Source organism: Hydrogenophaga luteola, from assembly GCF_042648585.1.
GTDB classification, from domain to species: domain Bacteria; phylum Pseudomonadota; class Gammaproteobacteria; order Burkholderiales; family Burkholderiaceae_C; genus Hydrogenophaga; species Hydrogenophaga luteola.
Map to the genome: position 1 here is coordinate 54,562 of NZ_JBHRXX010000004.1, position 55,954 is coordinate 110,515.

Below are 55,954 nucleotides of genomic sequence, written 5' to 3' on the forward strand. Positions count from 1 at the left end.
CTCAAGTGGGAACGCCACACCGAGTTCACCCGCTATTCGCTGGTGCAGCCGCTGCCCGAAGGCGCACAGCTGGGTGCCCGCGACCCCGAGCTGCTCTCGCACATCGTGCTGCCGGCCGACTGGCTGGCCGGCATCCCCGGGCGCACGATCGCCGCCATCAAGCTGGTGATGCTGCACGGCGAACTGGCGGACCCGCACGAGGCCCTGGCGCAAGGTCGCACCTGGCTGGGCGAACACACCGTGGTCGCCTCGCTCATGGGCAACCAGTCCCACTCCATGGTGATCACCGACCTGATGCTGCGGGAGTCCGGCTACGAACGCATCCTGGTGGTGGCGCCGCCCGACACCACCGAAACCCGGGCCGGCCGCATCTCGCAGCGCCTGCTGGAGATCGAGACCTACCGCCTGCTGGCGCTGCGCGGCCTGCCGGTGGCCAAGCAGCTCGGCCCGTTCCTCTCGCGCTGCGAGGCGCAGCTGGCCGACATCACCGCCCACCTGGAGAGCAAGACCGCCACCGACCAGAGTCTGCTCGACACCCTGGTGTCGCTGGCCGCTGGGGTGGAGCGCGCCATCGCCGAGCACGCCTACCGCTTCTCGGCCACGCGGGCCTACGACGGCCTGGTGGCGCAGCGCATCGCCGAGCTGCGCGAGCAGCCGGTGCCGGGCACCCAGACGATTGGCGAGTTCATGCAGCGCCGGCTGTCACCGGCCATGGCCACGGTGGAGTCCACCGGCCAGCGCCTGGCCTCGCTGTCCGAGCGCATCACCCGCACCAGCGCCCTGCTGCGCACACGGGTGGACATCGCCACCGAAGTGCAGAACCAGCAGTTGCTGGCCAAGCTCACCCGGGGCCAGGAACTGCAGCTGCGCCTGCAGAGCACGGTGGAAGGCCTGTCGATCGCGGCCATCTCGTACTACGTGATCAGCCTGATCCTCTACCTGGGCAAGGCGGGCAAGGAGATGGGCCTGCCCATCAAGCCGGAGCTGCTGGCCGGTGCGGCGATTCCTATCGTGTTGTGGTCGGTCTGGTGGACGACGAAGAAGATCCACGAGAAGTTGCACGAGGAGCATTGAGCCCCCACGCTCCGCCGCTGCGCGGGTCGCTGCCCCCCGAGGGGGCTGATTCGCCTTGGGGCGGCCCGGCGGCGAATCGTTCTCTCTCCGTCAACTTTTCACCTTGTTGGGCGCTCCGCTCCTGGTCTTCACGCCCGCCCCACGCACCTCGATGCGCACGCGGTCCAGCACCTCGCCGCGGGCGTTGACCAGCTCGATCTGGTGCCGGCCCGGCCAGGGCATCCATTGCAGCTCCTGGCCTCGGCCCAGCGGCCTGCCGTCCAGGCGCCAGCGCACGTTGCCGGCCTCGGCCCTGAGCGTCAGACGCTGGTGGGCGGGCGGGATGTCGGGGTCGAGGGCGAGGATGGTGCCGGTGGTGGGGCTGAGGATGCGCGGGCGCTGTTCCGGCGCGCCACTGTCGCCGTCCGTGCCCAAAGTGAACAGTGGCTGCTCGGTGCCGGCGATGAACCACTCGCGGCGCGCCGGTTCGAGCTGCTGGCCGAAACGCACGGCCTGCGCCACCACGCCGTCCGGGGCGGACGGCGCGCGGCTGGGCTGGCGTTCGTGCAGCCAGCGCATCAGGCCGGCCCAGACCGGCGCCGCGCCGGTGGTGCCGCTGACCTCGCCCATGGGCGCGCCGCTGGCGTTGCCGACCCACACGCCCACCGTGTAGCGCTGCGACCAGCCCACGGCCCAGTTGTCGCGCATGTCCTTGCTGGTGCCGGTCTTCACCGCGGTCCAGACGCGCGTGGCCAGCAGGCTGTCGGTGCCGAAGGTGGCGGCGCGGGCGTTGGCGTCCGACAGGATGTCGCCCACGATGAAGGCAGCGCCAGGGTTGAGCACTGGCTCGCCGCGCACCGCCCGGCGCGGGCCGGCCAGCAGCGGTGCGACCGGCGCGTGGCGACCCTGGTTGGCCAGCGTGCGGTAGGCGTTGACCAGCGAGAGCAGGCTGACCTCGGGGCTGCCCAGCGCGAGGCCGAGGCCATAGTAGTCGCCGCCCTCGCGCAGCGGCAGGCCCAGGCGCAGCAGCTGCGCCGCGAAGTCGTCGGGCGAGACCATGGCCAGCGTGCGCACGGCCGGGATGTTGAGCGACGAGGCCAGGGCGGTGCGCACCGAGACCCAGCCGCGGAAGTGCCGGTCGTAGTTCTGCGGGATGTAGAGGCCGGCCGCGGTCGGGATGTGGGTCGGCGCGTCCTCGATCAGAGAAGCCGCGCTCAGGCGTCTTTCCGCGAGGGCCTGTGCATAGAGGAAGGGCTTGAGTGTGGAGCCCGGCTGGCGCAGCGCGGTCACGCCGTCGACCTCGGCGGCCTGGCTCAGCAGACCCGATGAGCCGACCCAGGCCAGCACCTCGCCGCTGGCGTTGTCGAGTACGACCACCGCGCCGTCTTCCACGCGCCGGCCCAGCAGCGCGCGCAGCTGGCGCTGCAGCAGGTTCTGCGCCTCGCGCTGCAGCGGGGCCCAGAGTGTGGTGCGGACCTGCGCCGGCGCGGCGCGCGTGCCGGCCTGCTGGCGCCACTCGGCCCAGGCGCGCCGTGCCGCGTGCGGTGCATCGCCTTCGCTGGCAGACCAGCGCCGGTCGCGCAGCGCGCCGCCGGCCAGCAGCCGCACCGACAGGCAGTCGGCCTTCGCACCCTGGGCGCGCGCCATCGCCTGCTGCACCTCGCAGGCGCGGGCGGCCACGCGCTCGGGCGCGGCGTTGGGCGCGCGCACCAGGGCAGCGGTGATCGCGGCCTCGTCGGCGTTGAGACCGTGCGGCGCTTTGGCGAACAGGCTGCGCGCGAGCGCGTCGATGCCGACGAGCTCGCCGCGGAAGGGTACGCGGTTGAGGTAGGCCTCCAGGATCTGGTCCTTGCGCCAGCGCGTTTCCAGCCACTGCGCCCACACCGCCTGGCCGGCCTTCTGCGTCCAGCTCCGCCCCCGGGCGCCGGCCTTGAGGTCGCTGTCCAGCAGGCCGGCCAGCTGCATGGTGAGGGTGGAGGCGCCGCGCGTGCGCGTGTTCCAGAGGTTGCCCCAGGCGGCGGCCGCGACGGCCTGCCAGTCCACCCCGCTGTGTTCGTAGAAGCGCCGGTCCTCGCTGTAGACCAGGGCGCTGCGCAGCGCGGGCGAGACCTCGGGCAGCGCGACCCAGGCGCCCTGGCGCACCGTCGGGTCGGTGCGCAGGCGCTGCAGCACCTCGCCGTGGCGGTCGAGGAACAGGGTCTCGGATGTGGGGTGCGCGGCCTTCACTTCGGCGAAGCTGGGCAGGGCCGCCGCTGGCAGCGCGAAGCCCCCGGCCAGAACGCCCACCAGCAACGCCCTTCGCTTCACTTCGCCTCCACCTTCACCGGCGCGTTGGGCAGCTCGCCGAAGACCTCGGGCGCGTACATCGCCTCGATGCGCGTTGGCGGCAGCGCGAACTGGCCCACGTTGTTGAGCCTCACCGTGTACTCGGTCTTGAAGTTGCCGGCCGGCAGGTGGTCGTAGTAGCTGCGGAAGGCTTCGAAGCTGCGTTCCTCGAACACCGGCCAGCCGCTGCCCGAGCGCTTCTCGCCCGCGGTGGCGATGGCCGAGTCGCGGCCCAGGCCGCTGCCCAGCAGGGTCGCGCCGCCCGGGATCGGGTCGCTGAGCACCACCCAGGTCATGTCGGTGCTGGCGTTGACTTCGATGGTGACGCGCAGCACGTCGCCCCGGCTGTAGCGCCCGGCCACGGCCTGCTCGATCGGGGTGATGGTCTTTTTCACCGTGTAGCCGGCCGAGACCGGCGCCTTCAGCGGCGTGGCCGCCAGCGCCTGCAGCGTGACCCAGGGCTTGCCGCTGCCCTGGTGCGTCACCGCGAGCGACGAGGCACCGTCTTTCGGCCAGGCCAGGGTGGCGGTGTTGTGGCGCCACGGGCCGGTGGGCGCATTGGGGTCGGCCTTGGTGGGGCCGACGGTGGCGAAGCCCGCGGCCACGGGGGCCTTGGGATCGGCGCGGGCGACCTTGCTCCAGTCGACCGCGGCGCTTGCGGCGCCCAGCGTGGCGCGCGTGCTGCCGGTCACGGGCACGGCCTCGAAGCGGGCCGAGAACTTCTGCAGCGCCAGGCCGCCCCAGAGGTTGGCGGTGGTGGTCTGCCAGGCGCCGCGCTGCTGGCGGCCGATGAAGCCGCTGGCGATGCGGCCCATGTCGTCCTTCCAGGCAGGGTCGTCCATCACGGCCAGCAGCAGGCGCGCGGTGTTGACGTCACCGTTTTGCATCAGCCACCACCAGTGGTCATCGGCCTCGCTGCTGAAGACCAGCTTGCTGCCCTGGTACGACAGCCGCGTGCGCAGGATCTGGTTCGCTTCGGCCAGCTTCTCGTCGCGCTTGTGGATGTCGCTGACGCGGCGCAGCACGTTGAGCCAGTCGATCACCGCGTGGGTGGGCCACTGGTTGGGCGTGATCTCGATGCTCTGCAGCAGGCGCGCGTTCGCCCGGCCGTGGCGCGAGAGCGCTTCCACCGCGGCGAGCTTGCGCAGGTTCAGGTCCTGGCGCGGGCTCCAGAAGCCGCGTTCGATCTTGCCGGTGACGAAGTTCTCCAGCCCGCGCAGCATGGCGGCGCGCGCCGTGTCGGGCAGGGTCCAGGCCGGGTCGAGCGACGATGCCTCGTGCGTGGCCGACAGCAGGTAGGCGGTCAGGGTGTCGCTGCCCGAGGGGCGGTCGCCGTCGCGCGGCGGAAAGTAGTTCGCCAGGCCGTCGCTGTCGAGGTAGGTCGGCAACTGCGCCAGCACGGTCTGCCAGAGCTTGGCGTCGCGCAGGCCGATGGCCTTGGAGGTCTTCTGCTCCAGGCAGGCGAAGGGGTAGTTCGCGAACCACTCGCGCACCGCGGGCAGGCCCTCGGCCAGCGTGGGTTGCAGGCTCATGCGGATGCCGCCGCGCAGCGCTCCCTGGGCGTCGGTCAGGGCGTCGGCCGGGGTCGCGACAGGCGCCGTCAGTGGGCCGTCGAGCTGGGCCAGCGTCGCCTGCCGCACCGTCAGCGGCACGGCGGGCAGCACGCGCTGGCTGAACTTGGCGGCGTCGCGCGCCTGGCCGTTCTGGTCCTGCGCCGTGACCTCCCACAGCAGCGCCTCGGAGCGGCCCAGACCCAGCGGCACCGGGGCCGTCACGTCCCAGGCCACCTCGCGGGTTTCGCCGGCCGGTATCTCGACCGTCTGCGCGGGCGTCTCGACCAGCGTGGCGCGCGCACTGACGTTGACCTTCATCGGCTGCGCCGTGGTGTTGCGCAGGCTGAACTGCGCCATGAAACGGTCGCCCTCGCGCACCAGCGGCGGCAGGCCGCTGATGATCTGCAGGTCCTGTGTGGCGCGGAACTTGGCCTGGCCGGTGCCGAACAGGCCCGGGCCCGAATCGGCGATGGCCACCACCTGGAAGCTGCTGATCGCGTCGTTCAGCGGCACCTTCACCGTGGCGCGGCCCTGGGCATCGAGCACCACCGAGGGCTGCCACAGCAGCAGGGTGTCGAACAGCTCGCGCGTCGGGCTGTGGCCGCCGCCGCCGCCGGCCGAGATCGCCTTGCGGCCGTAGTGGCGCCGGCCGATGATTTCCATCTGCGCGGTCGCGGTCTCGACGCTCCAGTTCCGCCGCTGCCACAGGCCGGCCAGCAGGTCCCAGCTGTCGTTCGGTCCCAGCTCCAGCAGGGCCTGGTCGACCACCGCCAGCGCCACCTCGGCATTCGCTGCGGGCTGGCCGTTGGGCAGCCTGGCCTGGATGCTGACCTGGGCGGTGCCGCGCACCGGGTAGGCCTCGCGGTCGGTGGCGACGCTGACTTTGATCTCATGCGCCGCCGTGCCGACCTTGAGCTCGGCCACGCCCAGGCGGTAGGCCGGCTTGCTCAGGTCGACCAGCGCGGTCGGCGCCACGTATTCCTTGCCCTCGTACCAGAAGGCGGTCCACCACTCGCGCGGCGCCTGGTAGCCCCAGGTGAAGAAGCTGTACCACGGCACCTCGCGCAGCCGGCCGCGCAGCGCCATCACGCTCACGTAGACGTTCGGTCCCCAGCCGGGCTCGACCTTCAGGTCGATGGTCGGGTCTTCGCCGTTGAGCTGCACCACCTTCGTGTCGATGATGCCTTCGCGCTCGATGCTGACCAGGGCGGTCGCGAAGCGGAACGGCATGCGCACCTGCAGGCGCGCGGTCTCGCCGGGCTCGTAGCGCTTCTTCTCGGGCACCACGTCCATGCGGTCGTGGTCCTCGCCGCCGAACCAGAGCTCACCCTGGCGCGTGACGTAGACCGAGGCGGCGCTCTGGTGCGTGTGGCCTTCGCTGTCCTTGGCGACCACGGTCAGCTCGACCTCGCCGGCGTCGTCGAGTTCGGCCTCGCACAGCAGCAGTCCGCGCGCGTCGCTCTGGCCCGAGCAGATGCGGCCCAGGTCTTTGGAGGTGGTCTTGTTGTCGTAGGTGTAGAAGCCACCGACCATGCGCTTGCGCGTGGTGGTCGTGGTCTTGACCGAGGCGCGCACCTCCAGCGGCACCTTGGCCGCGGGCTTGCCGTCCAGCGTGAGTGCCAGCGCCTGGAAGCGCGCCTGCTGCCGGGTCGAGACCCAGCCTTCGGTCCTGATGCCCGCGACCACCGCGGCGGGCCACAGCGTGGTGACGTGGCGCAGGGTCTGGGTCTCGCCGTTGGGGTCGGCGTAGCTGGCCTCGATCAGCAACTGCTGCGGCGATGTGACCGCCGGCAGGTCCTTGATGTCGGTGCGGCCGCGACCGTTCTTGTCCAGCGTCAGCGGCAGCTTGTCGGCCACCAGCTTCTGCGCCGTGTCGGCGCCGTCCTCGCCTTCGTCCGGACCGCCTTCCGCGCGGTTGGCCGCGCGCGGCGGCTCGAAGCTGAAGCCCTCGTAACCCGGGAACGACAGAGATTTGCGGCGCATCAGCGCCGACACCTGGGTCGCGAGGTTGCCCGCGCCGCCGCCCGAGAGGTAGCTCACCTGCAGGTCGACCGGCGTGCTGGTGGCCGCCACCAGCGGCTTCTTGTCGTTGGCGCTGAGCTGGCCCTGCAGCACCGGCAGCCGGAACTCCTCGACGCGGAACTGTGCGCTGTCGAGGATTTCGGTGCCTTGGCGGCCCAGCGACTGCGAGAGCTGCACCGTGTAGACACCCAGCCGGGCCGAGGGCGGGATCGCGAACTCGCTGGTGGCGCTCAGGCCGCCGGTGGCGGTCTTGCGCCAGGCCACGGGCTGGCGGAACTCCTGGCCGCTGCCCTGGTGGGTGATGATGAGCTCGCCGCTTTTCAGATCGGGGACATGGAAGCCCTTCATGTCTTCCGTGCGCAGGAAGTGCTTCATCGACAGCGTTTCGCCCGCCCGCAGCAGGGCACGGTCGAGCACGGTGTGGGCGCGCTGCGTGGCGCTGGCGAGGTCGCCGGTCGGCAGGTCGAAGCGCCAGGCCTCGATGCCGCGGTTCCAGTCGCTCCAGGTGAAGGCCAGGTCGTCGACGCCGTCGGCCGACTTCGCGCGCGCGCTGACGAACCAGGCGCCGCCGTAGTCGCCGTCTTCCGCCTCACCGTTCTGGCACACGGGCGCCCGGCCGGGGAGGCCGTCGAGCTTCACCACGCCCTGCGCATCGGTCTGCCCCTTGGCGACCGGCTTGCCGCGACAGTCCGAGACCTGCACCGCCGCGCCCGCGACCGGCTTGCCCTTGTCCAGCGTGGTCACCCAGGCCAGGGCGTTCTCGCGCCCGAGCTTGAAGTGCACGCCCAGGTTGGTCACCAGCGCCGAGCTGCGCACGTACATCGTGCGGCCCTCGCCGTGGCGCTCGTCCAGCAGCGAACGGCCCAGACGTGGCGAGGCGATCTCGACCACGTGAAAGCCCGGTTGCAGCGGAATGCCCACCACCTCCATGGGGCGCGGTTCGCCCGCCGCCGCCTGGGGCAGGTCCAGCGGCTTCACGTTCGGCAGGCCCTGCAACAGGCCGAGCATGCGCGACTCGACCCAGTCCCCGTTGTCCTTGTCGATCACCTTGGGCAGCGGCGTCTTCGCCCATTGGGCCGCCAGCTGGCGTTCGACCGTGCCTTCGTGGAAGGTGGCCACGCGCTGGTACCAGGCAATGATCTCGGCGTCGCTGGAGAGCCTGAGGTCGCTGACCTTGCTGCCGCTGAGCGCGAGGCCCAGGGCCTTGAGCTCGGGCTCGACGTTGCGCACCGTGATCGGCAGCAGGGCGGCACCACCGGGTTCGGCCAGCCGCTCGACCACGCCGAAGGGCGCGGCCGCGAACTTCACCAGCGGCGGCATCAGGCCGGTCGCGACCTTCAGCGGGAACTGGCCGGCGTTGGCGGGTGCGCGGCCCGAAGCGTCGACCAGGCCCTGGGGCAGCTCGACCGTGTAGCTGGCCTTCTCGGTCAGCGTGGGGGCGAAGTCCACGCCATCGACCGCGTCGTCGCCGTGTGCGCCGTCTTCGAGTTTGGGTGTCAGCGCCTCGCCGCCGGCGGCGGGCCTAAGCCGGATCTCCTGCGCCTGCTTCGCGGTGACCGGGGCGTTGAAGCGCAGCGACATGCCGCGCAGGGGCAGGCAGGGCGACTGCGCGTTCTCGCGCTCGCAGCTGAACGTGACCTTGAAGGGCTCGCGCACGGTGAAGTTCAGGCGCTGGTCCTGGCGCGTGGCGACGCCGTTCGGTGTCGCCACGCCCTTGCCCAGCACCAGCCGCACCTTGGCCGCGGGCGTGAGCTGGCGCTGGCAGGCCAGGGCGACGACCTGTTCGGGCGGAACATCCCGGCGGTTCCAGCCGCGCACCTGGACCAGCTGCTCGCGCTCGGCGCCGGTGATCAGCTTCACCGCGATGCGCTCGCCCAGCCCGTCCATGCCACACCAGGCGTGGGCCTGCACACTCTCGGGCGACACCGCGCCGTTGAAGCGCAGCAGGAAGTACTGGCCTTCTTCGATGGTCTGGCCGTCGGACGGGACGCTCTGTCGCACCACGGGGCCACCGGTCTCGAAGGCAAAACGCTGCGGGCCGGCCAGCGGCTTTCCGTCCAGCGCCACGAAGCCTGGCGCCACCTGCAGCGTGCACTTCACGCCCGGCGGCAGCATCTGCTGGAAGTCGTACACCCAGCGGCGGTCATTGAGCCAGCGGCCAGTGCCGGCCGAGGCCTGGGGTTCGTTGCAGCTCAGCTGCAGCGGCGCGGCCGCGTTCGGGCTGCCGAAGGCCACCGCGGGGGCGTCGAAATTCGCCACCACCTGCCGCACCCGTGCCACCTCGCCCTGCGGGCTCAGGCCGGTGATCTGCACCGCCATCGCACCGCCGGCCGCCGCCAGACCCAGTCCCACCAACGCATTGCGCACCCGGAACACCATGCCACCACCCCGACCCTTGTTTGGATGGGGTGGAGCCTAACGCAGATGCCCCGGCCCGGCGGTGCTCATTCGAGGGACTTGAGCTTGCGGTAGAGCGAGCGTTCGCTGATGCCCAGCTTGGCCGCCAGAGCGGCGCGGTTGCCCCGGTGCTCGGCGACGATGGCGCGCAGCGTCTCACGGCCGGCGGCCCGCACCGTGTCGCCGGCCGTGGCCGGTGCCGATGGCCCGGTCGTGGCACGGCCCGGCCGCCGGCCGGTCGCGATGGCCTCCTCGACATGGGCCGCCTCGATCAGCTCGCCGTCGCACAGCAGGGCGGTGCGCTCCAGCAGGTTGCGCAGCTCGCGCACGTTGCCGGGGAAGGGTTGGGCCTCCAGCAGGTGCATGGCGGCGGGCGTGAGGCGCAGGCGGCGCGGGGCCGCCACCCGCTCCAGCAGCGCCTCGGCCAGCAGGGCCAGGTCGCCCGCGCGCTCGCGCAGCGGCGGCAGAGGAATCGGGAAGGTCGAGAGCCGGTAGTACAGGTCTTCGCGGAAGCGCCCCTCGGCCATCATTCGGTCGAGGTCGCGGTGGGTGGCCGAGATCACACGGATGTCGGCGTGCCGTGGCTCGGTGCTGCCCACGCGCCGGTACATGCCGGTCTCCAGCAGGCGCAGCAGCTTGACCTGCATCGCCAGCGGGATGTCGCCCACCTCGTCGAGGAACAGCGTGCCGCCGCTGGCCGCCTCGACCAGGCCGCCCTTGGCGGTGGCCGCGCCGGTGAATGCGCCGCGCTCGTGACCGAACAGCTCGGACTCGAACAGCGTCTCGGGCAGGCTGGAGCAGTCCACCGGCACCAGCGGCTTGCTGGCGCGCGGGCTGGCCTCGTGGATGGCGCGCGCCACCAGTTCCTTGCCGGTGCCCGACTCGCCCAGCAGCAGCACGGTGGCCGGTGCCGGCGCCACCCGCGCCACCAGGCCGAGCATGCGCTGAAAGGCGGGCGAGCGGCCGATCAGGCCCTGCGCCGTCGGCTGGCCCTGGGCCACCCGCAGCGGCTCCATCTTCTCCACGTAGAAGGCCGGCTGCCCGTCCGCGCCCGGCAGGGGCGAGAGTTCGATGTTCACGTACTCCTCGCCGCGGCGCGTGTGGTGCAGGTGCAGCACGCGCTCGCGCTGGCCCGACAGCTTCGACTGCGCCAGCGGGCAGGATTCGCCGGCCTGGTCGCAGGGCACGGCGAAATGGTGCGAGACCTCGTAGCAGTGCCGGCCGACCACGCTGCGCTCGGGGCTGAATTGGCGCCGGTAGGCGGCGTTGGCCGCCAGGATGCGGTACTGCGCGTCGAACAGGATGTGCGGCTCGGGCAGGCCTTCGAGGAAGGCGGTGAGTTCGGGCAGGGGTTTCATGGGGGTACCCGCTGGGGGCGGTCGTGTCCGACATTGTCTGCCAGATCTGGCAGTCAAGGCGGTGCCGGCGGCCCTCGCGGTGTCGTGCAAGTGCTTGTGGCCACAGGTTTTTGCCGGCCGGGCCAGGCTGGCATGGAATTTGGAAAGGTCCGTGCTCCGGACGACCCGACCCCCGATGACCTTGCGCATCCTCTACGACGAACACAGCGGCGCGCTGAGCTACCTGCTGGCCGACGAAGCGGCGCACGAAGCCGCCCTGGTCGACCCGCGCAGCGGCGACTGGCCGGTGCTGATGGCCCTGCTGGACGAGGCCGGCCTGCGCCTGCGCTGGGTGTTGCGCACCCACGAGCACGATGGCCACGACGACCAGCCGCCCGGCGAATTCGGGCGCCTGCTGCGCCTGGGGGCGCCGGTGGTGCAGGGTGCCCGGCGCGAGGGCGTGCGCAGCGTGGCCGACGGCGGGCGGCTGCCGTTGGGCGCGGGTTTCGTGCAAGTGATGCACACGCCGGGCCACACCGCCCATTGCCAGAGCTACCTGTGGCGGGACCGCGTGTTCTGCGGCGACCTGCTGACCGTCGACGCCTGTCCGAGGCAACCTGGGCCGGCCCAGCCGGCGGCGCTGTGGGACAGCGTGCAGCAGCGCATCTTCACCCTGCCCGACGAAACCCTGCTGTTCGCCGGGCACGGGCGGCACGCCCGCGCTGTGAGCACGGTGCTCGAGCAGCGGCGCTGGAGCCCCCATTTCGCCGGCCTCACCCGCGATGGGTTTTTCGCCCGCATGGGCTCCATGGCCGCCCAGAGATGACACAGGCCTCTTCCCGAATCTCCGCGCAGCAGGACATGACCACCGCCGCCCCGAACCCCGACCACTTCCCGCAGCTCGACAACGAGCTGGACCTGCTGGCCGACCTCGTGCCCCTGTCGGGGCAACGCATCATCGAACTGGGCTGCGGCAACGCGCGGCTGGCGCGTGAGGTGCTGGAGCGCCATGCGGACAGCGAGGTGGTGGGCCTGGAGGTCGATGCCGTGCAGCACGCGAAGAACCTGTCGCGGCCCCAGGAGCGGCTGAAGTTCCTGTCCGCCAGCGCCGAGGTCGTGCCGTTTGCGCGCCAGAGCTTCGACGGCGCCCTCATGCTCAAGTCGCTGCACCACGTGCCCATTCCCGCCATGCACCGCGCGCTGGCCGAGGTGGCGCGGGTGCTGCGGCCGGGCGGCTGGTTCTATGTGAGCGAGCCGGTCTACGGTGGAGCCTTCAACCAGATCGTGCGCGTCTACAACGACGAGGGTGTGGTGCGGGCCGCCGCCCAGTCCGCGCTGGACCGCGCGCTGGCCAGCGGCGACCAGTGGGAGGCGGCCGCCGAGCGCCGCTTCGCCCAGCCGGTGCACTACCCCGACTGGCCCGCCTTCGCCCAGCGCATGCTCTACCCGAGCTTTGCCGACCACCAGATCACGCCGGAGATCGAAGCCCGCGTGCGGCGCGCCTTTGAGCCGCACCTGGGCGCGGACGGCGCCCGCTTCGTGCGCCCCATGCTCGTGCGCCTGCTGCGCCGCAGGGGCTGAGACGGGCGGCTCAGATCTGGGCCGCGGGGTCTGGCGCCGGCTCGTCCAGTGCGCTGATGGCCTGGTGGTGCGTGAGGAACACCTGCCCCGAGAGCCGCTCCAGGAAGTCGCTGCGGTGCAGGCGGTCCATCACCGGCCCCTTCACCTCGCTCAGGTGCAGCTGGATGCCGGCTTCCTGCAGGGTCCGGTGGATGCTGCGCAGGCTCTCCAGCGCGCTGGCGTCGATGTCGTTCACCGCGGTGCACTGCAGCACCACGTGGCGCACGCCGGGGTGGGCGGCCAGCTCGGCGGTGATGCGGTCCTCCAGGTGGCGAGCATTGGCAAAGAACAGGCTCTCGTCCACCCGCAGGCCCAGGATGTGCGGGCGCGTCACCACCTGGTGCCGCAGCACGTTGCGGTAGTGCTCGGTGCCGGGCACGTTGCCCACCACGGCGATGTGCGGGCGGCTGCTGCGCCAGATGTGCAGCGCCAGCGAGGCGATCACGCCGACGGTCAGCCCGGTGACCAGGTCGACCAGCAGCGTGACGGAGAAGGTCAGGGCCTGGGCCGCGAAGTCGGCGCGCGCGTAGCGCCAGTTCAGCGGGAAGCTGCGGAAGTCGATCAGCGAGCCCAGCGAGATAAGGATGGTCGCGGCCAGCACGGCCATGGGCAGGTCGTGCAGCCAGGGCGTGAGGAACAGAGCCGTGAAGGCCAGCAGCGCCGCGGTGATGATGCCGGCCGCGGGCGTGCGGCCACCGCTCTCGGCCACCACCGAAGTGCGCGAGAAGCTCGCGCCGACGGCGAAGGCGCCGGTCAGTCCGGCCGCCAGGTTGGCACCGCCCATGGCCCGCATCTCGGCGTTCACGTCGATGCGCTCGCGCCGCTTGGCGGCCATGCCCTGGGCGATGGAGATCTGCTCGATGAAGGTCATCACTGCGATCAGCAGCGCCGGCACCATGAGCGCCCGCACGGTGGCGCTCGGCAGTTCCAGCAGCGGCGCCAGCACCAGGCTGGGCAGGCCCTGCGGAATGTCGCCCACCACCGCCAGCCCCTGCTGCGGCCAGCCCAGGGCCGTGGTCAGCGCGATGGACAGCAGGATCACCAGCAGCGGCGAGGCCTTGCCGGCCAGGTCCGCCGCCACCGCCGGCACGCCCAGGCGGCACAGCAGGGGCTTGAGCCAGCGCCGGGCCGCCCACAGCGCCGCCAGCGCGCCCAGGCCCACGGCCAGGGTGAGGCCATGGACCTCGCCGAAATGGGCGGCCAGGCTGCGGGCGAAGCTGGGCACGTCGTCGCCGCTCAGGGGCATGCCCAGCACATGCTTGAGCTGGCTCATGCCGATCAGCAGGCCCGAGGCGGTGATGAAGCCCGAGAGCACCGGCTGGCTCAGGAAGCTGGCCATGAAGCCCATGCGCAGCGCGCCCATGACCAGCAGGGCCAGGCCCACCATCACCGCCAGCACCGCACTCGCGGCGATGAAGTCGGCGCTGCCAGCGCCCACCACGGTGCCCACCGTGGCCAGCGACATGATCGAACGCAGCGCCGAAGGCCCCGGGCCGAGCACCGTGCTGCTGCCCATCAGCGCATAGACCACCATGGGCAGGATGCTGGCGTACAGCCCGGTGACCGGCGGCATGCCGGCCAGCATGGCGTAGGCCAGGCTCTGCGGGATCAGCAGCAGCGTGACCACGGCCGAGGCCGTCAGGTCGGCGGCGAGCAGCGGGCGGTTGTAGGTCCGGCCCCAGCGGAGGATGGGGAACCAGTCGGTCAGGGGCAGGTGCATGCGGGCGGGCGGGGCGGGTGGTGGTGGCGGTATTCTCCACCCCGGACCCGCCGCCCCGGCGGGCGAACCACCACCACAGGCCACCCCATGGAACTGCGTCAGCTGCGGTACTTCGTGCGCATCGTCGAGCTGGGCTCGATGAGCCGCGCCGCGATCGAGCTGGACGTGGTGCAGTCGGCCCTGAGCCAGCAGATCACACGACTGGAAAGCGAACTCTCCACCCGACTGCTCAACCGCACGCCGCGCGGCGTGGCGCCCACCGAAGCGGGCGTGGCCTTTTTCCGCGAGGCGCAGCTGACCCTGCGCCACGCGGAGCAGGCTGCGCGGGCCGCGCAGCAGGCGCGCCTGTCGGGCTCGGTCTCGGTCGGGCTGGCCCCTACCACCTCGGCGGTGCTGGGCCTGCCGCTGATGCAGGCCATGCGCGAGCGCTACCCCGACGTGCGCCTGCACATGGTCGAAAGCATGTCGGGCCACCTCACGGCCATGCTGAATGCGCGCCAGCTCGACCTCGCGGTGCTGTTCGACACCCGCCTGCACCAGACCCGGCAGGACGGTGGCGGACGCGGCTGGAGTGTGCAGCCGCTGCTGGAGGAAGACCTGTTCCTGGTGCAGCGCGCGGGCGCTCCGTGCCTGCCCGCCGAGATCGCCATCGCCGGGCTGGCCGAGGTGCCCCTGATCCTGCCCACCGGGCCGCACGGCCTGCGCAGCACGCTGGACACGGCCTTCGCGGGCGCGGGCATTTCGCCGCGCGTGGTGCTGGAGGTGGATTCGCTGGCCATGGTGATGGCCGCGGTGGACGCCGGCCTGGGCGCCACGCTGCAGCCCTGGGCGGCCCTGGGGCGCTACCCGGACGCGGCGCAGCGCTTCCAGTGCGCGCGCATCACCGACGCACCGGCGCGCCGCGTGAACCTGCTGTGCAGCCTGTCGGACGACGAGCTCTCGCCGGCCGCGCTGGCCGCGCGCGTGGTGCTCAAGGACTGCGTGCGCACGCTGCTGGGCGAGGGCCGGTGGTCCGGCGCCACCGCCCTGGCGGCACTGCCCGACACCCATCACAACCCGTGATACCCCCATGACGTGGGCCCGCTGCACAGCGGGCGACGGTCTTCCTACAGTTCCTCATGCGCCGGATCGGCTCCGGCGTTCCCCGAGAGAACACGAAGGAGACCCATGTCAACGGACCCCGATGTCCTGGTGATCGGCGGCGGCAACGCCGCCCTGTGCGCCGCCCTGATGGCGCGCGAAGCCGGTGCCAGCGTGCTGCTGCTCGAAGCCGCGCCGCGCGAATGGCGCGGCGGCAATTCCGCCCACACCCGCAACCTGCGCTGCATGCACGACGCGCCGCAGGACGTGCTGGTCGACGCCTACCCCGAAGAAGAGTTCTGGCAGGACCTGCTCAAGGTCACCGGCGGCAAGACCAGCGAGGCCCTGGCCCGGCTGGTGATCCGCGCCTCGGCCACCTGCCGGCCCTGGATGGTGCGCCACGGCGTGCGCTTCCAGCCCTCGCTCTCGGGCGCGCTGCACACGGCGCGCACCAACGCCTTCTTCATGGGCGGCGGCAAGGCCCTGGTCAACGCCTACTTCCGCAGCGCCGAACGCCTGGGCGTGCAGGTGCGCTACGAGTCGCCGGTGGACCGCATCGAGATGGACGGCGACCGTTTCGTGGCGGCGTGGGTGAAGGGCGAGCGCATCACCGCGCGCAGCTGCGTGCTGGCGGCCGGTGGCTTTGAATCGAACCGTGACTGGCTGCGCGAGGCCTGGGGCCAGAACGCCCGCGGCGAATGGCCCTCGGACAACTTCCTGATCCGCGGCACGCGCTTCAACCAGGGCGTGCTGCTCAAGCAACTGCTCGACCTGGGCGCCGACCCCATCGGCGACCCGACGCAGGCGCACATGGTGGCCATCGACGCGCGCGCGCCGCTGTACGACGGCGGCATCTGCACCCGCATCGACTGCGTGTCCCTGGGCGTGGTGGTCAACCGCGAGGCGCGCCGCTTCTACGACGAGGGCGAGGACTTCTGGCCCAAGCGCTACGCCATCTGGGGCCGCCTGGTGGCGCAGCAACCCGGCCAGGTGGGCTTTTCCATCATCGACGCCAAGGCCATCGGCCGCTTCATGCCGCCGGTGTTCGACGGCGTCAAGGCCGACACCCTGCCCGAGCTGGCACACAAGCTCGGCCTCGATCCAGCCACCTTCATGCAGACCCTGAATCACTACAACGCCGCCTGCCGCGTCGGCCGCTTCGACCACACCGCGCTGGACGACTGCCACACCGAGGGCGTGGCCCCCGCCAAGACCCACTGGGCACGGCCCATCGACACCGCACCGTTCTACGGCTACATGCTCAAGCCCGGCGTCACCTTCACCTACCTCGGGCTCAAGACGGACGAGACCGCGGCGGTGCACTTCGGTAGCCGCCCGAGCGACAACCTCTTCGTGGCCGGCGAAATGATGGCCGGCAACGTGCTCGGTCAGGGCTACACGGCGGGCGTCGGCATGAGCATCGGCACCGCCTTCGGCCGCATCGCGGGCACCCAGGCCGCGCAGGCCGTGCTGAAAGGAGCGCGCCATGCACACGCTTGAAGCCCTGGCCCGCGACGCCCGCGCCCTGGCCCACGGCGAGGTCGTGCTGTCCGCGCCCGAAACCGAGGTCGCGCGCCAGATGCAGATCTGCAACGCCTGCCGCTACTGCGAAGGCTTCTGCGCCGTGTTCCCGGCCATGACGCGCCGGCTCGCATTCGGCCAGGCCGACATCCACTTCCTGGCCAACCTCTGCCACAACTGCGGCGCCTGCCTGCACGCCTGCCAGTACGCGCCACCCCACGAGTTCGCGGTCAATGTGCCGCAGGCCATGGCACAGGTGCGCGGCCAGACCTATGTGGACTACGCATGGCCGCCGACCCTGGGCCGGCTGTACCAGCGCCAGGGCCTGACGCTGTCGGTGGCATTGGCTGTCGGCCTCGCGCTGTTCCTGGTGCTGGCCGTGGTGCTGCAGGGGCAGGGCCTGGGCGCGCTGTGGACCGCGCCGGGCAGCGACTTCTATGGGATCTTCCCGCACAACCTGCTGGTGGGCCTGTTCGCGCCGGTGTTCGGGTTCGCCACGCTGGCGCTGGCGCTGGGCGTGCGCCGCTTCTGGCGCGAGATCACGCCCGCCACCAGCGGCGCGCCGCTGTCGACCCCCGCCACCACCGAGGCCACGGGTGCCGTGCTGCGCCTGAAATACCTGGACGGCGGCCACGGCGACGGCTGCCACAACGAGGACGACGCCCACACGCTCTCGCGCCGGCGTTACCACCACCTCACGTTCTACGGCTTCCTGCTGTGCTTCGCCGCCACCAGCGTGGCCACGCTCTACCACTACCTGCTGGCCCTGCCCGCGCCCTACGACCTGCCCAGCCTGCCCAAGCTGCTGGGTGCGGTGGGCGGCGTGAGCCTGGCCATCGGCACCGCCGGCCTGTGGCGGCTGAACCTGCGGCGCCATCCGCAACACGGCGACGCCGCGCAGAAGCCCATGGACCGCGGCTTCATCGCCCTGCTGTTCCTCACCGCCACCAGCGGCCTGGCCCTGTGGGCCGCGCGCGGTACGCCGGCCCTGGCACTGACGCTGTGCCTGCACCTGGGCGCGGTGATGGCGCTGTTCGCCACCATGCCCTACGGCAAGTTCGGCCACGGCATCTTCCGCACCGCCGCGCTGCTGCGCCACGCGGTGGAGAAGCGCCAGCCCAACCCGGTCGGCCTCGGCGCCGACTGAGCGGGCACTGCCCGCATCCGATCACCCTTCCCCCACGAACCTCACCGAGGAGACCTTGCCATGCAAAAAAGAGCCTTCCTGCGCGCCACCGCGCTCGCCCTGTCCTGCCTCTCGCTGGGGGGCCTTGTCCTCACGCCTGCACACGCCCAGGATTTCCCGCCGAAGAAACCGGTCACCCTGGTGGTGGGTTTTGCGGCCGGCGGTGCGGCCGACTCGGCCGCGCGTCTGATCGCGAAGAAGCTGGGTGAGAACATCGGCCAGTCGGTGATCGTGGAGAACAAGGGCGGCGCGGGCGGCAACATCGCGCACCAGTCCGTGGCCAAGTCGGCGCCCGATGGTTCGGTGCTGCTCTTCGGTTCGGTTGGACCGCTCACCATCGCGCCGCACCTGATGAAGCTGGCCTACGACCCCTTCACCGACCTGGCCCCCATCTCGGGCGGTGTCAACTTCCCCAACGTGCTGGTCGTGCACAAGGGCGTGGGCGTGAAGACGCTGGCCGAATTCGTGCATTTGGAAAAGAAGAAGCCCGGCAGTCTCGACTTCGCCTCCACCGGCCCCGGCTCGGCCTCGCACCTGGCGGGTGAGCTGTTCAACCAGCGGGCCGGCATCGACATGGTGCATGTGCCCTACAAGGGCGGCGCGCCCGCGCTGCAGGACCTGCTGGGCGAGCGCATCGCGGCCTACTTCTCCGCGCCGCCCACGGCCATGCCGCACATCGAGAGCGGCAAGCTGGTGCCCCTGGCCACCACCGGTCTCACGCGCCCGGCCTACCTGCCCAACATTCCCACCGTGGCCGAAGCCGGCTACCCGGGCTTCGAGGCGCTCAACTGGTACGCCTTCGTGGCGCCCGGCAAGACGCCGGTGCCGCTGCTCGACCGCTGGAACCAGGAGATCGTGAAGGTGCTCAACGACCCGGGCCTGAAAGAGGCCCTGATGCACCACGGGCTGACCCCCCAGCCCACCACGCGGGCCGATTTCGCGGCCTTCATGAAGAAGGAATCCGCCCAGTGGGCCGCCACCATCCAGGCCCGCAAGATCACCGCGGACTGACGCCGCAGACCAAGCCCCTCAGGGGGCGTTCGCGGCCTCGGTGTGGATCACGCCCCCGCCCAGACAGACCTCGCCGTCGTACAGCACGGCGCTCTGGCCGGGCGTCACGGCCCACTGCGGCTCGGCAAAGCGCAGCGTGAAGCCGGTGTCGTCCACTGCCAGCGTGCAGGCCGCGTCGCTCTGGCGATAGCGCGTCTTGGCCGCGATCTGCGTCGCCGTCGGGGCCTCGCCCGCCACCCAGCTCAGGTCCTCGGCGCGCAGGCTGGGCGCCAGCAGCCAGGGGTGGTCGTGGCCCTGCACCACCCAGAGGATGTTCTTCTCGACGTCCTTGCGCGCGACGAACCAGGGCTCGTGCTCGTTGCCGCCTTTCTGCGCACCCTTGGCTTTCACGCCGCCGATGCCCAGGCCCTGGCGCTGGCCCAGCGTGTAGAAGGAGAGGCCCACGTGCTGGCCAATCGTGCGGCCCGTCGGGTCCTTGATGGGGCCTGGTTCCTTGGCGATGTAGCGGTTGAGGAAGTCGCGGAACGGCCGCTCACCGATGAAGCAGATGCCGGTGCTGTCCTTCTTCTTCGCGTTGGGCAGGCCGATCTCGGCGGCAATGCGGCGCACCTCGGTCTTGGGCAGCTCGCCGACCGGGAACAGGGTCTTCGAGAGCTGCGCCTGGTTGAGCCGGTGCAGGAAGTAGCTCTGGTCCTTCAACGGGTCCAGGCCCTTGAGCAGCTCGTGCTTGCCGGCGGCCTCGTTGAAGCGCACGCGGGCGTAGTGGCCGGTGGCGATCTTCTCGGCGCCCAGGCGCATGGCGTGGTCCAGGAAAGCCTTGAACTTGATCTCGGCGTTGCAGAGGATGTCGGGGTTGGGCGTGCGGCCGGCCGAGTACTCGCGCAGGAACTCGGCGAACACGCGGTCCTTGTATTCGGCGGCGAAGTTGACGTGTTCGATCTCGATGCCCAGCACGTCGGCCACCGAGGCGGCGTCCACGAAGTCGATGTTGGACGAACAGTATTCGCTGTTGTCGTCGTCCTCCCAGTTCTTCATGAAGATGCCGATGACCTCGTAGCCCTGCTCCTTGAGCAGGTGCGCGCTCACCGCGGAGTCCACGCCCCCGCTCAATCCGACCACCACACGTTGCTTGTTTGCCATGGGGTGGATTATCCCAGCCGGTGTTCCCGCCGACCCCGGCTTCAAAAAATTGGAACGTGACCGGCGAGGGCTTCGAACGATGGCGCGCGGCGGCGCACCTACAGTGATTCCCATGCCGGTACAGCCGGCGCCACCCACCAGGAATCCGCATGTCCCGCCTGCCCACGCTCTTCATCTCCCACGGTTCGCCCACCTTCGCCATCGAACCCGGCCAGGCCGGCCCGGCGCTGACCGCGCTGGGCCAGACCCTGCCGCGTCCCAAGGCCATCCTCGTCGTCTCGCCGCACTGGACCACGCGAGAGCCGCGCGTGGCCACCACGCCGCGCCCGCAGACCATTCACGACTTCGGCGGTTTCCCGCCCGCGCTCTACCAGCTGCAGTACCCCGCGGCCGGCGCGCCCGACGTGGCGCAGCGCGCCATCGAACTGCTGCGCGCCGCGGGCTACGCGGCCGAGGCCGACACGCAATGGGGCCTGGACCACGGCGCCTGGGTGCCTTTGATGCACCTGCTGCCCCAGGCCGACGTGCCGGTGTTCCAGGTCTCGCTGCCCGCGCGGCTGGACGGCGCCGCTGCCTACGCCTACGGCCAGGCGCTGGCGCCGCTGGCCGAGGAAGGTGTGCTGGTGATCGGCTCCGGCAGCCTGACGCACAACCTCTACGAGGTGCGCTTTGACGCGCCCGATGCCAACGCAGAAACCTACGCAGTCGAGTTCGCGCACTGGATCAACGGTGTCGTGACCGGCCGCGACCACGCGCGCCTGCAGCAGACCATGGCGATTGCGCCGCACGCCCAGCGCGCCCACCCCACGGCCGAACACCTGTGGCCGCTGATGGTGGCCGCTGGTGCGGCGGGCGCCGAGGTGCCGGCCACGCGCATCGAAGGGGGGATCACTCATGGCGTGCTGTCGATGGACGCCTTCCAGTTCGGTGAGCTTCCCGACGCGGTGGCGGCGTGAACAGGGCGGCCCACATGGACACCCGCACCGAAGCGCCCGCGGGCGACCTCGTCCTTCACCGCCCCACAGCCCCCGCGCGCCAGCTGGTGCTGCTGTTCCATGGCGTGGGCGCGAGCCCCGAGGGCTTTGAGCCGCTGGGCCCCGCGCTGGCGCGCGAGGATCGCTGGGTGGTGGCGGTGCGCTCACCCTTCGCGTCCGATTTCGGCACCGGCTGGCAGTGGTTCCCGGTGCAGGGCGTGACCGAGGCCAACCGCGCCGAACGCATCGCGGCGGTGATGCCGCGCTTTGCCGAGACCGTGCTGCGCTGGCAGGCCCACACAGGGCTGGGCGCTTCGCAGACGGTGCTCGCGGGCTTCTCGCAGGGCGCGATCATGTCGCTCGAATCGACGCAGGCCGGCGAGCCTCTGGCTGCGCGGGTGGTGGCGATGTCCGGGCGCTTTGCCGTGCCGCCGCAGACCGCGCCGGCGGGCGTGGCCTTCCGTTTCATCCACGGCACGCAGGACCCGGTGATCCCGGCGGCGTTCAGCGCGCAGGGCGCACAGCAGCTGCAGGCCCTGGGCGCCGATGCCCGGGCCGACCTGCTGCCCGGGCTCGCGCACGGCATCGACCAGCGCGCCCTGGCGCTACTGGCCCTCGCGCTGGACGAGGGTGCGCCATGAACGAAGCCGACACCGGCCCGCGGCTGGCGCTGGACATCGGGGCGCACCAGACCGTGATCACCGCACCCGACGGCTTTGCCTGGACCTTGCCGGTCGGCATGGCTTCGCTGTGGGCGCCGTCGGCGTCGGGCCCGTCGGCGCTGGCGGTGGAGAACGGCATCCAGACCGTGGAGGACGCGATCGAGCGCATTGCGGCCCAGGTGCCGCGCGGCGCGCGCATGGTGTTGAGCGCTGGAAGTCTGGCGCCGTTGCAACGCGGCAGTGCCATTGCCGTGATGGCGCAAGGGTCCACTGGACTGGACGGCATCGAGCGCGAGTACCAGCTGCTGGCGGCCCGGGCGGTGGGTGCGCCCTCGGCGCGCGGCACCGGTTTTGACGATGCGGCAGGAGACGCGGTGCTGCTGATCCTGCGCGAGCTGATGCACCACCTGGGGCTGCGATCGCTGCACGGGCCGGACTGAACCTGGGCACACCGTGGCGCGCTGTCACGGGACTTTCACGTGCTTGACATACGCTGGGCTTTGCCGGATTCTGCGTTGCGCTGTTTCCGCCACGTCCGCCGCAATCCCGCGGCGGCGGTCCCTGTTTTCGTCACACCCTCTGAAAGCACACCCATGAAGAGCAAGATCTCCCGCGTGGCCCTGGCCGCGCTGCTGCTGACCGTTGGCGCCGCCCACGCCCAGGACAAGACCCTCCGCCTGATCACCTGGGCCGACTACGTGCCCAAGGACGTGATGGAGCAGTTCACCAAGGAGACCGGCATCAAGGTCGAGGTGACGCTCTCGAACAACGAGGAAATGATTTCCAAGCTGCGCGCCACCGCCGGCGCCGGCTTCGACCTGGCCCAGCCCAGCCAGGACCGCATCGCCGGTCCGCAGGCCGAATTCGGCATCTACAAGCCGATGGACCTCTCCAAGATCAAGTCCGAGCAGTTCATTCCCTCGATGCTCGAAGCCACCCGCCTGAACACCACCGTGGGCGGCAAGGTCTACGCCGTGCCGCACATCTGGGGCACCGACGGTCTGGTGGTCAACACCAAGACCTCCAAGGCGGCCGACTACACCGACCTGTGCGCGGCCGAGAACGCCGGCAAGGTCAGCATGCGCCTGAAGCGCCCGACCCTGATCGCCTTCGCCTTCTCCATGGGCAAGAACCCGTTCGCGCTGTACAGCGACGCCAAGGCCTATGGCGCGCTGATGGACGAGGTGGGCAAGACGCTGACCGAGTGCAAGAAGAACGTGAAGTTCTACTGGGATGGCAAGGACCAGCTGCTGGCCGGCATGCGCTCGGGCGAGCTGACCACCGCCATGATGTGGGACACCGGCGGCTGGGGCCTGAACAAGACCAACCCCGACATCAAGTACGTGGCGCCCAAGTCCGGCGCGCTGGGCTGGGTCGACACCTTTGCCCTGCCGGCCAAGGGCAAGAACGACGAGGCCGCCTACGCCTGGATCAACTTCAACATGCGCCCCGAGATCGCCGCCAAGGTCGCCACCTCGGCCGGCAACTTCACCGCCGCCAAGGGCGGTGACGCCGGCATGGACCCGGTGCTCAAGAAGCAGTTCGCCGACAGCTTCCCCGAGGCCGCGCTGAAGAACATCAAGTGGTACCCGGCTGTGCCCGCCGGCATCGAGGACATCGAAGGCCGCGTGCTCGACCGCATCAAGGCCGCCAAGTAAGCCGATGCCCGCCGCCTCCGCCGTAACCGCTGCCGCCGCAGCGGACCGCGCTGGCGCCTACGACCTCCAGATCCAGACCGTCCGCAAGCGCTATGGCGCGTTTGCGGCGGTCGACGACCTGAGCTTCGGCGTCCGTTCCGGTTCCTTCTTCTCCATCCTCGGGCCTTCGGGCTGCGGCAAGACCACGCTGCTGCGCATGATCGCGGGCTTCATCGCCCCCGACGCGGGCGACATCGTGATCAAGGGCCAGTCCATGAACGGCGTGCCGCCCAACCGGCGGCCGGTGAACATGGTGTTCCAGCACTTGGCGCTGTTCCCGATGATGACGGTGAGCGAGAACATCGCCTACGGGCTGGAACGGCGAGGTGTGAAGGGTTCGACGGCCAAGGCCAGGGTCACCGACATGCTGCGGCGCGTCGGGTTGCCGGGCAGCGAGGGCAAGCGCATCGACCAGCTCTCGGGCGGGCAGAAGCAGCGCGTGGCGATCGCGCGCTCGCTCGTGCTCGAACCCGCGCTGCTGCTGCTGGACGAGCCCCTGGGCGCGCTGGACCTCAAGCTGCGTGAGCACATGAAGGTCGAGCTCAAGCAGTTGCAGGCCGAGGTCGGCACCACTTTCGTCTACATCACGCACGACCAGTCGGAAGCGCTGGTCATGTCCGACCAGGTCGCGGTGATGAACCACGGGCGCTTCGAGCAGCTCGGTTCGCCGCAGGACCTTTATTACCAGCCGCAGACCGCGTTCGTCGCCGGTTTTGTCGGCCACAACAACCGCATCGAAGGCCAGATCGAAACCCGCAACGGCGAGCAGGTGCTGCTGCGCACCGGCGGAGGCCTGGGCCTGTGGGCGCAGCGCGTCGGCGCGGTGGACCAGGGGCAGACTGCCAGCCTGTTCATTCGCCCCGAAGCCATCGAGATCGGGCGCAGCCCGCGCGAGCTGCCCGCGGGTGAGCCGGCCTGGAGCGCGACCGTGCAGGCCGTGCTGTTCGACGGCGGCAACTCCACGGTGCAGGTGCAGGAAGCACGCACCGGCACGCCGCTGCAGATCGCGCTGCCGCTGACCGGCCGCCTGGCCGACCTGCGTGCGGGCGAAACCGTCCACTTTTCGTACCAGCCTTCACAGGCCTGGTGCTTTGCGGCCTGAGCACGATGGACGTCGCAACCCACCGCCGCTGGATGTTGCTCTTCCTGCTCGCGCCGGCCCTGCTGTGGCTGGGTGGACTGGTGGTGCTGCCGCACGTCGAGCTGGCCCTGCTGTCGCTGCAGGCGCGCGTGGGGCCGGGCCAGTACGCGGCCAGCCTGGACCAGTACCGCACCTTCGTCGACGAGCCGCTGTACTGGAACACCTTCGTGCGCACGGCGGTCATGTCGGTGCTGGCGACGCTGTTCACGCTGCTGCTGGCCTTTCCCGCCGCCTGGTACATCGCCAAGGTCGCCCAGGGGCGGCTGAAGATGGTGATGCTGGTGCTGTGCCTGCTGCCGTTCTGGGTCAGCGAGATGGTGCGCACCCTGGGCTGGCTGATCCTGCTGCGCGAGACCGGCGTGATCTCGCGGCTGTTGCAAGCCACCGGCCTCGCGAACCAGCCGGTCGAGCTGCTGTACCACGACGCGACCATCCTCGTGGGCCTGGTCTATGCCTCGCTGCTGTTCATGGTGATCCCGCTGGTCAACAGCCTGGAGAGCCTGGACGACAGCCTGATCGAAGCAGCCTACGACCTGGGCGGCAGCACGGCCAACATCGTGCGCCGCATCGTCATCCCGCACGCCGCGCCCGGTATCGCGGCCGGCTCCATCGTGGTTTTCATGCTCTGCCTGGGTAACTACCTCACGCCCACGCTGCTGGGCGGCAAGGACTCGCTCTGGTTCACAGAGCAGATCTACACCCAGTTCATTACCCGCTTCAACTGGAACCAGGGCGCGGCCTTTGGTTTCCTGCTGCTGTTCCTCTCCAGCCTGCTGGTGTGGGCGGGGCTCAAGCTCACCGGGCAACGGTTTGGCGCGGTCATGAAGGCGAGCTGACGCGATGATTCCGAGCCTTCCCAGACCCGCCTCGCAACGCTACGGCCTGGCTGCCTTCGTCGGCGCGTTCTTCGTCTTTCTGTTCGTCCCGCTGGTGGTGGTGGCGGTGTTCGCGTTCAACAACGCCGACTACCCGACCCCGCCCTGGATGGGCTTCACCTTCGACTGGTTCACCGCGGACACCGACGCGCGCACCGGCCTGCTGCACGACGCCGAACTGCTCAAGGCCATCGGCGTGAGCGCCTGGGTGGCGCTATGGGTGACGGTGCTGTCGGTGGTGGTGGGCACCTGCAACGCCTTCCTGCTGGAGCGCTTCGAGTTCCCGGGCAAGAGCGCGGTGGCGCTGCTGTCCATGGTGCCGCTGGTGATTCCGGGTGTGATCCTGGGCATCTCCATCCTCGCCTTTGCCAGCCGCATCGCCAACTTCGCCGACGCGACCTGGGGGCTCGAACTGGAGTTCCTGCGGCCCGGTCTGCCGCTGGTGATCCTCGGCCAGTTCAGCTACATCGTGACCATTGCCACGCTCACCATTTCGGCCAGCCTGCGCCGCTTCGACCGCACGCTCGAAGAAGCGGCGCTGAACCTCGGCGCCAGCCGCGCCGCGGTGCTGTGGACCATCACGCTGCCCTACCTGCGGCCGAGCATGATCGGCGCGGCGGCCATGGCCTTCCTGATGTCGTTCGAGAACTTCAACACCACGCTGATGCTGGTGGGCTCGGACGCGCCGCTGACTGTGCTGATGTACGGCCGCATGCGCGAGGGCGCGACACCGGTGCTCAACGCCGTCAGCCTGTTCCTGATGGTGGCCTCGGCCCTGCTGGCGGTGCTGCTGATGTGGCGCAGCGGACGCGAGCAGCGCCCCGAATCCGCCTGAGACGGGGCGGTGACCGCACTCAAAAGCGGTTGTACAGACGGTCACACAAACACACAGCTCATTTAAGGTCGGGCTAATCCGGCATCGCTTCAATACCCATACCAGCACGTGCTGGGGTGCTATTGAAAAGGATGTTCCCGATGAAATCGATTGCTGTCGCTGCCCTCATGGTCGCCGTCTCCGGTGTCGCTCTGGCCGGTCCCAAGTGCGAGCAGCCCAAGGAAAAGTGGATGCCCGAAGCCCAGTTCAAGAAGGGCCTCGAAGACAAGGGCTACCAGATCAAGACCTTCAAGGTCTCCAGCGGCCAGTGCTACGAGATCTATGGCTTCGACAAGGCCGGCAAGAAGGTCGAGATCTATTTCGACCCCGTGACCGCCGCGGTGCTCGAAACCAAGTGATGCTGTGACGCGATGAAGACCCCTGCGCTCTCCGAGGCCAGCCGCCCGGTCTGGGACCTGTTTGTCCGTGTCTTTCACTGGACCCTGGTCGGAACGGTGCTGCTGAATTACTTCGTGCTCGAAGAGGGCGAAACGCTTCACGAGTGGGCCGGCTACCTGGCCGCCGCACTCGTGACCGCGCGGATCGTCTGGGGCTTCATCGGTTCGCGCCATGCGCGCTTTTCGGATTTTTTCCCGACGCCTGCGCGCCTGCTGCGGCATGTCCGCGCCATGCGTTCGGGACACATTGAACACCACTGGGGCCACAACCCGCTGGGCGCCCTGATGATGTTCCTGCTCATGGGCCTCGTGCTGGCCCTGGGCGTCACCGGCTGGATGCAGGGACTGGACGCCTTCTGGGGCGAGGAGTGGCTGCAGGAGCTGCACGAGCTGCTGGCCCATGCGCTGCTGCTGTCGGCCGGCGTGCACGCCGCCTCGGCCATCGTGATGGGGCGCATCGAGCGCACGCGCCTGGTCAAGGCCATGGTCACGGGTGTGAAAGAACGTTATTGAAGGCCCCGCGTGGCACACTGCCACGCACCATGCTGCGCATCGATCCTTCCGAAGTGGAGTTCACCGCCATCCGCGCGCAAGGCGCGGGCGGACAGAACGTCAACAAGGTCTCCAACGCCGTGCACCTGCGCTTCGACGTGGCCGCGTCCTCGCTGCCCGAGGCGGTGAAGGCGCGCCTGCTCGCGCACGGCGACCAGCGCATCACCGAGCAGGGCGTGATCGTCATCAAGGCCCAGACCAGCCGCAGCCTGGAGCAGAACAAGGCCGACGCGCTGGCGCGGCTGCAGGCGCTGGTGAACGCCGCCGCCCATGTGCCCAAGGCGCGTAAGCCGACGCGGCCCACGCTGGCGTCCAAGCAGCGGCGACTGGCCGGCAAGGCCAGCCGTGCGCAGATCAAGCAGGGGCGCGGCCGGGTGAGCGGTTCTGAGTGAATCGGCGCGCTTAAGGTGTTTTTAGGATGTTCTTAAGCGCTATTTAGCAGCGCGTCCGGACACGGATTTCTAGACTTTCTTCCATGGCAGACAACGCATGGGGCGCTGTCGCCAGGCAGCAAAAGCGGACCCGGTCCGCACAAGGAAGTCATCATGAAATTCACCCAACAGGAAATGAAACAGCTGGCCGAAGCCAGCCAGGCCGCCGGTCGTGAGGATCTGTACGCCGGCATCCACAAGGCGCTGCGCGCCGTCATGACCGAGTGCCTGCTGGCGGTCGGCCGTGCCGACCCGACGGACCCACAGGACGTGACCGATGCCGGGGCCCGCGTCTGCGCGCTGATGGACCTGTGCGTGTCCCACGTGCACCACGAGAACAACTTCGTGCACCCCGCCATCGAGGCGCACACACCGGGCCTGAGCGCCGACGTGGCGCACGAGCACCTGGGCCACCTCGAGCAGATCGCCCGCCTGCGGGCGGCGGCGCGGCAGCTGGACACGCTGGACGGCGCAGCGCTGGCGGGTGCCCTGCACAAGCTGTACCTGGATCTGTCGCTCTTCTTGGCCGAGAACCTGCGCCACATGCACGTGGAGGAAACGGAACACAACGCAGCCCTGTGGTGCGCCTACACCGACGACGAGCTGCGCGCGATCCACGGTGCGCTGGTGGCGACCATCCCGCCGGGCGAGATGATGCAGGTGATGCGCTGGATGCTGCCGCAGATGAACGCGCCCGAGCGGCTGGCGGTGCTGGGCGGCATGCGCCAGGAGGCGCCGGAGCCGGTGTTCCGCGCGGTGCTCGACGTCGTGCAGCCGCACCTGTCTCAGCGCGACTGGGCCAAGCTGAGCGGTGGGCTGGGCCTGCCCGCCGTGCCCGGGCTGGTGGATGCGGTGTGAGCCGCCGGTCGACTCTCAGGCCTGCACGGTCTGGAGGTGGACCGCGGCGCCCACCTGCAGGCGGAAGCGCCCGCGGCCGGTCTTCTCGATGCGCAGCGCCGGGCACTGCTCCTGCAAGCGGCGCGAGAGCAGCAGCAGCCGCGCCTCCAGGTTGTCCACCACATCGGGCAGACCCAGCCCGGGGTCGAGCCGAAGTTCGCGGTTGCAGAACTCCTGGCGGCCCTCGCTGCGGTGGACCTGCAAAAGCTTCCAGAGGATGGCGCCGGCCACGCCTTTGATGAGGTAGGCGTTGTTGATGAAGACACTGTGGTTGGCCGGGTAGTAGCGCACTTGCAGGGCCGGTCCCGGGGGCGGCCTGACCACCGGCACAGGCGTGTCGTCGGCGTGGGCGTGGGCGTCGGCCGCTTCCGGCGTCTCCTGCATCAGGTCGATGGCCGCGGCCAGCTGCCCCGCCAGCGTGACCAGCAGATCCTCGTCCTCGAAGCTGAAGCGCAGGTCCTGCGGGCTCTCGACGAACAGCACGCCCAGCACCCGGTCGCCCGAACGCAGCGGCACCGCCAGCTGGCTGTGGGGTTCGGGCAGTCCGGGGTAGGGGATCTCGGTCATGTCGGCCGGCGCCAGGCCCCGGTCTTCGAGACCGATGCGCACCGCCTGGCTGTAGAGGTAGGCACTGGTCATGTGCATGATGCGCACCGGCGTGCCCTCGCGGGCGGCCACGCCGATCACGCCGTCGCCCAGCGCAATCTCCGAGCCCACACCGGAGGTCGCATATCCCCGGCTGGCCACGGTGTAGAGGCGCTGCGTGGCCGGGTCGAGGATCAGGACCATCGAATGGGCAATGTCCATGTCGTGTTCCAGCGTCTGCAGCGTGGCCTCCAGCGCCTCGTCCAGCGTGGTGGCGCGGGCCAGCCGCTCGCTGCCGCGGCGCAGTGCGCCCAGCAGGCTGCAGCGCGGCGCGCCGCCGGGCAGCGGTTCACCGGCCACCCGCTCGATGTCCAGCACCTCGTAGATGTCGGAGCCGCGCAGCACGAAGACGCTGGCCATGCCGCTGTGCGAGGCGATGCCCGCCAGCTGGGCCTTCATGCTCTCGAACACCGGGCCACCGGTTTCGGTGCGCAGGTAGCGCAGGTGCAGCCGGTAGAACTGCGCCGTCACCGGGTGCAGCACCAGCACCGTGGCGCGCGGGTGCTCCAGGATGTTGCGGCGCGTCTTGTTGAAGAACTGGAACGACAGCGCCACGTGCCGCTCGTCCACATGGAACACCTGCGAGATGTAGGCGACGTTGGGCGTGCCGTCGGCCGCGGTGGTGGCCATGATGGCCGGGATGACCCCTTCCAGGCAGGGCCGCACCTCGCCCAGGCCGATCTTGTTCACCGGACCTCCCGCAGCGGCTGCCCTGCCTGGGGGCCGGGGGTCTGGTCGAAGGCCTGTTCCGGCGCGAAGGTGATGGCGCTCAGGTCGTCCAGCCGGTGGGCCAGCATGGCGGCGGCGAAGTCCGGGGCGAAGCCGATGAGTCCCAGCTCGCCCTGCATGGCCTGCAGGTAGCGCTGCAGGGCGGGCGCGTCGTCGGGCGTGACCTCGCGCAGGCGCGCACCGTTCGATTTCAGCTGCACCGTGCGGTGGCTGTGGGGCTCGCTGAACACCACCGCGACCCGACCGGTGCGGGCCACGTCGCGCAGCAGTTGCGCCGACTGCGCGCGGTTGAGGAACACCGTGATCTGGTCACCCTGCGGGGTCACCTGGCTGCCCACCGCGCGCATGAGGCTGGGGGTCAGGTCGGGTCCGCAGGAACTCACGATGACCGACACCCCGCGCGCCATCATGGCCAGCAGTTCCTGGGGCAACAGCGGGGGAGTGCCTGGTGTTTCCAAGTGGGGCAGCGCCTGGGTCGGGAAAACCGTGGGTAGGAGCCGCCGATGATAGTGAGCCGCCTGTGCGCGGCCAAGTCCGGGCCGTGTTCAGCGCGCCTTGAACACCGACAGGTCGGTGTGCACCGTCTCCAGTGCGAAGCGCTGGCCCGCCAGGTGGTCCTCGATGCAGCGCAGCACCAGCGGGCTGCGATGGCGGTCGGCGCTGGCGCGCACCTCATCGGGCGTCATCCACAGGGTGCGCACGATGCCGGCGTCGAGCCGACGGGCGGCATCGAAGTCGCCCAGCTCGCCGCAGTAGGCGAAGCGCAGGTAGGTGATGTCTTCGCCGGTGCGTTCGCGCTGGAAGCGCGAGAGGTAGATGCCCACCAGCGCGGTCGGCCGGAAGGCGAAGGCCGTCTCCTCCAGCGCCTCGCGCGCCACGCCCTGTTCGGGGCTTTCGCCCGGGTCCAGGTGGCCGGCCGGGTTGTTCAGGCGAAGGCCTTCGGGCGTCTCTTCCTCCACCAGCAGGTAGCGGCCCTCGCGCTCGATGATCGCGGCCACGGTGACACTGGGTTTCCATCGGGTGTTCATGGCGCCATTATCCCGACCGACCGTTCGGGTGTTCCTTTGAACGGGACCTTCTGCCGCATCATGAAATTCCGCCGGAATGCGATGGGCCTCGGCGCACCCGGTGCTTGGTACAAACCCTTGTGCGACAAGGGCTTGCAGGTGGTGAAGGCCCGAAGGGCGTCGGTTAAGCTGGCGCGCTGCCAGGAGTGCCCGTGGACGGGTGCTGGCGCCGACCAGGGACGGCGCCCGGCTGGCGACACGAACAACACCGGGCGGAGGGCCCGGCACACACGATGGGAACCAACAAGATGTCCAGAGGAATGTGGAAGGCTACGGTCTGCGGGTGGATGCTGTGGGGGGCGGTGGCCGGCCACGCGGCCGAGTTCTCGGTCGGGCGGGTGGACATCCGGTTCGCCGACGAGGGCTGGAAGGAGGTGCCCCTGCCGGATGCGGCGCAGGCCTACGGCGGAGACCGATCGGGCGCGCTGGCGGTCCGCGAGAAGCTGTTTGTCCGCGATGGGGGCGCCAGTGAAACGCCTGTGCTGGTTCTGGTGAGCGCCAATTCGGACGGCCTGGGCGGCGGCCGGGGCGGATACATGACGTACTCGGTGGAATGCAAGTCCGATGAACACAACTACCGCGAAGGCAACGAGGGCTTCCGGGCCAGCTTTGCACAGTGCCTGACCGTGACGCCCTTGTACGACGGCCCCAGCGTGATCAAGGCCCTGGCGCCGCAATTGGAGACTGCTCTCAAGTTCGAAGGCGGCGAGACGCCTCCGTTCTACACCGTGTGGAGTCGGCACGCGATCTCCACGGGCTCGTTCGTGGACGTGCGCGTCTTCACGGTGCTTCCGATCAGCGCCGACGGCGCTGCGGCCGGTGGCGCGCTACCCAAGGACGTGTCGCCCGCCCATGTGGTGTGGGGCCGCCAGCTCAAGGACGCAGTCAAGAGCAGCGTCTATTCGCTCTCCGGTCGTCTGGACATGCCGCCCATCAAGCTGGTTGCACCGCCTCAGCCTGCCGCGGGCGGCGGTGGCTGACCCGACGCACCGCCCTGTTTTTTGAACTCCCTGCATCAAGGACCTTCCATGACCACTGGCGCCCCGACCGACACCGCCGCTGCCACCCCGCAGCGCATCGGTATCCCCCGTGAAATCTTCCCCGGCGAGAAACGCGTGGCCACCGTGCCCGACGTGGTCACCAAGCTCGCCAAGCTGGGCTTCGGCGTGGTGGTGGAGACCGGTGCCGGCGAACTGGCCGACCTGTCCGACGACGCCTACCGCGAAGCGGGCGCGTCCATCGCCGGCTCGACCGCCGAGCTGTGGAACAGCGCCGACATCGTCTTCAAGGTGCGCCCGCCGACTACCGACGAAGTGGCGCTGATGCACGCGGGTCAGACCCTGATCGGTTTCGTCTGGCCGGCCCAGAACCCCGACCTGATGCAGCTGCTGGCGGCGAAGAAGGTCACGGTGCTGGCCATCGACTGCCTGCCGCGCACGCTCAGCCGCGCACAGAAGATGGACGCGCTGACCTCAATGGCCGGCGTCAGCGGCTACCGCGCCGTGGTCGAGGCGGCCAACGCTTTCGGCCGCTTCTTCAACGGCCAGATCACCGCCGCGGGCAAGGTGCCACCGGCCAAGGTGTTCATCGCCGGTGCCGGTGTGGCGGGGCTCGCCGCCATCGGCGCGGCCGCCAGCCTGGGCGCCATCGTGCGCGCCAACGACACGCGCGCCGAGGTGGCCGACCAGGTGGTCTCGCTCGGTGGCGAATTCGTCAAGGTGGACTACGAGGAAGAGGGCTCGGGCGGCGGCGGTTACGCCAAGGTCATGAGCGAGGGCTTCCAGGCCGCGCAGCGCGAGATGTACGCGAAGCAGGCGCGCGAGGTCGACATCATCATCACCACCGCGCTGATCCCAGGCAAACCGGCGCCCAAGCTCATCACTGCCGAGATGGTGCGCAGCATGAAGCCCGGCAGCGTGATCGTCGACATGGCGGCCGAGCAGGGTGGCAACTGCGAACTCACCGAGCCGGGCAAGGCCGTCGTCAAGCACGGCGTGACCATCGTCGGCTACACCGACCTGGCCTCGCGCATGGCGCGCCAGTCGTCCACGCTCTACGGCACCAACCTGTTCCGCCTGACCGAAGAGCTGTGCAAGACCAAGGACGGCGTGATCAACGTCAACATGCAGGACGACGCGATCCGCGGCCTGACCGTCATCAAGGACGGCGAGATCACCTGGCCCGCCCCTCCGATCGCGGCCGCACCCAAGCCGCCGGCCAAGCCCGCGGTGGCCGCGCCCAAGGCCCCCGCCCACGGCCATGGCCCGGGTGAGCCGATGTCGGCCAAGACGCTGGCCATCGTGTTCGGCCTCGGTGCGGTGCTTTTCGCGCTGGTCGGCCTCTACGCGCCGGCCTCGTTCCTGTCGCACTTCACGGTGTTCGTGCTGGCCTGCTTCGTGGGCTACATGGTGGTCTGGAACGTCACGCCCTCGCTGCACACGCCACTGATGAGCGTGACCAACGCGATCAGCTCGATCATCGCGATCGGTGCATTGATCCAGGTTGCGCCACCGCTGGATGCCGCCGGTGCCGCCGATCGGCCCAACACCCTGATCCTGGGCTGTGCCGTGCTGGCGCTGGTGCTCACGGCGATCAACATGTTCGGCGGCTTCGCCGTCACGCGCCGCATGCTGGCGATGTTCCGCAAATAAGAAGAGGACGACTCCCATGACCTCCAGTCTGGCCACCATGGCCTACATCGGCGCCACCATCCTGTTCATCCTCAGCCTGGGTGGGCTGTCCAACCCCGAGACCGCCCGCCGCGGCAACCTGTTCGGCATGGTCGGCATGACCATCGCCGTGCTCGCCACCGTGCTCGGCCCGCGCGTCACCGCCGCCGGCATCCCCTGGATCGTCGGCGCCCTCGTGGTCGGCGGTGCCATCGGCCTGATCGCCGCCAAGAAGGTGCAGATGACGCAGATGCCCGAGCTGGTCGCGCTCATGCACAGCCTGGTGGGCCTGGCGGCCTGCCTGGTGGGCTTTGCCAGCTACGTGGACACCTCGACCGTCTTCGCCACACCGGCCGAGAAGGCCATCCACGAGATGGAGATCTACATCGGCATCCTGATCGGCGCCGTCACCTTCTCGGGTTCCATCGTCGCCTTCGGCAAGCTCTCGGGCCGCATCGGCGGCAAGCCGCTGCTGCTGCCAGCGCGCCACTGGCTCAACCTGGCCGGCCTGCTGGTCGTCATCTGGTTCGGTCGCGCCTTCCTGAACGTCCACGACATCCAGGCCGGCATGACGCCGCTGATCGTGATGACGGTGATCGCGCTGCTCTTCGGCATCCACATGGTGATGGCCATCGGCGGCGCCGACATGCCGGTCGTGGTGTCCATGCTCAACAGCTACTCCGGCTGGGCCGCGGCGGCCACCGGTTTCATGCTGAGCAACGATCTGCTGATCGTGGTCGGCGCCCTGGTGGGTAGCTCGGGTGCGATCCTGAGCTACATCATGTGCCGCGCGATGAACCGCAACTTCATCAGCGTGATCGCCGGCGGCTTCGGCGGCGGCGCACCCGCGCCCAAGGCCGCCGCGGGTGCCGCGGCCGAACCGCAGGGCGAGGTGACGCCAGTCAGCGCGACCGAAACCGCCGAGCTGCTGCGCGAAGCCAAGAACGTGATCATCGTGCCCGGCTACGGCATGGCCGTGGCACAGGCCCAGCACACGGTGTTCGAGATCACCAAACTCCTGCGCGAGAAGGGCGTGAACGTGCGCTTCGGCATCCACCCGGTGGCCGGCCGCATGCCGGGTCACATGAACGTGCTGCTGGCCGAAGCCAAAGTGCCCTACGACATCGTGCTGGAGATGGACGAGATCAACGAGGACTTCCCGGACACCGACGTGACCATGGTGATCGGCGCCAACGACATCGTGAACCCGGCCGCGCAAGACGACCCGACCAGCCCCATCGCCGGCATGCCGGTGCTTGAAGTCTGGAAGGCGCGCACCAGCATCGTGATGAAGCGCTCCATGGCCAGCGGCTACGCCGGCGTGGACAACCCGCTGTTCTACAAGGACAACAACCGCATGCTGTTCGGCGACGCCAAGAAGATGCTGGACGAGGTGCTGGCCGCGCTGCGGGGCTGAGACCGCTGGTCACCCTGCCAAGGCCCGGTGAGTCCGGGCCTTGTTCTTTTTTGACCTGGCTGGCAGAGCTTTCACTTTTGATAGCGGGAAAGGTTCAAGAATTGCCGCCCGTGGACCATGCGTCAGAATCGCGTCAGGGAAAACACGCGCTCGGGGTTCCGGGCCTGACCGGGAAAATGCATGCTGAACGACAACATCGACCCTGGAGACCCTTTCATGACTGAACCGACGCAGGCGTCCGCCGCCCGCCCCTGGCTGGGTGCGTATCCGGACGGTGTGCCGGCCGACATCGACGTCGAGCAATACCCTTCGCTGGTGCACCTGCTGGAAGAGAGCTTCCAGAAACACGCCGCCAGCACCGCCTACAGCTTCATGGGCAAGGACGTGGGCTATGCGCAGGTCGACAGCCTGTCGCAGGCGTTCGCGGCCTACCTCCAGGGCCTCGGTCTGGTCAAGGGCGACCGCGTCGCGATCATGATGCCCAACGTGCCTCAGTACCCGGTGGCGGTGGCGGGCATCCTGCGCGCAGGCTTCGTGGTGGTCAACGTCAACCCGCTCTACACCGCACGCGAGCTGGAGCACCAGCTCAAGGACTCGGGCGCCAAGGCCATCGTCATCATCGAGAACTTTGCTGCGACGCTGGAGCAATGCATCGCAGCGACGCCGGTCAAGCACGTGGTGCTGGCGGCCATGGGCGACCTGCTGGGCCTGATCAAAGGCGGCATCGTCAACTACGTGGTGCGCAACGTGAAGAAGATGGTGCCTGCCTTCGATCTGCCGCAGGCGGTGCGCTTCAACGAGGCCATTGCGCGTGGCACCCGCGGCACGCTCAAGCGCCCCGACATCCGCCCCGACGACGTGGCGGTGCTGCAGTACACCGGCGGCACCACCGGCGTCTCCAAGGGCGCGGTGCTGCTGCACCGCAACGTGCTGGCCAACGTGCTGCAGTCCGAGGCCTGGAACGCGCCGGTCATGAGCAAGGTGCCGGCCGGCGAGCAGACCACCAGCGTTTGCGCCCTGCCGCTGTACCACATCTTCGCCTTCACGGTGAACATGATGCTGGGCATGCGCACTGGCGGCAAAGTGATCCTGATCCCCAACCCGCGCGACCTGCCGGCCGTGCTGAAGGAGCTGAGCGAGCACACCTTCCACAGTTTCCCAGCCGTGAACACGCTGTTCAACGGCCTGGCCAACCACCCCGACTTCCACACCGTGAACTGGCGCAACCTCAAGGTCTCGGTCGGCGGCGGCATGGCGGTGCAGGGTGCCGTGGCCAAGCTCTGGCTGGAGAAGACGGGCTGCCCGATCTGCGAGGGCTATGGTCTGTCCGAAACCAGCCCGTCGGCCACCTGCAACCCGGTGACCAACACCGAGTTCACCGGCACCATCGGCGTGCCGCTGCCCAACACCTGGCTCAAGTGTCTGGACGACGATGGCAACGAGGTGCCCCAGGGCCAGCCGGGCGAGATCGCGATCAAGGGCCCGCAGGTCATGGCCGGCTACTGGCAGCGGCCAGACGAGACGGCCAAGGTCATGACCGCCGACGGGTTCTTCAAGACCGGCGACGTGGGCATCATGGACGCACGCGGCTACTTCAAGATCGTGGACCGCAAGAAGGACATGGTGCTGGTCAGCGGCTTCAATGTCTATCCCAACGAGGTCGAGGACGTGGTGGCCCAGTTGCCGGGCGTGATGGAGTGCGCTGTGGTCGGGGTGCCCGACGAGAAGTCGGGCGAGGCGGTCAAGCTGGTGATCGTCAAGAAAGATCCGGCGCTGACCGAGGCGCAGGTGCGCGAGTTCTGCAAGGCCAACCTCACCGGCTACAAGCAGCCCAAGGTGGTCGAGTTCCGCACGGAGATGCCCAAGACGCCGGTGGGCAAGATTCTTCGGCGCGAATTGCGCGACAAGAAGTAGTTGTGGCGGCTGCGACACAATGACAGGGCGGCTTCGGCCGCCTTTGTCATTTCCGGAGCCCTTGCATGACCCGCATCGCCATCGTTTCGGCACTGCACGACGAACTTGCCAGCGTGCTGGCCTTGATGCCCGACGAGCACAAGGAGGCGGTGGGCGGGCGCGAGTTCTGGGTCGGACACCTGCACGGGCAGGACGTGGTCGCAGTGCTGTCGGGCATCGGCAAGGTGTCGGCGGCCACGACCGCGGCCCTGCTGATCGACCGCTTCAAGGTGCAGCGCATCGTGTTCACCGGCGTGGCCGGCGGGCTGGGCCCGGGTGTGAAGGTCGGCGACATGGTGCTGGCGCGCTCGTTCCTTCAGCACGACATGGACGCTTCGCCGCTGTTTCCCCGCCATGAGGTGCCGCTGTACGGCCGCGCCCGCTTCGAGGCCGATGCGGCCCTTACCGACGCGCTGGAACTGGCCTGCGAGCGCATGCTGCACAGCCTGCCGCAGCAGCTGGATGCATCCACGGTGGAAGCGTTCGGTCTGCAGGGGCCGCGCCTGCACCAGGGCCTGCTGATCAGCGGCGACCGCTTCGTCGCCACCACGGCCGAGAGCCAAGCGTTGCAGCGCGAACTGCCCGATGCGCTGGCGGTGGAAATGGAAGGCGCGGCCTTTGCCCAGGTGTGTCACGACTTCGGCGTGCCGCTGGCGGTGGTGCGCACCATCTCCGACCGCGCCGACGACGCGGCACACGTGGATTTCCCTCGCTTCCTGCGCGAGGTGGCGTCCCGCTACAGTGGCGCGCTGATCGACACCCTGCTGCGCGCATGAACCCTCCATCTCTGCTGATCGCCGGCTCCGGCAAGCTGGCGCGCGAACTGCTCACGGGTCTGGCGCCCGACGCCAAGCCATGGCGCGACCGGGCGGACACTGGCACGGTGCGGGCGGTGGTGCACGCTGGCTCCGGGCGCGAGTTGCCCGAGATCCTGCACTTCTGCCGCGAGCGATCCGTGCCGCTGATTGAACTATCCACCGGCACCGGGGTCTCGGACCTGGCTAACGGCGTGCCGGTGGTGGTGTGCGCCAATGCCAACCTGCTGATGCTCAAGTTCATGGCCATGCTGGCGCGTTGCGGGCCCTGGTTCCGCGGTGAATCCGTGCGCCTGACCGAATCGCACCAGGCCGGCAAGACTTCGGTGCCAGGCACGGCGGTGGCCCTGGCGGCGTCGCTCGGCTTGGCGCCCGAGGCCATCGTTTCGGTGCGCGATCCGGCGCTGCAATCGGCGGGTCTGGGCATCCCGGACGCCGACCTGGGGCGCCACGCCTTCCACCGCATCGAGATCGGAGAGGGCGACTGCCAGTTGCGCCTGGAGACCCTGGTGACGGGCAGCGCGCCCTATGCCGAGGGCGTGCGGCGCATCGTCGTAGCGGCATTGACTCATCCGCTGGAGCCGCGCTGCCACGACGTGGTCGAGTTCATCGACAAAGGCTGGCTGTGACCTGCCCGGTCCCTACTTGAGCCAGCCGCGCTTGCGGAAGTACAGCATCGGCACCACCGCCGACAGCACCATCAACCCGAGCGCGAACGGGTAGCCCCACTTCTGGCTCAGCTCGGGCATGTACTGGAAGTTCATGCCGTAGAGGCTGGCGATCAGCGTCGGCGGCAGCAAAGCGACACTGGCCACCGAGAAGATCTTGATGATCTTGTTCTGGTTGATGTTGATGAAACCGACCGTCGCGTCCATCAGGAAGTTGATCTTGTCGAACAGGAAGGCGGTGTGGCCGTCCAGCGAATCGAGGTCGCGCAGGATCTGGCGCGCGTCCTCGAACTGCTCGGCGTTCAGCATGCGGCTGCGCATCAGGAAGCTCACCGCGCGGCGGGTGTCCATCACGTTGCGGCGGATGCGCCCGCTCATGTCCTCGTGGCGCGCGATGGCGGCCAGCACCTCGCCGGCTTTGTTGTCCGTCACGTCGCCCGCGAGCACCTGGCGGCTGACGGTTTCGAGGTCGTCATAGATGTCTTCGAGCGTGTCGGCACAGTACTCGGCGTCGGCGTCGAACAGCATCAGCAGCACGTCCTTGGCGTCCTCGATCAGGCCGGGCATGCGGCGCGCGCGCATGCGCAGCAGCCGGAAGACCGGCACGTCCTCGTCGTGAATGGAGAACAGCACGCCCTGGCTCTTGAGTTCGGCGTTGTGCTGGTTGAGGATGAAGGCCACGCGGATGGCGCGCGGATTCTCCTCGTCGTCGATCAGGAAGTCTGAGCGGATGTGGAGTTCGCCGTTGTCTTCCTCGAAGAAGCGCGCCGACTCCTCGATGTCGTCGTCCATCGCGTCTTCGGGGATGGACAGGCCGAAGTGCTGCTTGACCCAGCGCCGCTCTTCGGGCGTGGGGTTTTCCAGGTCGACCCAGATGGGCTTGAATCGGGTCAGCGCTTCGAGCGACTCGATTTCTTCCTGGAACAGGCGGCCATTGGCCAGGGTGAAGACGTTGAGCATGGGGGCTCCCGGGCGGGTGGTCTGGCGAAACCGGGCGCAGGCGCGCCACGGTGGGCGGTTCGGGCGGCGCTTTCAGCCGGCCGGCCGCCTGCGCATCAGACGGTCGCGGGGAGGGCTGAAAGCACACAACTGGGCGGTGTGCTTTCCATGAGGCTCTTTCGGGAACGGGGAGCCCGGATTATGGCATCGCCACACCGGGCGAAGAGGCGGCGAGAGGCGCGAAAAAGGCCTTGATTTCGGCCTGGCGGCGCCAGGCATCGTGTTCGCCCAGCTCCATCAGCGCGTTGACGAAGGGCGGTTCGAACATCAGGTAGCTGGCCAGCGAGGCCGCGCTGCCGGCTGCGCCGCGCCCGGTGTCCAGGGCGCCCAGTCCGATCAGGGTGTTGCGGGTGGCTAAAGGCAGGCTGGCAATGTGCTTGTGGGTCAGCTCGTCCAGAGAGAAGCTGGGCTGCAGGGCCAGCACCCGTACCGGGTGGTAGGGCAGGGCGGCGGCCAGTCCTTGGGGCAACTGCGCAATGGTCTGGCTCACGCGCTGGGCCTGTTCGACATCGGCTTGCAGTGTGTCGTGAAACACGCTGGCCATGGCGTGGCCGGCGATGGTGCCTGCGGTGGGCTCGTCGGCCACGCGGACCGCCAGTCCCGAGCGCTGGGGCTGGCCGGCGCCGATGGCCAGGATGCGGCGAGCGCCGAAATGGATGGCGGGCGACAGTGGGGAGAGCTGGCGCATCGAACCGTCTCCGAAATGCTCCCGGTGGCCGTCGACCCACAGCGGCACAGCCGGAAACAGGAAGGGGATGGCGCTGGAGGCCATCAGATGCTCAACGGTGACGGGCTGGAAGTCGGCGCGCCGGCCCGGCCGGTGCCAGGGCTGCACCGGGTGTTTCGGCCGTGTCTGGCAGAAGGTCCAGTGTTCACCGGTGGAGTAGCTGGACGCGGTCACGCCCAGGGCTTCCAGGTGGCCATCGGCCAGCCCGAGCTCCAGACTGCGCAGATCGATGGCCCGGTGCAGGGTGTCCACCAGCGGCAGCGTGTCGAGCAGGGCGCGGTGGCGGCGCACCTGGCGCGCCAGCGTGAGTCCGGCGACGACGCGGTTGGCGCGCACCCAGGTCGGCGCTTCCAGCCGGTAGACACGTTCCGAACGCAGGGCGCTCCAGAACGCGGCCAGGTCATGAAAGGCCTGCAGATCCAGCGCGGCGCGGCTGGCCAGGAAGGTGGCGTTGAGCGCGCCGGCCGAGGTGCCGAACAGCCAGCGAAAGGGAAATCCGCGGTCGGTCACCGATCCGTCGCTGCGCCAGTGGCCGTGCATCACGGCGATGGCCTTGAGCACACCGGCCTGGTAGGCGGTGCGCGCACCACCACCCATCAGGACCAGCGCGCAGGCGCCGTCGTCCGCCGGCGCAGGGGTCGGGCTCAGCAGGTTGTAGGTGATCAGCGTATCGAGGGACACAGATGAGGGCCGGCGCGTACAGTGGCGGGTTGTCCCGAAAATCATGACACAACATTCCCTTGCTCCCGGTCGCGAGCGCTGGCTGCTGCTGACCATCGCTGGCATCCAGTTCACGCACATCCTCGACTTCATGATCATGATGCCGCTGGGGCCGCAGTTCACGCGGCTGTTCGGCATCAGTGACGCGCAGTTCGGGTTGCTGGTGTCGGCCTACACGTTCTCGGCCGGTTTTTCCGGCCTCGCGGCGGCGACCTATGTCGACCGGTTTGACCGCAAACGACTGCTGCTGGTGCTGTACGGACTGTTCGCGCTGGCCACCCTGGCCTGTGGCCTGGCGCCGGGCTATGGCTTTCTGATGGTGGCGCGCGTCGCTGCCGGGTTGTTCGGTGGCGTGCTGTCGGCGCTGTCGCAGACCATCGTGGCCGACGTGGTGCCGTTCGAGCGACGCGGGCGCGCCATGGGCATCGTGATGTCCTCTTTTTCGTTCTCCACCGTGGCCGGTGTGCCGATCGGCCTGTTCCTGGCCTCGCACTGGGGCTGGCAACTGCCTTTCCTCGCCATTGCCGGCCTCAGCGGTGTGCTGGCGGTGGCGGCGGCGCTCACGCTGCCGCCCATGCGCGGACATCTGCAGGCCCATGGCCAGTCCTCGGCCTGGCGCGCCATTGGCCGCGTGCTGGCCAACGGCAACCACCTGTGGGCGTTTGGGTTTTCGGCGCTACTGGTGTTTGCGGGGTTCTGCGTGATCCCGTTCATCACCATCTACCTGCAGTCCAACGCCGGCGTCCTGCCCGAGCAGGTTCCCTATATCTACCTGGTCGGCGGCGTCACGACCCTGGTCACAGCCCGTTGGATCGGGCGCGTGACCGACCGACGGGGCAAGGTGTCGGTGTTCAGTGTGCTGGCCGCCATCGTCACGGTACCGATCCTGACGATGACCCTGCTGCCGCCTTGGCCCCTGCCGGTCATCCTGGTCGCGACCACAGCCCTGTTCGTGTTTCTCAGTGGGCGCATGATCCCCGGCATGGCCCTCATCACCGGTGCCGCCGATCCGTCCCTGCGTGGCACCTTCATGGCGCTCAACGGGGCGGTGCAGTCGGCTTCGATGGGGTTCGCTTCTTTCCTGTCCGGTCTGATCATCGGTCGCGATGCTTCAGGACAGGTGCAGAACTACTGGGTGGCGGGGGCGATTGGCGTTGGCGCCAGCCTCGCGTCCATCGCGCTGGCGCGCCGCCTGGTCATTCCTTCGGCCGCACCCGCGCGCCGGCCATGAATGCCAAGGTTTTCTTTGAAGCCCTTTGTTGCAGTGCAGGCTTGCGCCCCGGTGGAATCGTGGGCATAGTGGGTTCAAGACATCCCCGAGGCCGCAGGGGGGTCCGCCCACCGGCGGCTTGTGTCAACCCGGAGCATTAGGAGGCTCTTGTATGAACCTGACGATCAGCGGTCACCACCTCGAAGTCACCCCCGCCCTGCGCGGTTATGTCACTTCCAAACTGGAACGCATCTCCCGACACTTCGACCAGGTGGTCGACATCAAGGTGCTGCTGACGGTGGACAACCTCAAGGAAAAGGACCTGCGGCAAAAGGCCGAATGCAACATTCATGTCAAGGGGAAAGACCTGTTCGCGGAGTCCGCGCACGCCGACCTGTACGCCGCGGTCGATGAACTGGCCGACAAGCTCGACCGTCAGGTGTTGCGTTACAAGGACAAGGCGCAGGACCACCACCACGACTCGGCCAAACGCCTGATGTGAGTCCCCGCTGCGGCCCGCCGCCTTGGCGCCGGGCTTGCTGCAATGCAACAAGCCGCTTGGAAAGTCAAGCGGCTTTTTTGTGCCTGCTGTCTAGGCAAGCATTCTCAACTCGGCATAATTTGCGCTCCGAAGAGGCCCAAATGAACCGTCTATCCGTGATTCTGCCTGCCACCCAAGTGCTCGTTGGCGTGGATGCAACCAGCAAGAAGCGTGCTTTCGAAGAGGCGGGCCTTCTGTTTGAAACCCTGCATGGTCTCAACCGTGCGTTGATCACCGACAGCCTGTTTGCCCGTGAGCGCTTGGGTTCCACCGGACTGGGCCATGGTGTGGCCATTCCCCATGGCCGCATCAAGGGGCTCAAACAACCGCTGGCCGCCGTGTTTCAGCTGGCCAACCCGATCGGCTTCGACGCGCCCGACGAGCAACCGGTGCAGTTGATGATCTTCTTGTTGGTTCCGGAGGCGGCCACGCAGAAACATCTGGAAATCCTCTCCGAGATCGCCGAACTGCTCAGCGACAGCCCGCTGCGCGAGCAGATGAAGAGCTCGACCGACGCCGCTGCCTTGCACGCGCTCATTACCGGTTGGCAGTCGGCCCACGCGGCCGCATGAAACCTACCGTTGTCAGCGCCGACGTTCTTTTCGAAGACCACCGAGACGCGCTGAAGTGGCAATGGGTTGCCGGGCTCGGAGCGTCCGAGCGCCGGTTCGACGAAGTCGCGGTGCGCGAAGCCCGCTCGGGCGCAGATCTGGTTGGCTACCTCAACTACATCCACCCGTACCGTGTCCAGGTGTTCGGTGAGCGGGAGATGGCTTACCTCACCAGCCCCAGCGACGACGACAACCGGCGCCGTATCGCGCGCATCGTGACTTTGGAGCCGCCGGTGCTGATCGTGGCCGATGGCCAGGCGGTGCCCGATCCGCTGATGGCGATGGCCGAGCGCGCGCAGATCCCGATGTTCGCGACGCCCGAGCCGGCCGCGTTCGTGATCGATGTGCTGCGGGCCTACCTCTCGCGGCACTTTGCCGACCGGTCGTCCATGCACGGCGTGTTCATGGACATCCTGGGCATGGGTGTGATGATCACTGGCGAGTCGGGCCTGGGCAAGAGCGAGCTGGGGCTGGAGCTGATTTCTCGCGGTCATGGTCTGGTGGCAGACGATGCGGTGGACCTCTACCGCATCAACCAGACCAGCGTGGAGGGCCGCTGTCCCGAACTGCTGCAGAACCTGCTGGAGGTGCGTGGCATCGGCCTGCTGGACATCAAGGCGATCTTCGGCGAGACCGCGGTACGCCGCAAGATGCGCTTGCAGCTCATCGTGCACCTGGTTCGGAAAGAGACCATGGAGCGGGACTACGACCGGATGCCGCACGAGCCCCTGTACCAGGATGTGCTGGGCGTGCCAGTGAGGAAGGCTGTTATCCAGGTGGTGGCCGGCCGCAACATCGCCGTGCTGGTGGAGGCTGCGGTGAGAAACACCATCCTGCAGTTCCGCGGCATCGACACCTATCAGGAGTTCGTCTCGCGGCACCGCGCAGCCATGATGCGCAGCGAATGAACGAACGGGTGGGTCAGCGCTGATCAGCGGGCGCGGCGCGATGCGGGCAATCCGCCTTGCTGCAGGTGGCGTAGAGCGACAGGGCATGCTCCTGGAGCACGAAGCCCCGGGTCTTGGCAATCATCTGCTGGCGCTTCTCGATTTCCGGATCGAAGAACTCCTCGACCCGGCCGCAGTCGAGGCACACGAGGTGGTCGTGGTGCTGTCCCTCGTTGAGCTCGTAAACGGCTTTGCCGGACTCGAAGTTGCTGCGTGAGAGCAGGCCCGCCTGTTCGAATTGCATCAGCACGCGGTAGACCGTGGCGAGTCCGATGTCGGAGTGCTCTTCGAGCAGGATGCGGTAGACATCCTCGGCCGTCATGTGGCGGCGCTTGGCGTTTTGAAAGACTTCGAGGATCTTCAGCCGCGGCAGGGTGGCCTTCAGGCCCGTGCTCTTGAGTTCATCGATGTTGGACATGGCGGCAGAAGCGGGTGGCAATTGGGCGGCCGCCGGATCCCATCTGAACCCCGGGGCTACAATGGCCGGATCATATCGTCAGCGCGCGGCGGTGGTGCCAATGACCCGGGATTCCCGCGGTCGAGCGCTTTATCTGAGAGTCGCACATGCGCCTGTCTATCCTGAATCCCCTGACGCAGCCGCAGGCCCGAATCCGCAGTGCCGCATTGCCGCGTTCTGCCCTGGTGCTGGCTGCCTGCATGGCCCTCGGTGCCTGTTCCAGTGTGGGTGAGAAGATACCTTCCGCGTCCAGCGTGGCGGGTCTCGTGACCCCTTACAAGGTCGATGTCCTCCAGGGCAATGTGGTGACCCGCGAACAGACCCAGGCGTTGCAGCCGGGCATGGCGCGCGACCAGGTGCGTGGTGTGCTGGGCTCTCCTCTGCTGACCAGTGTCTTTCATGCCGACCGCTGGGACTATGTGTTCACTCTCAAGCGCCAGGGACAGCCGCCGCAGCAGCGAAGGGTGACCGTGTTCTTCAAGGGCGATGTCATGGAACGCATCGAGTCGGACGAACTGCCCAGCGAAACCGAGTTTGTCTCGTCCTTGGATGCCCGTCGCAAGGCCGAGAAGGTGCCGCCTCTGGAAGCCACCGAAGAGCAGCTCAAGGCCTTCCAGGCCCGCAATGCGGGGCCTGTGTCCGCCCCGGCGCCGACCGCTCCGGCCGCGCCTACCACCGCCTACCCGCCGCTGGAAGCCACGGGGGCGCCACGATGAGCCAGGCGACCGCCCATCTGCACCGGGTGTGCATCGCCGGTGCCAGCGGCCGCATGGGCCAAATGCTGGTCGAGGCGGTGCGCGGCAGTGGTGACTGCACGCTGACCGGCGCGCTGGATGTGACGACGAGCACCGCCATCGGCTTGGATGCCGGCGCGTTCTCCGGCAAGTCCACCGGGGTGGCGATCACCGCCGACCTCGCTGCTGGGCTGGCGGGAAGCCAGGTGCTGATCGACTTCACCCGTCCTGAGGGCACGATGGCGCACCTTCAGGCCTGCGTGGCGCACAAAGTCAATATGGTGATCGGCACCACCGGCTTCAGCGATGAGCAGAAGGCTCAGATCGCTGAGGCGGCGAAATTGATCGCCATCGTCATGGCGCCCAACATGAGTGTGGGCGTGAACGTCACGCTCAAACTGCTGGAGATGGCTGCCAAGGCCTTGTCGACCGGGTACGACATCGAGATCATCGAGGCCCACCACCGCCACAAGGTCGATGCCCCCAGCGGCACCGCCCTGAAGATGGGGGAGGTGATTGCCGACGCGCTGGGCCGCAATCTCAAGGACTGTGCGGTCTACGGCCGCGAAGGGGTGACCGGCGAACGCGATCCCTCGACCATCGGTTTTGCCACCGTGCGCGGCGGCGACATCGTGGGCGACCACACCGTGCTGTTCGCCGGCACCGGCGAGCGCATCGAGATCACCCACAAGTCAAGCAGCCGTGCCACCTACGCGCAGGGCAGTCTGCGCGCGTTGCGGTTCCTGGCTGGCCGGTCGTCCGGTCTGTACGACATGTTTGACGTGCTCGGCCTGCGCTGAGCGAGACGATACAAGGGGAGCGATTCATGGGTGGCGTCTGGCAAACCATCTGGCAAGGCGATGCGGTCAGCCGCGGTGTGGCCTTGCTGCTGCTGGCCATGTCGGTCGCGAGCTGGGTCGTGATCCTCTGGAAGGGCTGGTTGCTGCGCCGTGCTGTGCGCGACGTGCAGACCTCGACCGCCGCCTTCTGGCAGGCCGGTTACCTGGACGAGGCACAGCAACGGCTCAAGACCTTTGACCCGCGCCGTCTGGTGCTGCCCCTGCTGGAGGCCGCCAGGACCATCGAACAGGCTGCCCCGCAGACGCTGGCCGCCGCTGGTGACCGCTCGCAGCAGCTTACGCGCGTGCTGCGCGATGCGCTGCATCGGGTGCTGCACCGGCTCCAGTTCGGTCAGGTGCTGCTGGCCACGGTGGGCTCCACCGCCCCCTTCGTTGGCCTGCTGGGCACGGTGTGGGGCATCTACCATGCGCTCACCGAGATCGGCATCGACGGCAAGTTCCGCATCGAGCAGGTGTCTGGCCCCGTGGGCGAGGCGCTGGTCATGACGGCGGCCGGCCTGGCCGTGGCCATCCCGGCGGTGTTGGCCTACAACGTGCTGGGGCGTCAGATCGTCCGCATCGAGGCCGACCTCGAGGGCTTTGCGCGCGATCTGCGCGAACTGCTGGTGCACCACCAGGAGCGCGCACAGTGAGCTTCGGGCGACTGGAAAAGCCGGGCGGCAACCAGCCGATCAGCGACATCAACGTCACGCCGCTGGTGGATGTGATGCTGGTGCTGCTGGTGATCTTCATCATCACGGCGCCGCTGATGTCCAGTCGGCTGGAGCTGGAGCTACCCAAGGCCGAAGACAAGGCTGCGCAGGTCGAGGAGCCCGAGGCCTTTGTGTCGATCAGCGTCGACGCGCAAGGCCAGGTCTACTGGGACGAGCAGCCGGTGGATGCAGCCGCACTCCAGCAACGCCTGGAGGAGGTCGCCAAGCGCGACCCCGAAACCGAGCTGCAGCTGCGCGCCGACACCGCGGTGCCGTACGGGCGCATGGTGCAACTGATCGGGATGGCGCAGGCCGTTGGCCTTTCGCGCATCGGTTTTGTGGCCGATCCGGCCACGGGCGCGCCCACCGCACCGGTGCCAGGCCGCTGAACCGCAAGCCCTAAAATCAGGGGCGACGCAGTCCGCCGCCCCTTCCGAACGCCGGTCCAGTCCGGCCCCAGCCCCATGCAAGACAAATACGCCCACCAGGACGTCGAGCGCGCAGCGCACGCTCACTGGACCGCCACCGACGCCTACCGCGTGACCGAAGACGCGAGCAGGAAGAAGTTCTACGCCTGCTCCATGCTGCCTTACCCCAGCGGCAAGCTGCACATGGGCCACGTGCGCAACTACACCATCAACGACATGTTGACCCGGTACCTGCGCATGAACGGCCATAACGTGCTGATGCCCATGGGCTGGGACGCCTTTGGCCTGCCGGCCGAGAACGCGGCGCTCAAGAACGGCGTGCCGCCGGCGAAGTGGACCTACGAGAACATCGCTTACATGAAGAAGCAGATGCAGGCGATGGGCCTGGCCATCGACTGGTCGCGCGAAGTCGCCACCTGCTCACCCGACTACTACAAGTGGAACCAGTGGTTGTTCCTGAAGATGCTGGAGAAGGGCATCGCCTACCGCAAGACCCAGATCGTCAACTGGGACCCGGTGGACCAGACCGTGCTGGCCAACGAGCAGGTGATCGACGGCCGCGGCTGGCGCACCGGCGCGCTGGTCGAGAAGCGCGAGATCCCCGGTTATTACCTGAACATTACGGCCTATGCCGACGAACTGCTCACGCATGTGCAGCTGGGCAATGACAAGGCAACTCTCAATGGCTGGCCCGACAAGGTCCGCCTGATGCAGGAAAACTGGATCGGCAAGAGCGAGGGCGTGCGCTTCGCCTTCACGCACGACATCAAAGCGGTCGACGGGTCGCTGATCGGCGACGGCCGCATGTACGTGTTCACCACGCGTGCCGACACCGTCATGGGCGTGACCTTCTGCGCCGTGGCCGCCGAGCACCCGCTGGCCCAGCACGCCGCCACGACCAACCCCGCGCTGGCCGCCTTCATCGACGAATGCAAGACCGGCGGCACCACCGAAGCCGAGCTGGCCACGCAGGAAAAGAAGGGCATGGCCACCGGCCTGTTCGTCACCCACCCGCTGACCGGCGCCCAGGTCGAGGTCTGGGTCGGCAACTACGTGCTGATGAGCTACGGCGACGGCGCCGTGATGGGCGTGCCGGCGCACGATGAGCGCGACTTCGCGTTTGCGCTCAAGTACCAGCTGCCCATCAAGCAGGTCGTGGCAGTGGAAGGCGAGACCTTCTCTACCGACGCCTGGGCCGAGTGGTACGGCGACAAGCAGAAGTGTGTGTGCGTCAACTCGGGCGTGCTGGATGGCCTGAACCAGAAGGCCGCGGTGGACAAGGTCGCGTCGCTGCTGGCCGCCAAAGGTCTGGGCGAGAAGAAGACCACCTTCCGCCTGCGCGACTGGGGCATCAGCCGCCAGCGCTACTGGGGCACGCCGATCCCCATGATCCATTGCGACAGCTGTGGGTCGGTGCCGGTGCCCGAAAAGGATCTGCCGGTGGTGCTGCCGGAGGACCTGGTGCCGGACGGCAGCGGCAACCCGCTGAACAAGTGCGAGGCCTTCCTGAAGGTGGACTGCCCCTGCTGCGGCAAACCCGCGCGGCGCGAGACCGACACGATGGACACCTTCGTGGACTCGTCCTGGTACTTCATGCGCTATTGCGACCCGACCAATCCGGATGCGATGGTGGCCGGCGGTGCCGACTATTGGATGCCGATGGACCAGTACATCGGCGGCATCGAGCACGCCATCCTGCACCTGCTGTACGCGCGTTTCTGGACCAAGGTCATGCGCGACCTGGGCTTGGTTAAAGTGGACGAGCCTTTCACCAAGCTGCTGACGCAGGGCATGGTGCTCAACCACATCTACTCGCGCCGCACCGACAAGGGTGGCAAGGAGTATTTCTGGCCGCACGACGTGGAGCATGTGCTGGACGAAGGCGGCAAGATCGTCGGCGCCAAGCTCAAGAACGCGGTGGGTGACCTGCCGGCGGGCACGGCCATCGACTACGAGGGCGTGGGCACCATGTCCAAGTCCAAGAACAACGGCGTCGATCCGCAGGACCTGATCGAGAAGTACGGCGCCGACACCGCGCGCCTGTACACCATGTTCACCGCGCCGCCCGAGGCCACGCTGGAGTGGAACGACGCGGCGGTGGAGGGCAGCTACCGCTTCCTGCGCCGTGTCTGGAACCTGGGCGTCAAGCTGTCCCAGAGCGACTGGGCGGGTGCGGTGGCGGCGGCCCACGGGGCTGCGAGCCTGGATGACATCGCCTTCGGCAAGGCGGCCAAGGCCCTGCGTCTGGAGATCCACACCGTGCTCAAGCAGGTGGACTATGACTACCAGCGCATGCAGTACAACACGGTGGTCTCCGGTGCGATGAAGATGCTCAACGCGCTGGAGGACTTCAAGCAGTTCGACGACGCGGGCGCGCAGGTGGCGGTGATTGAGGGGTTCGGCATCCTGTTGCGTGCCCTGTACCCGGCCACGCCACACATCGCCCATGCGCTCTGGAGTGAACTGGGTTATGCGGGTGCGCTGGGCGATCTGCTGGATGCGCCGTGGCCCCGGGTGGACCCGGGGGCCCTGAAGCAGGACGAGATCGAGCTGGTGCTGCAAGTCAACGGCAAGCTGCGCGGCAGCGTGACCGTGCCGGCCGGCGCCGACAAGGCCTCCATCGAGGCCACCGCCCTGGCCAGCGAGGCTTTCCAGAAAGCCGCCAACGGTGCCGCGCCCAAGAAGGTCGTGGTGGTGCCCGGCCGTCTGGTGAACGTGGTGGTATAAAACTTCGATTCCCGTCGCATGTCCTCTTTCAACCGAGCGAGACCCCAAGCCATGGCCCCAGCTGTCCTGAAATCACCGGCCCGTCGGGCCGCCCTGCGTGGTCTGGCAGCGGCCGGTTCGGCAGGTCTTCTGGCCGGTCTGTCGGGCTGCGGATTTGCGCTGCGCCAGCCGCCCAAGTTCGCCTTCGAGTCGGTGCAGGTTGCCGGCTTTGAAAACACCTCGGTGTCCCGGTCGTTGCAGCAGGCGCTGGTGTCGTCGGGGCTGCGCGTGGTGAACTCGTCGGCCGCCGCCCAGGCGCCGGTGGATCCAGCGCAGGCCGCAGTGCCGCCGCAGGTGGTGCTCTTCGTCACCATGGATCGGCATGAGCGCGTGGTGTCCGGTCAGACCGACACCGGCCAGGTGCGGGAGCTCACCCTGCGCGCCCGTTTCCGCTTCCGGCTGACGACCCCGGCGGGAAAAATCCTGATCGGGGACTCCGAGCTGCTGCTGGAGCGCGACATCAGCTTCAGCGAAACGGTCGCCCTGGCCAAGGCCGCGGAAGAGAACCTGATGTTCCGCGACATGGATGGCGACATCGTGCAGCAGGTGCTGCGCCGACTGGCCGCCGTGAAGTCGCTCTGATCCCATGCAGCTTGCCGCCCCGCAGCTGGCCGGGCATCTGCAAAAGGGACTGCGCTCCCTCTACACGCTGCACGGTGACGAGCCCCTGCTGATCCAGGAGGGCGCGGACGCGATCCGCGCCGCTGCGCGCGCGCAGGGCTACACCGAGCGAACGGTGCACACCGTGGCCGGTGCCCACTACGATTGGAGCGAAGTCCTGGCGAGTGGCGGCTCGATGAGCCTGTTCGCCGACAGGCAACTGATCGAGATCCAGATCCCCTCGGGCAAGCCGGGAAAGGACGGCTCGCAGGTGCTGCAGCAGATCGCCGAAGCCGCGCGCGACAACGACTCGACGCTCACGCTGGTGCTGTTGCCGCGGCTCGACATGGCGACCCAGAAGGGCGCCTGGTTCGGTGCTCTGGACAGTTTTGGTGTCACGGTCCGGGTGGATCCGGTGGAGCGGCAGGCCCTGCCCGCCTGGATCGCCCAGCGACTGCAGGCCCAGGGCCAGCGTGTCGCTGCGGGTGAGGCGGGCCAGCGCACGCTGCAGTTCTTTGCCGACCGTGTGGAGGGCAACCTGCTGGCGGCGCACCAGGAAATCCAGAAGCTCGGCCTGCTCTATCCGGCCGGCGAGCTCGGCTTCGAGCAGATCGAAAGTGCGGTGCTGAACGTGGCCCGCTACACGCCCTTCAAACTGGCCGAGGCGGTGCTGGGCGGACAGGTGCTGCGGGCGCAGCGCATGCTCGAGGGCCTGCAGGCCGAGGGCGAGGCGGCGGTGCTGGTGCACTTTGCGCTGTCCGAGGACATCCGCACGCTGCACCGGGTACGGGGTGCTATGGACGCGGGCCGTCCGCTGCCCATGGCGCTGCGCGAGAGCCGCGTCTGGGGCGTCAAGGAAAAGCTCATGGAGCGTGCCCTGCCGCTGGTCCGGCCCGCGCAGCTGGCGCAGTGGCTGCAGGACGCGCACACGGTGGATGGCATCGTCAAGGGCCTCAAGCAGCCCGACTGGCCGGCCGACCCCTGGGATGCGCTGCACCGAATGGCGGTCAAAGTGGCGCAGTCGCTGGCCCCCCTGCGCGGCTGACTTGGTCGTCCGCTTGCCGCTGGGCGGCATTCCTGAAGTCGCTCGGCGTCAGGCCCGCGTGTTCGCGGAACACGCGGCTGAAGTGGGCGCCGTTGTTGAAGCCCCAGGCGAAGGCGATGTCGGTGATCGAGCGCTTGGCCAGGGCCGGGTCGCGCAGGTCGCGCATGCAGGCCTGCAGGCGCCGGCGCAGGATGTAGTGGGCGGGCGTGTCGTCCTCGTCGCTGAAGGCGTTGTAGAGGTGGCGCTTGCTGCAGTTCAACGCCTGGGCGATGCTGTCGATGGACAGGTGGGGGTCCCGCAGGTGCTGGCCGATGTGGGCGCGGATGCGGTCGCGGAAGGCTTCGAGCTGTGTGGCCCCTGTCTCACGCCCGGCCAGCTCCTGCAGCGACAGGCGCACCAGTTCCAGGATGGCGTTGCCCGCCCCACTGGCGGCGTCGCTGCTCATGCTTGGCAGCTCCAGGAAGGTGCTGCGCATGGTGTCCAGTGCCACCCTTGAAATGCCGCAGTGGCCGCCCACGTGGCGGCCCATCAGCGGGTCCAGCCGCAGGCCGCGTTCGGTCAGCTGCTCCTTGGGCAGCATCACGATCAGGTGTTCCGCGCGTTCGGGGTTCCCCACTTCGTAGCTGCCGGTGGTGTCGTAGATGGCCCAGCCGCCGGGCCTGACCCAGACCTGCCGGCCGTGCTGCTCGACGGCCGCACTGCCTTGCCAGGGCGCCACGATCTTGAGGTAGCTCGCGTCGCTGGCGCGCGCCACCTGCGGGCGTCTCAGCACGCGGTGGCGGTTGGCCTCCAGCCGCGTCATCACGACGTCACCGGCGCGCGCGGTCTGCACATGGCCGTCGAAGGTGGTGTCGCCGTACAGGTCGGACTCGAGCCCGAAAAACAGCCGGGCCATCCAGTCGCGCCAGAGCGCGGCGCGCTCGCTGGCGGGCGCCTCGTCGGTGGTCAGGGTCGTGGCTTCGGGCATGGCGAGGCTTCCTGGGAGTGAACAGAAATTATGGGAGGCTGGCTGTGCCCATGGGAGATGTGGGGGCGAGGGTTATCCCTCATCGCCGTGCACGTTTGGACAAGCGCTTTGTGCAGGCTGAGCAAAGCGCTGCCCAGCCTTCGTTCCTAGCATCGACGGGCCGGTTGCAACCACCTACAAGGAGACACCACCATGGCCCATCCCACCCGCCGCCTCGTCATCCAGCGCGCCGCCGCCACCGTGGGCGCGATGTCCGTCGCACCCCAGCTGCTGGCGCAGTCCGCGCCCGTGCGCGTGGGCTACGCCATGGCCCGCACTGGCCCCTGGACCGGCGGCGCCCAGACCAGCCAGGAGCCCAACTACCTGCTGTGGGCCGAGCAGCAGAATGCCGCCGGCGGCCTCGACGTCAAGGGCGTGCGCCGCAAGATCGAGCTGATCAGCTCCGACGACCGCAGCGACGTCGAGACCTGCGTGCGCACCTACCAGAAACTCATGGCCAGCGACAAGGTGGACCTTGTGCTGGCGCCCTGGGGAAGCAACGCCAACTTCGCCGTCGCGCCGCTGGCCAACCGCCTGGGCTACCCCTTCCTCGCGCCGACCGCGCTGTCCAAACGGCTGATCGAGATGAAGCTGCCGTACTTCTTCCTCATGCTGCAGCAGCCGGCGCCCATGACCAACGCGCTGGTGGACATGCTCAAGGCCAACGGCTGCAAGACCCTGGCCTGCATCTACGTGGACGACCTGTTCGGACTGGAGAACTACGCCGCGCTCAAGGTGGCGCTGCAGGGCAGCGGCATCCAGATGGTGGAGGACAAGAGCTACCCCGGCGGCGTCAAGGACCTCTCGCCGGTGCTGCGCAGCATCAAGGACAAGAACCCCGACGCCTTCGTCGGCTTCACCTACCCGCCCGACACCATCCTGGCCAGCAAGCAGGCCAAGGAGGTGGGCTTCAACCCGAAGTTCTTCTACGCCTCGGTGGGCACAGCCTTCCCGCTCTACAAGAACGTGATGACCCCCGCTGGCGCCGAGGGCGTGCTGGGCATGGGCTCGTGGAACGGCAAGACCAGCGCGGGCGCCAAGGCCTATTTCGATGCCCATGTGGCGAGCCAGAAGAAGGAACCCGACCGCTGGGCCAGCGGCGCCTGCTGGGCTTCGCTGGAGATCCTGACCAACGCCGTCAAGCAGGTGGGGCTGGAGCGCAAGGCCATCCGCGACTACGTGGCCGGCACCACGCACAAGACCATCCTGGGCGACATCAAGTTCACCGGCAGCGAGAACGTGGGCACGCCGGGCACGGTGAGCCAGTGGCAGAACGGTGAGTTCGAGGTGGTGTGGCCGCAGCAGGTGGCCACAGCGAAACTGAACCCCGCCAAACCGGCCTGGAAGTGACACCGCCCCCGCATGTCGTTTCCCGCCTGGCTTGAACTGATCGCCTCCGGTCTCATCACCGGAGGGATCTACGCGCTGGTCGCGCTGGGGCTGAACCTCCAGTACGGCCTGATGCGCATCCTCAACATCGCGCACGGCGAGTTCCTGATGGTCGGCGCCTTCCTCACCTGGATGGTGCAGACGCAATTCGGGCTCTCACCGCTGTGGATGATCCCGGTGTCGTTTGTGATGCTAATGCTCATCGGTCTGGCGGTGCACTGGCTGTGCTTCCGGCGCCTGACTGCGACCTCGCCCAACCTCGACGTGTTCGAGGCGCGCGGGCTGATGGTCGCCTTCGGTCTCATGTTCCTGGTGCAGAACGTCATCTCCTACATCTGGGGCGGCGACCTGCGTGGCTACGACTACCTGACCGATCCGGTGGTCATCCCGCTACCCGGCGGCCAGGCGCAGTTCGCGGCCAACAAGCTGCTGGTGTTCGCGCTGGCCCTGCTGTTTGCCGGCGAGCTCATCGCGCTGCTGCGCATGACGCTGCTGGGCAAGGCGGTGCGCGCGCTGATGCAGTCGCCCACCGGCGCGCAGCTGGTCGGCATCGACACGCGGCGCCTGCATCCCTTCATGTTCGGCATCGGCCTGGGCCTCTCGGGCGTGGCCGGCTGCCTGCTGTCCATGGCCTACACCATCAGCCCGTCCATGGGCGAGCCCTACACCGTCACCGCCCTCATCGTCATCACCCTCGGCGGCTTCGGCAGCATGGGCGGCGCGCTCGCGGGCGGCCTGCTGCTGGGCGTCATCGAAGCCATCGGCATGCACTTCACCAACCCCTCGCTCAAGGCGCTGCTGAGCTACGTGGTCTTCATCGGCGTGCTGCTGCTGCGCCCCGAAGGCCTGTTCGCCCGCAAAGGGAGGAAGGCATGAATTCGCGGCAGCTTCTGATCCGTGATCTGCTGGTCCTGCTGGCCTTCACCGGCTGGGCGCTGGCCATCCCGGGGTATGGCAGCGAGTTCGTGGTCTCCATGGCCATGACCTGCCTGATGTACGTGGCGCTGTCGTCCAGCTGGTCGCTGTTCTGCGGCACCACGCGCTACCTCTCGCTCGCCACCTCGGCCTTCTTCGGCATCGGCGCCTACACCAGCGCCCTGCTGCTGGAGACCTGGCCCTGGGAGCAAGTCATTGCGCTGGGCGCGCTGATCGCGGCCGCCGTGGCGGTGGTCATGGGGGCGGCGGTGCTGCACCTGCGCGGCACCTACTTCGCGGTGCTCACCTTCGGCATGACCGAGCTGATCCGCCACGCCATCAGCTACTTCGAAAAAAGCGTCACCGGCACCGTCGGCCGAGTGCTGGTGGTGGTGCCCGAGGACCGCACCATCTACCTCACGGTGCTGCTGATCGCGGTGCTGGCGGTGGCCCTGTCCATCGTCGTGCGCCGCACGCGCTTCGGCCTGGCCATGGCCGGCATCGGCGCCGACGAGCAGCGGGCCCAGACCCTGGGGGTGAACACCCGGGTGGTCAAGGTGGCGGGCTTTGCGATCACGGCCGCGGTGGCCGGCGCGGTGGGCGCGGCCATGTCGGTGCGCTGGACCTACATCGACCCGCACACCGTGTTCAATCCCTTCATCGGCTTCCAGACCGTGCTGATCGCCCTGATCGGTGGTGCCATGACGCTGTGGGGGCCGCTGATCGCTGCCATCGTGTTCAGCGTGCTGTCCGAGACCCTGCGCCTGCAGGTGCCGCAGCTCTACATGATGTCGTTGGGTGTGCTGCTCATCCTCTCGGTGCTGTACCTGCCGGGGGGGCTGGCCTCGCTGCGCTGGCAGACCTTCCGCGACTGGGGG

Annotated in this window: 50 protein-coding genes (2 of these 50 running past the window's edge); 38 read left to right on the forward strand and 12 right to left on the reverse strand. The window is 68.7% G+C overall.

What is annotated here, in order from left to right:
- On the forward strand, positions 1–1,074 hold the 3' portion of the coding sequence (locus ACFOPI_RS09415) for a DUF3422 family protein (RefSeq protein ID WP_382173254.1). 246 nt of this gene lie to the left of the window's left edge; 1,074 of the gene's 1,320 nt are visible here — the last part of the coding sequence; the start codon falls outside the window, past its left edge; it ends in the stop codon at positions 1,072–1,074.
- A 90-nt stretch (positions 1,075–1,164) separates the two neighbouring features.
- Here ACFOPI_RS09415 and pbpC read toward each other — a convergent pair whose 3' ends face one another.
- The 3 genes from pbpC to ACFOPI_RS09430 all read right to left on the reverse strand — a co-directional run bounded on the left by pbpC (position 1,165) and on the right by ACFOPI_RS09430 (position 10,708).
- On the reverse strand, positions 1,165–3,360 hold the full coding sequence (gene pbpC / locus ACFOPI_RS09420; RefSeq protein WP_382173256.1) for a penicillin-binding protein 1C: 2,196 nt from the start codon (positions 3,358–3,360) through the stop codon (positions 1,165–1,167).
- Positions 3,357–9,332, reverse strand: coding sequence for an alpha-2-macroglobulin family protein (locus tag ACFOPI_RS09425; protein ID WP_382173257.1), 5,976 nt, complete (start codon positions 9,330–9,332; stop codon positions 3,357–3,359). The genes pbpC and ACFOPI_RS09425 overlap by 4 nt, the downstream gene beginning before the upstream one ends.
- 65 nt (positions 9,333–9,397) lie before the next feature.
- Positions 9,398–10,708 carry a sigma-54 interaction domain-containing protein gene (locus ACFOPI_RS09430; RefSeq protein ID WP_382173258.1) on the reverse strand — a complete coding sequence of 437 codons (1,311 nt, stop codon included), beginning with the start codon at positions 10,706–10,708 and terminating at the stop codon, positions 9,398–9,400.
- Between the two features lie 175 nt (positions 10,709–10,883).
- On the opposite strand from ACFOPI_RS09430, the gene ACFOPI_RS09435 reads away from it, so the two are divergent.
- The gene (locus ACFOPI_RS09435) at positions 10,884–11,513 is read left to right on the forward strand and encodes a hypothetical protein (RefSeq protein WP_382173260.1); all 630 of its coding nucleotides are present in this window, start codon (positions 10,884–10,886) and stop codon (positions 11,511–11,513) included.
- Positions 11,514–11,548: 35 nt separating this feature from the next.
- On the forward strand, positions 11,549–12,268 hold the full coding sequence (locus ACFOPI_RS09440) for a class I SAM-dependent methyltransferase (RefSeq protein WP_382173261.1): 720 nt from the start codon (positions 11,549–11,551) through the stop codon (positions 12,266–12,268).
- 10 nt (positions 12,269–12,278) lie between these two features.
- On the opposite strand, the gene ACFOPI_RS09445 is transcribed toward ACFOPI_RS09440, so the two are convergent.
- Positions 12,279–14,027 carry a SulP family inorganic anion transporter gene (locus ACFOPI_RS09445; protein ID WP_382173262.1) on the reverse strand — a complete coding sequence of 583 codons (1,749 nt, stop codon included), beginning with the start codon at positions 14,025–14,027 and terminating at the stop codon, positions 12,279–12,281.
- Positions 14,028–14,114: 87 nt separating this feature from the next.
- Here ACFOPI_RS09445 and ACFOPI_RS09450 point away from each other — a divergent pair, with 87 nt between their 5' ends.
- The 4 genes from ACFOPI_RS09450 to ACFOPI_RS09465 all read left to right on the forward strand — a co-directional run bounded on the left by ACFOPI_RS09450 (position 14,115) and on the right by ACFOPI_RS09465 (position 18,825).
- Complete coding sequence (locus tag ACFOPI_RS09450; protein WP_382173264.1) at positions 14,115–15,089, forward strand: LysR family transcriptional regulator; 975 nt, start codon at positions 14,115–14,117, stop codon at positions 15,087–15,089.
- 105 nt (positions 15,090–15,194) lie between these two features.
- A complete protein-coding gene (gene tcuA / locus ACFOPI_RS09455; protein WP_382173266.1) occupies positions 15,195–16,607 on the forward strand; it encodes an FAD-dependent tricarballylate dehydrogenase TcuA in 1,413 nt (470 codons plus the stop codon).
- The gene (gene tcuB, locus ACFOPI_RS09460) at positions 16,594–17,775 is read left to right on the forward strand and encodes a tricarballylate utilization 4Fe-4S protein TcuB (protein WP_382173268.1); all 1,182 of its coding nucleotides are present in this window, start codon (positions 16,594–16,596) and stop codon (positions 17,773–17,775) included. Before tcuA ends, tcuB begins: the two co-directional genes overlap by 14 nt.
- A 60-nt stretch (positions 17,776–17,835) precedes the next feature.
- On the forward strand, positions 17,836–18,825 hold the full coding sequence (locus tag ACFOPI_RS09465; protein ID WP_382173270.1) for a Bug family tripartite tricarboxylate transporter substrate binding protein: 990 nt from the start codon (positions 17,836–17,838) through the stop codon (positions 18,823–18,825).
- A gap of 18 nt (positions 18,826–18,843) precedes the next feature.
- Here ACFOPI_RS09465 and mnmA read toward each other — a convergent pair whose 3' ends face one another.
- Positions 18,844–19,965, reverse strand: a complete 1,122-nt coding sequence (gene mnmA, locus ACFOPI_RS09470) for a tRNA 2-thiouridine(34) synthase MnmA (protein WP_382173272.1) — start codon at positions 19,963–19,965, stop codon at positions 18,844–18,846.
- 149 nt (positions 19,966–20,114) lie between these two features.
- Between mnmA and ACFOPI_RS09475 the strand changes: the two genes are divergently transcribed.
- From ACFOPI_RS09475 to ACFOPI_RS09525, 11 genes are all read left to right on the forward strand, one after another.
- On the forward strand, positions 20,115–20,921 hold the full coding sequence (locus ACFOPI_RS09475) for a dioxygenase family protein (RefSeq protein WP_382173274.1): 807 nt from the start codon (positions 20,115–20,117) through the stop codon (positions 20,919–20,921).
- A 14-nt stretch (positions 20,922–20,935) separates the two neighbouring features.
- The gene (ypfH, locus tag ACFOPI_RS09480; RefSeq protein ID WP_382173276.1) at positions 20,936–21,580 is read left to right on the forward strand and encodes an esterase; all 645 of its coding nucleotides are present in this window, start codon (positions 20,936–20,938) and stop codon (positions 21,578–21,580) included.
- The gene (locus ACFOPI_RS09485) at positions 21,577–22,041 is read left to right on the forward strand and encodes a hypothetical protein (RefSeq protein WP_382173278.1); all 465 of its coding nucleotides are present in this window, start codon (positions 21,577–21,579) and stop codon (positions 22,039–22,041) included. The genes ypfH and ACFOPI_RS09485 overlap by 4 nt, the downstream gene beginning before the upstream one ends.
- A gap of 153 nt (positions 22,042–22,194) precedes the next feature.
- Complete coding sequence (locus ACFOPI_RS09490) at positions 22,195–23,259, forward strand: extracellular solute-binding protein (RefSeq protein ID WP_382173280.1); 1,065 nt, start codon at positions 22,195–22,197, stop codon at positions 23,257–23,259.
- Positions 23,260–23,263: 4 nt separating this feature from the next.
- On the forward strand, positions 23,264–24,400 hold the full coding sequence (locus ACFOPI_RS09495) for an ABC transporter ATP-binding protein (RefSeq protein ID WP_382173281.1): 1,137 nt from the start codon (positions 23,264–23,266) through the stop codon (positions 24,398–24,400).
- Between the two features lie 5 nt (positions 24,401–24,405).
- Positions 24,406–25,275 carry an ABC transporter permease gene (locus ACFOPI_RS09500; RefSeq protein ID WP_382173282.1) on the forward strand — a complete coding sequence of 290 codons (870 nt, stop codon included), beginning with the start codon at positions 24,406–24,408 and terminating at the stop codon, positions 25,273–25,275.
- A 4-nt stretch (positions 25,276–25,279) separates the two neighbouring features.
- The gene (locus ACFOPI_RS09505; RefSeq protein WP_382173283.1) at positions 25,280–26,149 is read left to right on the forward strand and encodes an ABC transporter permease; all 870 of its coding nucleotides are present in this window, start codon (positions 25,280–25,282) and stop codon (positions 26,147–26,149) included.
- A 140-nt stretch (positions 26,150–26,289) separates the two neighbouring features.
- Complete coding sequence (locus tag ACFOPI_RS09510; protein WP_382173284.1) at positions 26,290–26,547, forward strand: PepSY domain-containing protein; 258 nt, start codon at positions 26,290–26,292, stop codon at positions 26,545–26,547.
- A 12-nt stretch (positions 26,548–26,559) separates the two neighbouring features.
- A complete protein-coding gene (locus tag ACFOPI_RS09515; RefSeq protein WP_382173286.1) occupies positions 26,560–27,099 on the forward strand; it encodes a cytochrome b/b6 domain-containing protein in 540 nt (179 codons plus the stop codon).
- A gap of 29 nt (positions 27,100–27,128) precedes the next feature.
- On the forward strand, positions 27,129–27,530 hold the full coding sequence (gene arfB, locus ACFOPI_RS09520) for an alternative ribosome rescue aminoacyl-tRNA hydrolase ArfB (RefSeq protein ID WP_382173288.1): 402 nt from the start codon (positions 27,129–27,131) through the stop codon (positions 27,528–27,530).
- 153 nt (positions 27,531–27,683) lie between these two features.
- A complete protein-coding gene (locus ACFOPI_RS09525; protein ID WP_382173289.1) occupies positions 27,684–28,427 on the forward strand; it encodes a hemerythrin domain-containing protein in 744 nt (247 codons plus the stop codon).
- Positions 28,428–28,442: 15 nt separating this feature from the next.
- On the opposite strand, the gene ACFOPI_RS09530 is transcribed toward ACFOPI_RS09525, so the two are convergent.
- From ACFOPI_RS09530 to ACFOPI_RS09540, 3 genes are all read right to left on the reverse strand, one after another.
- Entirely contained in the window at positions 28,443–29,801 is a 1,359-nt protein-coding gene (locus tag ACFOPI_RS09530) for a GAF domain-containing protein (protein WP_382173291.1), read from the reverse strand.
- On the reverse strand, positions 29,798–30,271 hold the full coding sequence (locus tag ACFOPI_RS09535; RefSeq protein WP_382173293.1) for a pyridoxamine 5'-phosphate oxidase family protein: 474 nt from the start codon (positions 30,269–30,271) through the stop codon (positions 29,798–29,800). Before ACFOPI_RS09535 ends, ACFOPI_RS09530 begins: the two co-directional genes overlap by 4 nt.
- 114 nt (positions 30,272–30,385) lie before the next feature.
- Complete coding sequence (locus tag ACFOPI_RS09540; protein WP_382173294.1) at positions 30,386–30,868, reverse strand: NUDIX hydrolase; 483 nt, start codon at positions 30,866–30,868, stop codon at positions 30,386–30,388.
- A gap of 326 nt (positions 30,869–31,194) precedes the next feature.
- Here ACFOPI_RS09540 and ACFOPI_RS09545 point away from each other — a divergent pair, with 326 nt between their 5' ends.
- The 6 genes from ACFOPI_RS09545 (at position 31,195) to ACFOPI_RS09570 (ending at position 38,390) form a co-directional block, all read left to right on the forward strand.
- On the forward strand, positions 31,195–31,887 hold the full coding sequence (locus ACFOPI_RS09545) for a hypothetical protein (RefSeq protein WP_382173296.1): 693 nt from the start codon (positions 31,195–31,197) through the stop codon (positions 31,885–31,887).
- Between the two features lie 48 nt (positions 31,888–31,935).
- The gene (locus ACFOPI_RS09550) at positions 31,936–33,558 is read left to right on the forward strand and encodes a Re/Si-specific NAD(P)(+) transhydrogenase subunit alpha (protein WP_382173298.1); all 1,623 of its coding nucleotides are present in this window, start codon (positions 31,936–31,938) and stop codon (positions 33,556–33,558) included.
- 16 nt (positions 33,559–33,574) lie between these two features.
- Positions 33,575–34,993, forward strand: a complete 1,419-nt coding sequence (pntB, locus tag ACFOPI_RS09555) for a Re/Si-specific NAD(P)(+) transhydrogenase subunit beta (RefSeq protein WP_382173300.1) — start codon at positions 33,575–33,577, stop codon at positions 34,991–34,993.
- A gap of 216 nt (positions 34,994–35,209) precedes the next feature.
- The gene (locus ACFOPI_RS09560; protein ID WP_382173302.1) at positions 35,210–36,907 is read left to right on the forward strand and encodes a long-chain-fatty-acid--CoA ligase; all 1,698 of its coding nucleotides are present in this window, start codon (positions 35,210–35,212) and stop codon (positions 36,905–36,907) included.
- Between the two features lie 65 nt (positions 36,908–36,972).
- Positions 36,973–37,722 (forward strand): 5'-methylthioadenosine/adenosylhomocysteine nucleosidase, encoded by a 750-nt coding sequence (locus ACFOPI_RS09565; protein ID WP_382173304.1) that lies wholly within the window; start codon positions 36,973–36,975, stop codon positions 37,720–37,722.
- Positions 37,719–38,390, forward strand: coding sequence for a dihydrodipicolinate reductase (locus ACFOPI_RS09570; protein WP_382173306.1), 672 nt, complete (start codon positions 37,719–37,721; stop codon positions 38,388–38,390). The genes ACFOPI_RS09565 and ACFOPI_RS09570 overlap by 4 nt, the downstream gene beginning before the upstream one ends.
- Before the next feature lie 12 nt (positions 38,391–38,402).
- On the opposite strand, the gene corA is transcribed toward ACFOPI_RS09570, so the two are convergent.
- Both corA and ACFOPI_RS09580 read right to left on the reverse strand, forming a co-directional pair.
- Positions 38,403–39,389, reverse strand: a complete 987-nt coding sequence (corA, locus tag ACFOPI_RS09575; RefSeq protein ID WP_066156869.1) for a magnesium/cobalt transporter CorA — start codon at positions 39,387–39,389, stop codon at positions 38,403–38,405.
- Between the two features lie 178 nt (positions 39,390–39,567).
- The gene (locus ACFOPI_RS09580; RefSeq protein ID WP_382173308.1) at positions 39,568–40,836 is read right to left on the reverse strand and encodes a patatin-like phospholipase family protein; all 1,269 of its coding nucleotides are present in this window, start codon (positions 40,834–40,836) and stop codon (positions 39,568–39,570) included.
- A 43-nt stretch (positions 40,837–40,879) separates the two neighbouring features.
- On the opposite strand from ACFOPI_RS09580, the gene ACFOPI_RS09585 reads away from it, so the two are divergent.
- The 4 genes from ACFOPI_RS09585 to hprK all read left to right on the forward strand — a co-directional run bounded on the left by ACFOPI_RS09585 (position 40,880) and on the right by hprK (position 44,145).
- Positions 40,880–42,106 (forward strand): MFS transporter, encoded by a 1,227-nt coding sequence (locus tag ACFOPI_RS09585; protein WP_382173310.1) that lies wholly within the window; start codon positions 40,880–40,882, stop codon positions 42,104–42,106.
- A 151-nt stretch (positions 42,107–42,257) separates the two neighbouring features.
- Positions 42,258–42,587: a ribosome hibernation-promoting factor, HPF/YfiA family gene (hpf, locus tag ACFOPI_RS09590; protein WP_382173312.1), complete on the forward strand. Its 330-nt coding sequence runs from the start codon at positions 42,258–42,260 to the stop codon at positions 42,585–42,587.
- A 140-nt stretch (positions 42,588–42,727) separates the two neighbouring features.
- Positions 42,728–43,198: a PTS sugar transporter subunit IIA gene (locus tag ACFOPI_RS09595; RefSeq protein ID WP_382173474.1), complete on the forward strand. Its 471-nt coding sequence runs from the start codon at positions 42,728–42,730 to the stop codon at positions 43,196–43,198.
- Positions 43,195–44,145 (forward strand): HPr(Ser) kinase/phosphatase, encoded by a 951-nt coding sequence (hprK, locus tag ACFOPI_RS09600; protein WP_066156855.1) that lies wholly within the window; start codon positions 43,195–43,197, stop codon positions 44,143–44,145. The genes ACFOPI_RS09595 and hprK overlap by 4 nt, the downstream gene beginning before the upstream one ends.
- Positions 44,146–44,158: 13 nt before the next feature.
- On the opposite strand, the gene fur is transcribed toward hprK, so the two are convergent.
- A complete protein-coding gene (gene fur, locus ACFOPI_RS09605; protein ID WP_382173313.1) occupies positions 44,159–44,602 on the reverse strand; it encodes a ferric iron uptake transcriptional regulator in 444 nt (147 codons plus the stop codon).
- Positions 44,603–44,748: 146 nt separating this feature from the next.
- Here fur and ACFOPI_RS09610 point away from each other — a divergent pair, with 146 nt between their 5' ends.
- The 7 genes from ACFOPI_RS09610 (at position 44,749) to holA (ending at position 51,766) form a co-directional block, all read left to right on the forward strand.
- Entirely contained in the window at positions 44,749–45,357 is a 609-nt protein-coding gene (locus ACFOPI_RS09610; RefSeq protein WP_382173315.1) for an outer membrane protein assembly factor BamE, read from the forward strand.
- The gene (dapB, locus tag ACFOPI_RS09615; RefSeq protein ID WP_382173317.1) at positions 45,354–46,175 is read left to right on the forward strand and encodes a 4-hydroxy-tetrahydrodipicolinate reductase; all 822 of its coding nucleotides are present in this window, start codon (positions 45,354–45,356) and stop codon (positions 46,173–46,175) included. Before ACFOPI_RS09610 ends, dapB begins: the two co-directional genes overlap by 4 nt.
- 26 nt (positions 46,176–46,201) lie before the next feature.
- A complete protein-coding gene (locus ACFOPI_RS09620) occupies positions 46,202–46,867 on the forward strand; it encodes a MotA/TolQ/ExbB proton channel family protein (protein WP_382173319.1) in 666 nt (221 codons plus the stop codon).
- Positions 46,864–47,316 carry an ExbD/TolR family protein gene (locus ACFOPI_RS09625; protein WP_382173321.1) on the forward strand — a complete coding sequence of 151 codons (453 nt, stop codon included), beginning with the start codon at positions 46,864–46,866 and terminating at the stop codon, positions 47,314–47,316. The genes ACFOPI_RS09620 and ACFOPI_RS09625 overlap by 4 nt, the downstream gene beginning before the upstream one ends.
- A 75-nt stretch (positions 47,317–47,391) precedes the next feature.
- Entirely contained in the window at positions 47,392–50,082 is a 2,691-nt protein-coding gene (leuS, locus tag ACFOPI_RS09630) for a leucine--tRNA ligase (RefSeq protein ID WP_382173322.1), read from the forward strand.
- 51 nt (positions 50,083–50,133) lie between these two features.
- Positions 50,134–50,703 carry an LPS-assembly lipoprotein LptE gene (locus ACFOPI_RS09635; protein ID WP_382173324.1) on the forward strand — a complete coding sequence of 190 codons (570 nt, stop codon included), beginning with the start codon at positions 50,134–50,136 and terminating at the stop codon, positions 50,701–50,703.
- Between the two features lie 4 nt (positions 50,704–50,707).
- Complete coding sequence (holA, locus tag ACFOPI_RS09640) at positions 50,708–51,766, forward strand: DNA polymerase III subunit delta (RefSeq protein ID WP_382173326.1); 1,059 nt, start codon at positions 50,708–50,710, stop codon at positions 51,764–51,766.
- Here holA and ACFOPI_RS09645 read toward each other — a convergent pair.
- A complete protein-coding gene (locus tag ACFOPI_RS09645; protein ID WP_382173328.1) occupies positions 51,729–52,733 on the reverse strand; it encodes a helix-turn-helix domain-containing protein in 1,005 nt (334 codons plus the stop codon). The two genes, holA and ACFOPI_RS09645, sit on opposite strands and share 38 nt — an antisense overlap.
- 192 nt (positions 52,734–52,925) lie before the next feature.
- Between ACFOPI_RS09645 and ACFOPI_RS09650 the strand changes: the two genes are divergently transcribed.
- The 3 genes in view from ACFOPI_RS09650 to ACFOPI_RS09660 are tightly spaced (at most 12 nt apart) and all read left to right on the forward strand, a layout consistent with a single transcriptional unit that may run on beyond the window.
- Complete coding sequence (locus tag ACFOPI_RS09650; RefSeq protein WP_382173330.1) at positions 52,926–54,122, forward strand: amino acid ABC transporter substrate-binding protein; 1,197 nt, start codon at positions 52,926–52,928, stop codon at positions 54,120–54,122.
- 12 nt (positions 54,123–54,134) lie between these two features.
- Positions 54,135–55,037 carry a branched-chain amino acid ABC transporter permease gene (locus tag ACFOPI_RS09655; protein ID WP_382173331.1) on the forward strand — a complete coding sequence of 301 codons (903 nt, stop codon included), beginning with the start codon at positions 54,135–54,137 and terminating at the stop codon, positions 55,035–55,037.
- A protein-coding gene (locus ACFOPI_RS09660; protein ID WP_382173333.1) for a branched-chain amino acid ABC transporter permease crosses the window boundary here: on the forward strand, positions 55,034–55,954 show its 5' portion. The gene runs 108 nt beyond the window's last position; the window shows 921 of its 1,029 coding nt (coding positions 1–921); its start codon is at positions 55,034–55,036; its stop codon lies beyond the right edge, outside the window. Before ACFOPI_RS09655 ends, ACFOPI_RS09660 begins: the two co-directional genes overlap by 4 nt.

Coding starts and splice junctions, on each gene's coding strand:
- leuS (WP_382173322.1), top strand. CDS start 47,392: ATGCAAGACAAATACGCCCACCAGGACGTCGAGCGCGCAGCGCACGCT.
- ypfH (WP_382173276.1), top strand. CDS start 20,936: ATGGACACCCGCACCGAAGCGCCCGCGGGCGACCTCGTCCTTCACCGC.
- ACFOPI_RS09445 (WP_382173262.1), bottom strand. CDS start 14,027: ATGCACCTGCCCCTGACCGACTGGTTCCCCATCCTCCGCTGGGGCCGG.
- corA (WP_066156869.1), bottom strand. CDS start 39,389: ATGCTCAACGTCTTCACCCTGGCCAATGGCCGCCTGTTCCAGGAAGAA.
- ACFOPI_RS09610 (WP_382173315.1), top strand. CDS start 44,749: ATGCGCCTGTCTATCCTGAATCCCCTGACGCAGCCGCAGGCCCGAATC.
- tcuB (WP_382173268.1), top strand. CDS start 16,594: ATGCACACGCTTGAAGCCCTGGCCCGCGACGCCCGCGCCCTGGCCCAC.
- ACFOPI_RS09515 (WP_382173286.1), top strand. CDS start 26,560: ATGAAGACCCCTGCGCTCTCCGAGGCCAGCCGCCCGGTCTGGGACCTG.
- ACFOPI_RS09655 (WP_382173331.1), top strand. CDS start 54,135: ATGTCGTTTCCCGCCTGGCTTGAACTGATCGCCTCCGGTCTCATCACC.
- pntB (WP_382173300.1), top strand. CDS start 33,575: ATGACCTCCAGTCTGGCCACCATGGCCTACATCGGCGCCACCATCCTG.
- ACFOPI_RS09510 (WP_382173284.1), top strand. CDS start 26,290: ATGAAATCGATTGCTGTCGCTGCCCTCATGGTCGCCGTCTCCGGTGTC.
- ACFOPI_RS09540 (WP_382173294.1), bottom strand. CDS start 30,868: ATGAACACCCGATGGAAACCCAGTGTCACCGTGGCCGCGATCATCGAG.
- ACFOPI_RS09430 (WP_382173258.1), bottom strand. CDS start 10,708: ATGAAACCCCTGCCCGAACTCACCGCCTTCCTCGAAGGCCTGCCCGAG.
- ACFOPI_RS09500 (WP_382173282.1), top strand. CDS start 24,406: ATGGACGTCGCAACCCACCGCCGCTGGATGTTGCTCTTCCTGCTCGCG.
- ACFOPI_RS09650 (WP_382173330.1), top strand. CDS start 52,926: ATGGCCCATCCCACCCGCCGCCTCGTCATCCAGCGCGCCGCCGCCACC.
- ACFOPI_RS09505 (WP_382173283.1), top strand. CDS start 25,280: ATGATTCCGAGCCTTCCCAGACCCGCCTCGCAACGCTACGGCCTGGCT.
- ACFOPI_RS09550 (WP_382173298.1), top strand. CDS start 31,936: ATGACCACTGGCGCCCCGACCGACACCGCCGCTGCCACCCCGCAGCGC.
- ACFOPI_RS09495 (WP_382173281.1), top strand. CDS start 23,264: ATGCCCGCCGCCTCCGCCGTAACCGCTGCCGCCGCAGCGGACCGCGCT.
- fur (WP_382173313.1), bottom strand. CDS start 44,602: ATGTCCAACATCGATGAACTCAAGAGCACGGGCCTGAAGGCCACCCTG.
- hpf (WP_382173312.1), top strand. CDS start 42,258: ATGAACCTGACGATCAGCGGTCACCACCTCGAAGTCACCCCCGCCCTG.
- arfB (WP_382173288.1), top strand. CDS start 27,129: ATGCTGCGCATCGATCCTTCCGAAGTGGAGTTCACCGCCATCCGCGCG.
- ACFOPI_RS09425 (WP_382173257.1), bottom strand. CDS start 9,332: ATGGTGTTCCGGGTGCGCAATGCGTTGGTGGGACTGGGTCTGGCGGCG.
- ACFOPI_RS09435 (WP_382173260.1), top strand. CDS start 10,884: ATGACCTTGCGCATCCTCTACGACGAACACAGCGGCGCGCTGAGCTAC.
- ACFOPI_RS09645 (WP_382173328.1), bottom strand. CDS start 52,733: ATGCCCGAAGCCACGACCCTGACCACCGACGAGGCGCCCGCCAGCGAG.
- dapB (WP_382173317.1), top strand. CDS start 45,354: ATGAGCCAGGCGACCGCCCATCTGCACCGGGTGTGCATCGCCGGTGCC.
- ACFOPI_RS09635 (WP_382173324.1), top strand. CDS start 50,134: ATGGCCCCAGCTGTCCTGAAATCACCGGCCCGTCGGGCCGCCCTGCGT.
- ACFOPI_RS09485 (WP_382173278.1), top strand. CDS start 21,577: ATGAACGAAGCCGACACCGGCCCGCGGCTGGCGCTGGACATCGGGGCG.
- ACFOPI_RS09475 (WP_382173274.1), top strand. CDS start 20,115: ATGTCCCGCCTGCCCACGCTCTTCATCTCCCACGGTTCGCCCACCTTC.
- tcuA (WP_382173266.1), top strand. CDS start 15,195: ATGTCAACGGACCCCGATGTCCTGGTGATCGGCGGCGGCAACGCCGCC.
- ACFOPI_RS09595 (WP_382173474.1), top strand. CDS start 42,728: ATGAACCGTCTATCCGTGATTCTGCCTGCCACCCAAGTGCTCGTTGGC.
- mnmA (WP_382173272.1), bottom strand. CDS start 19,965: ATGGCAAACAAGCAACGTGTGGTGGTCGGATTGAGCGGGGGCGTGGAC.
- ACFOPI_RS09570 (WP_382173306.1), top strand. CDS start 37,719: ATGAACCCTCCATCTCTGCTGATCGCCGGCTCCGGCAAGCTGGCGCGC.
- holA (WP_382173326.1), top strand. CDS start 50,708: ATGCAGCTTGCCGCCCCGCAGCTGGCCGGGCATCTGCAAAAGGGACTG.
- ACFOPI_RS09440 (WP_382173261.1), top strand. CDS start 11,549: ATGACCACCGCCGCCCCGAACCCCGACCACTTCCCGCAGCTCGACAAC.
- ACFOPI_RS09490 (WP_382173280.1), top strand. CDS start 22,195: ATGAAGAGCAAGATCTCCCGCGTGGCCCTGGCCGCGCTGCTGCTGACC.
- ACFOPI_RS09545 (WP_382173296.1), top strand. CDS start 31,195: ATGCTGTGGGGGGCGGTGGCCGGCCACGCGGCCGAGTTCTCGGTCGGG.
- hprK (WP_066156855.1), top strand. CDS start 43,195: ATGAAACCTACCGTTGTCAGCGCCGACGTTCTTTTCGAAGACCACCGA.
- ACFOPI_RS09465 (WP_382173270.1), top strand. CDS start 17,836: ATGCAAAAAAGAGCCTTCCTGCGCGCCACCGCGCTCGCCCTGTCCTGC.
- ACFOPI_RS09525 (WP_382173289.1), top strand. CDS start 27,684: ATGAAATTCACCCAACAGGAAATGAAACAGCTGGCCGAAGCCAGCCAG.
- ACFOPI_RS09560 (WP_382173302.1), top strand. CDS start 35,210: ATGACTGAACCGACGCAGGCGTCCGCCGCCCGCCCCTGGCTGGGTGCG.
- ACFOPI_RS09450 (WP_382173264.1), top strand. CDS start 14,115: ATGGAACTGCGTCAGCTGCGGTACTTCGTGCGCATCGTCGAGCTGGGC.
- ACFOPI_RS09585 (WP_382173310.1), top strand. CDS start 40,880: ATGACACAACATTCCCTTGCTCCCGGTCGCGAGCGCTGGCTGCTGCTG.
- ACFOPI_RS09620 (WP_382173319.1), top strand. CDS start 46,202: ATGGGTGGCGTCTGGCAAACCATCTGGCAAGGCGATGCGGTCAGCCGC.
- ACFOPI_RS09565 (WP_382173304.1), top strand. CDS start 36,973: ATGACCCGCATCGCCATCGTTTCGGCACTGCACGACGAACTTGCCAGC.